Genomic DNA, 49614 nt, shown 5'->3' on the forward strand with positions numbered 1-49614 from the left:
GCGGGGTGGGCTTCGCCGCGCTGGCGTTCCTGCACGCCGAGTCGCGGCCCGGCATCGACTACCTGCTCGGCCTGCTCGGGTTCGGCGAACTGGCGCGCGACGCGCGGCTGGTGATCACGGGCGAGGGGTCGCTGGACGAGCAGTCGCTGCGGGGCAAGGCGCCGATCGGCGTGGCCCAGGCCGCCGCCGAAGCCCGGGTGCCCGTCGTGGCCGTCTGCGGCCGCCGTACCCTCTCCGACGCCGAACTGAAGGCGGCGGGCATCGAGACCGCCTACGCCCTGACCGATCTGGAGCCCGACGAGACCCGCTGCATGGCCGAGGCGGGCCCGCTGCTCGAACGCCTCGCCGCCCGGCTGGCCGCCGACCGCGGGCTCCGAGGAGGTGCCGAATGAGCTTCGACCTCGTCGTACGATCGCGCAGGACCGTCACACCCGAGGGCGTGCGGCCCGCGGCGGTGGCCGTGCGCGGGGAGAAGATCGCCGCCCTGTACGACCACGCGGCGCCCCTCGACGCCGCCGAGGACGTCGACCTGCGCGACCTGGCCCTGCTCCCCGGCCTGGTCGACACGCACGTGCACGTCAACGAGCCGGGACGGGCGCACTGGGAGGGGTTCGCCTCGGCGACCCTGGCGGCCGCCGCCGGAGGCGTCACCACGATCGTCGACATGCCGCTCAACTCGCTCCCGCCCACCGTCGACGTCGCGGCCCTCGAGGCCAAGCTCCGTGTCGCCGCCGGCCAGTGCCAGGTGGACGTCGCGTTCTGGGGCGGTGCCGTGCCGGGCAACGTCAAGGAGCTGGCGCCGCTGCTGGAGCGCGGGGTGTGCGGCTTCAAGTGCTTCATGTCGCCGTCGGGCGTGGAGGAGTTCCCGCCGCTCGGCCTCTCCGAGGCGCGGCAGGCGCTGGAGGAGATCGCGGGTCTCGGCGGGGTGATGGTGGTGCACGCCGAGGACCCGGCGCTGCTCGGTGAGCCGTCCGGGCCGACCTACCGGGAGTTCCTCGACTCGCGGCCGGAGCAGGCCGAGCGCAGCGCGGTCGAGCAGGTCGTCCGGCTGGCCGGGGAGACAGGGGCGAGGGTGCACGTCCTGCACGTCTCCAGCGCCTCCTGCCTCGACGTCCTGGAGCAGGCCCGGGCCCGGGGCGTGGCCGTCACGGCGGAGACCTGCCCGCACTACCTGACGCTGGCCGCCGAGGAGGTGCCCGAGGGGGAGACGGCGTACAAGTGCTGCCCGCCCATCCGGCCGGAGGCCAACCGCGACCTGCTCTGGGACGGCCTGGGGAGGGGCGTGCTGAGCTGCGTCGTGTCCGACCACTCGCCGTCGCCGGCCGCGCTGAAGGTGCCCGACTTCGCCGCCGCCTGGGGCGGCGTCGCCTCGCTCCAGCTCGGGTTGCGCGCGGTCTGGACGGAGGCGTCGCGTAGGGGGTACGGGCTGGCGGACGTGGCCCGCTGGATGTCGGCCAACCCCGCCGCCCTGGCCGGCATATCCGGAAAGGGCGGGATAGAACCGGGCAATGACGCCGACCTGGTGGCGTTCGACACGGCCGCCTCCAGTCCGGTCGACGCCGCCGCCCTCCACCACAGGAACCCCGTCACCGCCTACCACGGCCGCACGCTCAAGGGCGCCGTACTGACCACCTGGCTGCGCGGCAGGCCGGTGGACGGCGAACCCTGCGGACGGCTCCTGCTGGAAGGACCGTAAATGTCACACTCCTCCGGCACTCCGTCCCTGCCCGACCTCGCCCTGCGCACGCTCGGCGGCTCCGTGGTGGCGGCGAGCGACGAGTCGTTCGCCGAGAAGGAGAGCCTCATCAGGCCGGGCAGGCCGGGCTTCCAGGCGGGGATCTTCGGCAGCAAGGGGCAGGTGTACGACGGCTGGGAGACCCGGCGCAGGCGCGAGCCCGGACACGACTGGGCCGTCGTCCGGCTGGGCGTGCCCGGCGTGATCCGCGCCGTGGTGATCGATACGGCCTGGTTCACGGGCAACTACCCGCCGTACGCCTCCGTCGACGCCGCCTGCGTCGACGGCCATCCGTCACCGGCCGAGCTGCTCGCCGCCCCGTGGACCGAGATCGTCCCCAAGGCCGGGCTGACGGGCGACGCCGAGCACCACTTCCAGGTCGCCGACCAGGCGCGCTACACCCACGTCCGCCTCAACATCCATCCCGACGGCGGCGTCGCCCGCCTGCGCGTGCACGGCGAGGCCCGCCCCGACCTGTCCGTCTACGACGGCCTCGGCCTCGACCTGGCCGCCCTGGCGAACGGCGCTCTCGTCACCGGCTGCTCCGACGCCTTCTACTCCGCCCCCAACAACGTCATCGCGCCCGGCCTGGCCCGTCACCAGGCGGAGGGCTGGGAGACCGCGCGCCGCAGAGACGGCGGCAACGACTGGCTGGTGATCCGGCTGGCCGGCCGCGGCGTCGTCGAACTGGCCGAGATCGACACCACGAACCTGCTCCACAACGCGCCCGGCGCGGTCGCGCTGACCGGGATCGACGGCGGGCACGAGGTCGAACTGCTGCCCAGGACCAGGCTCCAGCCCGACACCCCGCACCGCTTCAGGCTGCGCCACCCCGGCCCCGTCACCCACGTCAGGGTCGACATCTACCCGGACGGCGGCCTGGCCAGGGTCCGCCTCCACGGCCACCTGGCCTGACCGCACGCGACCCGCGGCGCACGTAGGGTGCGAACGGTGAACGACGTGATCGATCGCCATCGCGCCCGGGTGCGGGCCGCCGACCCCCTCGCCGCCGTCGCGGAGCTCGGCGACGACCTGATCGAGACCGGGAACGCCGTCGGCGCGCCCTCGACCGCCACGGCGGTCCCGGGCGCCCGGTCGGTGCACTGGGGCCCGCCGGTCATTCACACCCTCCGGGCCGCGGTCGCGGGTGACGACCCGGCCGGCGCGCTCGGCCACCTCCTCGACCGCTGGATCTCGGCTCTCGACGCCGAGCCGGGATCCGGGCTCGTGGCGAACTGGCCGAGCCGCGACACCGCGCCCGTCGCGGCGCTGGCCAGGCGGGGGTTCGCGCCGCGTTCCGTGCTCGCCGTCCGCGTCTCCCCCTCCGGCCCAGCCGTCCGCGTCTCCTCCTCCGGCCCCGCCGCGAGCCGACCGTCCGCCTCCGTCCGCCCTGCCGTGGCGGACGACCTGGACACCATGTGCCGGCTCTACCTCGACCTGATCGCCTACGAGGCGCAGTTCGGCTGGATCTCGGTGCTGCCCTCGACGCCCGCCGCCGCGAGGGCCGAGCTGGAGGAGAAACTCGCCCGTGGTGACGGCTGGTGCTGGCTGGCCGAGCAGGACGGCGAGGTCGCCGGCATGCTCTCGGTCCACCACCCTGACCACGCGAGGTCGATCGCGCCCGCCGTGGAGGCGTCGCCCGTGGCGTACGTGGGGTCTTTGTACGCGCGCCCGGGCAGCCGGGGCCGCGGCATCGGCGCCGCACTGGCCGGCCACGCCCACGCCACGGTGGCGGCGGCCGGCGTCGAGACCGTGCTGGTGCACTATGTGGCCCACAACCCGCTGTCAGTGCCGTTCTGGTCCCGCCAGGGATACCGGCCGCTCGTCACGACGTGGGGGCGGTGGGAGGTGCGGGACGATCACTGCCAGAGGAAGACCATGCTGCCCGACGGGCGTTCGCTGTTGGGCAGGGGCCGCTGATATTTCACCACGCCGGCGTTGACCAGCCGCTGCACCCGCACCTGGAAGCCCAGGGCCTGTAACTCGGACCTGGCGTCGCCGAGTTCCTTGCCGAGCACCCCTGGCACGACGCGGAGATGCCGGTCGTCGCGGTCCCCGCCGTCGCGGTCGCCGAACCAGTCCCAGAAGTCCGTCTGGCACCGCGACACCGTGATCATGACGCGCGCGCCGTTGTCGACCTCCGTCTTCGCCTTGGGCTCCTGGGCGATGACCGTGCACGGCTCGGCGTCGTCGTCCACCTCGTTGACCTCAACCTGGAAGCCCTGACCGCTGAGATGGCCGGCGGCCTGGTCCTTCGGCATGCCGCCCACGTCGGGCATGACCAGCCCGGCGCTGACGAAGATGTCGATCTTGGTGCCCTGCTTCACCTTCTCGCCGACCTGCGGCGAGGTGCGGATCACCTTGTCGCGCTCGACCTCCTGGTTGGCCAGGCGCTTGACCGAGTCGACGGTCAGGTCCGCGTCGGCGAGCGCCACGCGGGCGTCGTTCTCGGTCATGCCCGCCACGTTGGGCACGATGACGCGCTTGGGCCCGAGCGAGGGCACCAGTGTGATCGTGCCGCCGTTCTCCAGCTCGCTCTTGGCCGCCGGGTCGGTGCGCAGGACGAGGCCGGCGGCCACCTTCTCGTCGTGTCTGCCGTCGCCCTTGCGGACCACGAGGCCGAGCGCGGCGGCGTCCTTCTCGGCGATCGCCATGTCCTTGCCGACCAGGTCGGGAACGATGACCGGGTCGGGCTGGGAGAAGTACCAGCCGGTCAGCCCGACCGCCACCGCCATCACGGCGGCCAGCGTCACCAGGAACCAGTTGGGCCGGAACCCGCGCCCCTGAGTCACCTCCGTCCGCGGCTGTATCAGCGTGTGGGCGGGAGCGGGCTGCGGGCGCGAGCCCGCGGCGGAGCCGGAGCCCTGCCGGTGGGAGTGAGACGGCACCGGCCCACCCGTGGGCGGGCTGCTCAACCGCGGCAACATCCGGTGCGCGTCGACGGCCGCCACCAGCATCGCGGTGGCGTCGGCGGGACGGTCGGCCGGCTCGCGGGCCGTCGCGTGGGCCACCAGCGTGTCGATCAGCGGCGGCACGTCATGGACGAACGACGACGGCGCGGGCACGGTGTCATGGACGTGCCGGTAGGCCACCGACATCGGCGTCTCGCCGTCGTAGGGCTGCTGCCCGGTCACCAGCTCGAACAGCATGATGCCGGCGGCGTAGACGTCGCTGCGCACGTCGGCCCCGCCCGTGGTGACCTGCTCGGGCGACATGTAGCCGATCGTGCCGATCATCACGCCGGTGCGGGTCTGGTTGGTCGCCTCGATGGCTCTGGCCAGGCCGAAGTCGACGACCTTGACCCGGCCGTCGTCGGTCATGAGCACGTTCTCGGGCTTCACGTCGCGGTGGACCAGGCCCGCCTGGTGGGCGGCGCCGAGTGCGGCCAGCACCGGAATCATGATCTCGAGCGCCTCGCGGGCCGGCAGCCTGCCGCGGTCGCGCAGGATGTCGCGCAGCGTCCGGCCGGGCACGTGTTCCATCGACAGGTAGACCACGTCGGTGTCGGTGCCCTGGTCGAAAACGTGCACTATGTTGGGGTGCGAGAGACTGGCCACCGACTTGGCCTCGCCGATGAACCTCCGGACGAACGCCGGGTCCTCGGCAAGTGAGCGGTGCATGACCTTCAGCGCCACCGTCCGGTCGAGCCGGATGTCCAGCGCGAGGTAGACGGTCGCCATACCGCCCCGGGCGATCCGGCTCTCGATGCGATAGCGCCCATCGAGGAGCCGCCCGACCAGGGGGTCCGCAGTCGTCGTGTCCACCCCGCTGAGTTTACGGGCGTTTTGCCACTGACAGGGCCCGACCGCCCGAAACCGATGCGGAGACGTTCTCGTTAGCCCGTCCCCGTTCCCGGGGGAAGCGGACATAGCCTCACCCGCGTCACGCCCCTGTCTCCCGGCCGCGCGCCCTTGCCCACGGGCCTGTACGGCGCCCGGCACCGCGCCGGTACGTGCCGGAGCGGCCCGCCACCCTTTCTCAGGAGCGGTCCGGGCGTGTCGCGCCACCCCGCCCAGACCACGTGGCGATCGCGGCGGTCGGGTCTCGTCCGGATGCGCAGCCTGGCGGGCGCAGTGGGTGGCCCGCCCGGCGGGTGTGGAGCGTTACGGGGTCATCGGGGACGACGCTTCGGCGTAGCGGCGCCGGGGGATGCGCCCCGCCTGGCGAGCCAGGCGCCCGGCCGCCACGGCGTCCCTCATGGCCGCCGCCATGAGGTCGGGCCGCTGCGCCCGGGTGACCGCCGTGGCCAGAAGGACGGCGTCGCAGCCGAGCTCCATCGCCAGTGCCGCGTCGCTGGCCGTGCCGATGCCCGCGTCGAGGATGACCGGCACGGACGCGGCCTCCACGATCAGTTCGATGTTGTGCGGGTTGCGGATGCCCAGCCCGGACCCGATCGGCGCGCCCAGCGGCATGACGGCCGCGCAGCCCGCCTGCTCCAGGCGCCGCGCCAGCGCCGGATCGTCGCCGATGTACGGCAGCACCACGAACCCGTCGGCCACCAGCCGCTCGGCCGCGTCGAACGTCTCGATGGGGTCGGGCAGCAATGTCCGCTCGTCGGCGATGACCTCCAGCTTGACCCAGGGCGTGCCGAGCGCCTCCCTGGCCAGCCGCGCCGTCAGCACGGCGTCGCCCGCGGTGAAGCAGCCGGCGGTGTTGGGCAGCACCCTGATGTCCCGCCTGCGCAGTACGTCGAGCACGGAGCCGCGGGCCTCCGGGTCGAGCCGCCGCATGGCGACCGTGGTCAGCTCGGTGCCCGACGCGGCCAGCGCCTGGTCGAGCACCTCGAGCGAGGGGGCGCCGCCGGTGCCCATGATGAGCCGGGAGGAGAACTTCTCCCCGGCTATGATCAGATCATCCACCTTGCACCGCCGTCAGGACCTCTACGCGGTCGCTGTCGCTGAGCGCCGTCGTCTCCCAGGCGCTGCGCGTGACCACCTCGTCGTTCACGGCCACGGCCACGCCGGTGGTGGACGCGGTCAGCGTGCTCACGGCCTGCGCCACGGTCGTGCCGTCGGTCACCTCGTGCGCGGCCCCGTTGATCATCACAATCATGAAATATCCCGAAACCTCTCTGGCGAGCACAGCGCCGCCAGCTCGCCCTCTTCACCCAGCAGGATGGCCGTCGTCAACGGGGCCAGCAGTACGCCGCCCCGATGGTGCCCGGTCGCCAGCGTGAGCCCGGGTGTGCCGCTCGGGCCGATGGCGGGCAGGTTGTCCGGAGTCCCCGGCCGCAACCCGGCCACCACGTCGGCGACCTCCAGCTCGGTGACGCCCGGCACCAGCTCCCTGGCGTCGCGCAGCAGCTCGTAGAGCCCGCCCGCCGTCACCCTGGTGTCGAACCCCAGCTCCTCCTGGGTGGCGCCGACGACCAGCTCGCCGTCGCCCCTGGGGACCAGGTAGACGGACGAGCCGTGCACGGTGCCGCGTACGCACCGGCCGAGCAGGGGCTGCGAGGAGCGCAACCGCAGGATCTGCCCCTTCACCGGCCGCACCGGCACCCCGGCCAGCGCGGCGCTCCACGCCCCGGCCGCCAGGATCACCCGCTCTGCCCGCACCTCCCGCGGCACGCCCCCATCGGCCACGCCGGGGGCCTGGACGTCCGGTGGCGTAAGGCGTACCCCTGTGACCTTGCCGTCGTCGCGCAGGAGCTCGCTCACGCGCGCCCTCACCAGCGGGACGCCCCGCCGGTCGAGGGCGGCGAGCAGGGCCGCCGTCACGCGGCGCGGATCCACCCAGGCGTCACCGGGGGCCAGCAGGCCGCCGCGCACGGCGGGGGCCAGCATGGGCTCCAGACGCCGGCACTCGCGCCCGGTCAGGCGTTCGACCGGGAGGTCCAGCTTTTCCATGAACGCGGCCAGCTCGTCCAGCGCCGCCAGGTCGTCGGCGCCGAACGCGACGTCCAGCGTGCCGTCAGTACGGAAGTCGAGCGCGTCCGCCCCCGCGAGCCCGGCGTCCACGGCCAGCTCGGCGGCGAAGGACGGCCAGCGGCGCAGCGCCGTCAGCCCCAGCCGCAGCAGCGGCGCCTCGGTGTAGGTCACCTCGCTGACCGGGGCCAGCATCCCCGCGGCCGCGTGCGACGCCCCGGAGGCGGGCGCCGGGTCGGCCACCGTGACCGGCCGCCCGGAGCGGGCCAGCCGCCAGGCGATCGACAGCCCGACGATCCCTCCGCCTACGATCACGTCCACATGCGCTCCCTTCGCCGGCATGACCCGGATCAGGTGTCTTGCGGTCGAAGGCCCGGTCAAGCCTTCCTCTCAGCCCGGTAACGGCCGGACTCCCGCGCGTCTTTCCCCCACCAGCCTACGGCCTCGGTGTCACGCCGCGGCACGGCCCCCGTTATGGTCATCAACGTGAACCACGTCGTCGTCGTCGGAGCAGGCCTGGCCGGTCTGCGGACCGTGGAGGCGCTGCGCTCGCGGGGCTTCACCGGCCGCGTCACCATGGTCGGCAGGGAACGCCATCGCCCCTACGACCGCCCGCCCCTGTCCAAGGCCGTGTTGTCCGGGGAGGCCGACGACAGCTACATCGGCACCGACCTGGCCGCGCTCGGCGTCGACTTCCGGCCGGGCGTCAGCGCCAAGTCGCTGCGCGCGGGGGTCGTGGAGACGACGGAGGGCGAGTTGGGCTACGACGGCCTGGTCATCGCCACCGGAGCCGACCCGATCAGGCTCCCCGGCGACGGCCCTCAGCACGTGCTGCGCACCCTCGACGACGCCCACGAGGTCAGGGCGATGCTCGTCCCCGGCGCCCGCGTCGCGATCATCGGCGCCGGGTGGATCGGCGCCGAGGTGGCCACCGCCGCGCGCCGGGCCGGGTGCGAGGTGACGGTGGTCGAGGCCGGTCCCGCGCCGCTCGCCACCGCAGTCGGGGCCGAGCTCGGGGCGCGCACCGAGCGGTGGTACGACGGCATCGACCTTCGGCTCGGGGCCATGGTCGACTCCGTCGACGAGGGCGGCGTGCGGCTGGTGGGCGGCGCGTTCGTCGACGCCCACGTGGTCGTCACCGGCATCGGCGTGCGCCCCGCCGTCGAGTGGCTCGCCGACGCCGACATCGACCTGCACAACGGCGTCGTCACCGACGAGCGCCTGCGCGCCTCCCTGCCCGGCGTCGTCGCCGTCGGCGACTGTGCCGCCTGGTGGTCGCGCCGCTGGCAGACCCGGCTCCGCGTCGAACACTGGGACTCCGCGCTCAACGCACCGGAGGTCGCCGCCGCGACCCTGCTCGGCGAGGACGCCGTCTACGATCCCGTGCCGTACTTCTGGTCGGAGCAGTTCGGGCACATGGTGCAGTACGCCGGTCATCACCCGGCCGGCGAACGCCTCCTCTACCGCGGCGACACCGAGGGTAAGTGGTCGGCCGTCTGGCTCACCGCCGACGACGCCCTCGCCGCCGTGCTGGCCGTCGATCGGCCCCGAGATCTGGTCCAGGGGCGCAGAATCATCGCCTCCGGCCAACGCCTCGACGCCAAACGCCTGGTAGATCCCGAAGTGTCCCTACGAGATTGTGTTGTTTGAGCAAGCACGCCATGTGGTAGTTGTGGTTTCGTGACACTTTCTGTTGCACAGATCGACCGGGAGACCGACCAGCTCGTGAACGAGTGGCTCACTCTCCCCGAAGTGGCCTCACGCCTCGACCTTCCGCTGGGGCGGGCCAAGCAACTCCTCAAGGACCACAAACTGCTCGGCGTACGCAGGGGCAGTGGCGGGCCACAGGTGCCCGCGGTGTTCCTCGACGGAAAAGACGTGATGAAGGGCCTGCCCGGCACGCTGACCGTGTTGCAGGACGCCGGCTACGACGACGTCGAGTCGCTGCGCTGGCTCTTCACTCCGGACGAGTCCCTGCCGGGGTCGCCCATCGAGGCGATCCGGGCCGGCCGTCACACAGAGGTCAAGCGGCGTGCCCAAGCCCTCGCTTTCTGAGGCCCGCCTCTATCTCTGCACCGACGGCCGCCGCGACCGCGGCGACCTGGCAGAGTTCCTCGACTCCGTGCTGGCCGGCGGCGTGGACATCATCCAGCTGCGAGAGAAGGGCTTGGAGGCCCGCGAAGAACTCGCGCTCCTCGAAGTCTTCCGCGACGCCTGCGACCGTCACGGCAAACTGCTGGCCGTCAACGACCGGGCGGACATCGCCTACGCCGCCCGCCCCGACGTGCTCCACCTGGGGCAGGACGACCTTCCCTTGACGGTCGCGCGAGAGATACTCGGCGACGACATCGTCATCGGACGGTCCACCCACTCCGCTGCCGAGGCGTCCGCCGCGGCCGTGGACCAGGGCGTCGACTACTTCTGCTGCGGCCCCATCCGGCCCACCCCGACCAAACCCGGCCGCCCGGCGCCCGGCCCGCCGCTGCTGCGGCACGCGGCGGCGCTCGGCACCTCGCGGCCGTGGTTCGGGATCGGCGGCATCGACCTCGCCAACCTGGACGAGATCATGTCGTACGGGGTGAGCCGGGTGGTCGTCGTACGCGCCATCACCGACGCGGACGATCCGGGGGCGGCGGCGGCCGAGTTCGCCAAACGCCTGGCTGCCGCCTGACCGGCCCGTTCCCGCCGTACGGAGGCGCCCCACCCGGGCGCCTCCCTCCGGCGGCTCCGCGTGCGGCGGATGCGGCGCGACTGGGCTGCGGGCACGCCGCTCCGGCGGCGGGAACGGGCGGCGAGACCGATCCGGGCCGTCTCAGGTCTTGCGCGACGTGGCCGCGATGGCCAGCTCGGTCAGGGCGGAGCGGGCCTCGGCCGTCACCGGGGACTCGTTGAGGGCGGACAGCGCCTGGCTCAGGTAGTCGCCGATCAGGTCCTCGCACTCCCGCAACGCCCCGGTGTCGGTGATGATGCCCCGCAGCGTCGCGACCCCGGCCTCGTCCAGATCGGGGTCGCCGAGCAGCCGCCGGACGGTCTGCGCGTCCGCCGGGGACGCCGCCGCCAGGGTGCGGGCCACGAGCATCGTCCGCTTGCCCTCGCGCAGGTCGTCTCCCGCCGGCTTGCCCGTCTGCGCCGGGTCGCCGAACACCCCGAGGATGTCGTCCCTGAGCTGGAAGGCGATCCCCACGCGAGTGCCGTATCCGGTGCACAGCTCGTCCATCCACGGCGCTCGCTTGCCACCGGCGAGCACCAGCCCGAGCCGAAGCGGCTGCTCCACCGAGTATTTGCCGCTCTTGAACAGCGCCACCCGCAGCGCCGACTCGAACGTGTTCTCCCCGTTGGCCTGCTCCAGCAGGTCGAGGTACTGGCCGCACATGAGTTCGGTGCGCATGTGGTCGTGCACGGGCTGGGCCGCCTCCAGGGACGCGGCCGGCATGCCGCTCGTGCGCCACATCTCGCCCGACCAGATGAGCAGCAGGTTGCCGAGCAGGATCGCCGCCCCTTCGCCGAACTGCTGCGCCGACCCGTGCCAGCGGGACTGCTCGTGCATGGCCTCGAAGCGGCGGTGCGCGGCCGGCATGCCCCTGCGCATGTCGCTCTTGTCCATCACGTCGTCGTGCACGAGCGCGCTGGCCTGCAGCAGCTCCAGCGAGGCGGCGGCGGTGAAGATCTCGGGGACGTCGCTGCCGCCCGCGCCGAACCAGCCCCAGTAGCAGAACGCCGGGCGCAGCCGCTTGCCTCCGGACAGCAGCTCGTCGGCGGCCCTGCGCAGCGGCGCGAAGGCGGTTTCGCCCCCGGCCGGCAACTTGCGTCCGACGAACTCTGCGAGGGAGCGCTCCACCTGCGGGCGCAGGACGTCCATGCGGGCGGCGTCAGTGGTCATGGCATTGAGACTAGTGGCCGGAAGCGGGCGTACGGATCTCCAGGTGCCCCTTCGGGCTGCTGGTCCGCGCCGCGGTCACTGTAGCCTGGTGACCATGGCGCTTGGTCGACATTCCTTCTTCCCCGAACGCGTCCCCACCGTCCGCGACATGCTCGCCGGTGGCGGGCGGTCGTTCTCCTTCGAGTTCTTCCCGCCGAAGACCGACGAGGGAGAGCGGTTGTTGTGGCGGGCGATCAGGGAGCTCGAGTCGTTGCGGCCCACGTTCGTGTCGGTGACCTACGGCGCAGGCGGATCCACGCGCGACCGTACGGTCGACATCGTGGAGCGCGTCGCGCGCGCCACGACGCTGACCCCCGTGGCGCACTTCACGGCGGTCAACCACTCCGTCCGGGAACTGCGCCACCTCGTGGGGCGCTTTGCCGACGCCGGGGTGCGCAACATCCTTGCCGTGCGCGGCGATCCTCCGGGCGACCCGACGGCCGAGTGGGTGCCGCATCCCGAGGGCGTGCACTACGCGGAAGACCTGGTGCGGCTGATCAGGCAGGCGGGTGACTTCTGCGTCGGCGTGGCCGCGTTCCCCTACAAACATCCGCGCTCGCCGTCCATCGAGTCCGACACCGACTATTTCGTCCGCAAGTGCCGGGCGGGTGCCGACTACGCCATCACGCAGATGTTCTTCGAGGCCGACGACTACCTGCGGCTGCGCGACCGGGTGGCGGCCAAGGGGTGTGACACGCCGATCATCCCGTGCATCATGCCGGTGACGCAGATGAGCACGATCGCCCGCTCGGAGCAGTTGTCGGGGGCGCCGTTCCCGCCCCGCCTGGCCGCGCGCTTCGAGGCGGTCAAGGACGACCCCGCCGCGGTGCGGCGGCTCGGCATCGAGCACGGGGCCGAGCTGTGCCAGCGGCTGCTCGAGGAGGGGGCGCCGGGCATCCACTTCATCACCTTCAACCGTTCCAGCGCCACGCGCGAGGTGTTCCAGCGCCTGTCCGGGATGCGCCTGTCCGCCTGACGCGCCACGTCTGGTTTGTGCGTTCTGGCGCGGTGCTGCGCTGCGCCAGTCTGCGATGCATCGGTCCGCTCGACGCGGTGCTGCGTCTCGGCTGTCCGTCTGACGCGGCGCGAGCCACGTCTCGGCCCTGCGTCTGGCGTGGTGGTGCGTCCCGGCTGTCCGTCCAACGGGGGGCGCGTGGGGGTTGTTCGCCTCACGCGGCTTCACCGTATGTACGGCGCCCATCCGTTACGGCACAGCCGGCGGCACGCCACCCGCCGACCCGGGGCCGGCGGCCTCCAGGGAGACGCCCGCTGACCCGCACGGGGCGGGCCGCCGTCACGGCGCGATCCTGGCCGGACACGTGGTTCGAGGCGTGGGCCGGCCGGCTGGCGGCCATGGGAATGGCCCGCCACCCGCCCGCAGGGGGACCGGGCGGGTGACGGGCGCGGGCGGTAGCCGTTGAGTAAAGGATCGGTTACTTTCTGTCATGAATGATGCCCGGGGCCATGCGCGGTAAACCCACAGGTCACGTTGTCATCAAGGATTTTTCCGCACCGGGGACCGCGGAGCCGCGACGGGCGGTTGTGCGGAGCTTCAGGGGAGGGGTAGGGGCCGCCCCGCGATCGCGTACTCCTCGTAGCCGCCGGGGAAGACGAACTTCGTCAGCAGGTCGGTGAAGCCCATGCTCGCGTAGAGGTGGCGGGCGGCCGTCGGCTGGTCGTGGGTGGACAGGACAGCCGAGCGTTCGGGACGGCCCGCGCACAGGGTCCTGATCATGGCGCGGCCGATGCCCTTGCCCTGGTAGTCGGGGTGGACGTGGATCTCGGCCAGCTCGAACGCGAAGCCCAGCCATGCGTTGGCGGCCTCCGGGCCCAGCTCGTCCTGCAGCGCCCGGAGAACCACGTCATGCCACCATTGCCCCGGCACGCCCCGGAATCCGTAGGCGAAGCCCACGATTTGGGGTTCCGAAGTGGGTAGCTGTGGGGATGAATCACGCAATTCAGCGAAATAACACCGAAAATAGGGATATGTCCCATGATTTCGCATGATGGTCTTACGGCCGGCGATCTGGTCCGCGGGCGGGTTCATCGCGGCCGTGTAGATGGAGATCACCGTCTCCAGCCGTTCGGTGAACCCGGCGGGACCGACCCCGCGAAACTCGATCACCCGTCGCACACTACTCGACGTCCGCGGGGGTGCCTCCGGTGATGCGCACCAACTCGTCGAACGTGGTCGGGAACACGGTCAGCGGGTGCCCGCCGGCGGCCCACACCACCTCGTGCTTGCTCAGCCAGGTGTCCACCAGCGTCGGCACGGGCGCCGGGTGCCCGACCGGCGCGACGCCGCCGATGGGCTGGCCGGTGGCGGCCCTGACGAACTCCGGCGTCGCCCGGCGTACCCGGGAGACGCCCGCCGTGCGGGCGATCAGCTCGACGTCGACCCGGTGCGCGCCGCTCGTCAGCACCAGCAGCGGTCCGCCGTCGGCCTCGAAGATCAGGCTGTTGGCGATGGCCCCGACCTCGCACCCGACCTGCGCCGCGGCGGTCGCGGCGGTGGGGGCCTTCTCCGGCAGGACGACGATCTCGCCGCTCGCCCCGAGTTCGCGAAGCGCTGATTCCACAATGACGGCATTGGCCGGCAACTTCTCAGACATGGACACACTCTAAACAGGATGAAGGCTTGATTACCGATTCATGGTGAGTGGTGTAAGGTCCACTGATCTGTTCGTTACTCGGGTGAGAGGTGGTACAGGTGGGGGCTCGACGGCTACCCGGGGTAGCTGCTCTCCTGACGGCGGGTGCCGTCATCGTCTCGGGATGCGGCACGCAGGCGCCGCGACGTACGCACGCGTCGTCACCAGTGCTGACGCCGGCGACGACCACCACGACCCCTGCGACGGGGGGCGCGCAGGCGGCCGTGCCCGCCGCGACGGTCACCGCGCCGCACAAGACGCTCAAGCTCGGCGCGAAAGGCAAGGCCGTCACCTGGATGCAGGAGCGCCTGACCGAGCTGGGCTACCGCCCCGGCAAGGCGGACGGGAAGTACGGCGGCACGACGCTGGCCGCCGTGTGGGCGTTCCAGAAGGTCAACGGCATCAGGCCGACCAGCACCGTCGCCAGGCGCACCTGGGAGGCGCTGGAGACGCCGAAGGCCCCGCGGGTGCTGGCCAGGAACGGCAAGCCGACCCGTGCCGAGGTCGACCTGACGAAGCAGGTCATGGTGATGTACGTCAAGGGTGAGGCCAAGCTCATCACCCACGTGTCGTCCGGCAGCGGCATCGCCTACTGCGAGACAGCCGTGTGGCAGGGCAAGCGGCAGCGCTTCTGCGGCTCGGCCACGACGCCGACCGGCAACTACAAGACCACGTGGCGCGCGAGCGGGTGGCACAAGTCCTACCTGGGCGAGCTGTACAATCCGATCTTCTTCAACGGCGGCATCGCCTTCCATGGGGCGCTGTCCGTGCCGCTCCACCCGGCCTCGCACGGCTGCGTGCGCATGCCGATGAACGTCGCCGAGGTGCTGCCCGACATGCTCGGCAAGGGTGTGCCGGTGCACGTGCGGGGCGAGTTCAAGCGCGCGTGATCTCTCCGCCCGCGTGAGCCGGGCGGCTCAGCGGGCGGGCTCCGCGCCTGCCCGCGCCGCGCGCCGGCCGGTCGAGGCCGCCATCGTCATCCCCGCCGCCTGCGCCAGTCCGGCCACGAGCACGATGAGCGGCGTGGCCGCCTGCCAGCCCGGCACCCCCGCCGCGAAGTCGGGGGACTCGTACAGGCCTGGCAGGACGTGCACGGGGTTCGACAGCGCGGCGAAGAACACGAGCGCGTACGGAACCATGAGGACGCCCGAGAGCACCATGAGCAGCGTGCGGCCGCGGCCACGCCGCCGCAGCAGCACGCCCATGACGAGGTAGGCCACCGCCACGACCCCCATGAACGCGGCGATCCACCAGGTCAGCCGCCAGAGGTCGGTGCCCAGCGCCGTCATCTCGCCGGCGGCGGGCGGGTCGCCCTCCCACCCGGGGCCGGTGACCTCCGCCCGCACACCCGCCCGGATGGCGGTGTGGTTGACGGCCGCGTACGCCGCCGCCAGGACCGGCCCCAGCGCCAGCAGGACCAGCTCGGTGGGCCGCCGCCGGCCGCCTTCTGCCATGCGCTCTCCTCTTCCGCCTCGGCGGGGACAGCCTCCCAGAATCCGCGAGCGAGATGCTAGCCGAGCGAGCGCAGCCCGGCCAGCGCGACGTCGGTGGCCCGGCGCACGGTGTCCCAGATCTGCTCCAGGGACCGGTTGCTCTCCAGGCTGGCGATCACCGCCAGCTTCACCGACCCGAACAGCGCGCCCACCGCGGCGGACGCCTCGATCAGGCTCAGCTCGTCGGCGTATGCCTCGTGCAGCGCCTGCGCCACTGTGAGCTGGGTGTCGAACAGTACCGTCAGCGCCCGCGCCTGCAGCGTCGGCTCCGTCAGGATGAGCCGCAGCCGCAGCTCGGCGTCCTCGAAGGTGAGCTCCTCCTGCGCGCTCGACCAGGCGAGTGAGTTTTCGACGACACGGATCAGCAGGTCGGCGGGTGACATCCCGGGATCCGCGCGGACCAGCAACGACCGCACGAGCTCCATGCGCTCGTGCGTGTCGTAGAAGACCACGTCCTCCTTGCTCGCGAAGTAGCTGAAGAAGGTGCGCGTCGACACGTCGGCCCCCGCGGCGATCTCCGCCAGCGTGGTCTCCTCGAAGCCCTTCTCGTCGAACAACCGAAGCGCGGACTCGATCAGCGCCCGGCGCGTGCGCTGCTTCTTGCGCTCCCGCAATCCCACCATGCCGGAACTATACTGCATGCCATTACAGTTTTCACTTGTTGCATATTTGCATTGGATGATGTTTTCTGGACGAGTCGCTCGGAAAGGAGCAGAGACATGTCCGACCTCACCCTGCCCATGACGAGGCAGCGCCCGTTCGACCCGCCGGACGAGGCCGCCGAGCTGCGGCAACGGGCCTCGATGCACCGTCTGACGTACGCCGACGGCCATGTCGGCTGGCTGGTGACCGGCTACGCGGAGGCCCGCGCGGTGCTGGCCCACCCTGGCTTCAGCAACCTGGCGGAGAAGATGCACCCGCCGATCCCCTCCAGGCTCGACCTGGTCGAGGAGCGCAGCAGGCGGGGGGTGCCGCGGGGCTTCTTTCTTCGTACGGACCCGCCCGAGCACACGCGCTACCGCAAGCTGCTGACCGGCCAGTTCACCGTGCGCAGGATGAAGGCCCTGGAGCCGAGGATCCACGAGATCACCAACGCCTGCCTCGACGACATGGAGGCCGCCGGCGGGCCCGTGGACCTCGTCGAGGCGTTCGCGCTGCCGATCCCGTCGCTGGTGATCTGCGAACTGCTCGGGGTGCCGTACGAGGACCGCGGCCAGTTCCAGGAGGACTCCAAGCTCCTGGTCAACCTGGAGACCAAGGCCGACGACGTGATAGCGGCGCTCGGCCGGGTCACGGCCTACCTGCACGGGCTCATCCAGCGCAAGCGCAAGGAGCCGGCCGACGACCTGCTGAGCGGGCTCATCGAGGGCGGGGAGCTGGACGACGAGGAGCTGACGGGGGTCGGGTTCCTGCTGCTGGTCGCCGGTCACGAGACGACCGCCAACATGCTGGGGCTGGGGACGTACGCACTGCTCACCAACCCCGATCAGCTCGCCGCCATGCGCGACGACCCGTCGGTGGTGGACAACGGCGTCGAGGAGCTGCTGCGCTACCTGTCCATCATCCACCTCGGTCCGTTCAGGGTCGCGACGGAGGACGTCGAGATCGCGGGCAACCTCATCAAGGAGGGGGAGATGGTCGGCGTGCACGTGCCCGTCGCCAACCGCGACCCCTCCCGCTTCCCCGACGGCGACCGCCTCGACCTCGCCCGGCCGACCGGGGGCCACCTGGCTTTCGGCCACGGCATCCACCAGTGCCTCGGCCAGCAGCTCGCCCGGGCGGAGATGCGCATCGCCTACCCTGCGCTGCTGCGGCGCCTGCCTGGCCTACGCTTGGCGGTAACGCCCGAGGAGGTGCCGATGCGCTCGGACATGACCATCTATGGAGTGCACCGCCTCCCTGTCACTTGGTAGGTCATCATGAAGATCAAGGCAGACACCACGGTGTGCATCGGTGCCGGCATGTGTGCGCTGACGTTGCCGGAGGTGTTCGACCAGAGCGAGGACGAGGGCACGGTGGTGCTGTTGCGTGAGACGGCGCCCGAAGGCCAGGAGGAGGCCGTGCGCCGCGCCGTGACCCTCTGCCCGTCAGGAGCGATCTCCGCCTCCTGACGGCCTTCTGACGGCCTGCTGGCCGTCTCGGCGTCCTTTCCGGCCCTGAGCCGCCGCCGCGCCCGTCCGTGGCGGCGGCTGCCTTGCGTGTACGGGCCTTTCTGACGAGATCCTTGCGGCGGGTCCTTCTGTGTGGGTCCTCCTGTGAGGGTCCTTTGTTGGGTTCTGTGTGGGTCCGGCGCCGCAGGGCCCTTTCCGTCCATGGTCATCGAACCTGTGTTCGTGGATTCGGTTGACACCGAAGGTGATCGAAATTATGTTCGATCCAGTGACGGTGAGGCTCGCGGCTCAGCGTCACCTGGGCCTGGTCGCGGGTGGCTCGCTTTCCCGAGCGATCCCTGCGGCCAGGCTCCACGGGCGAAGGGCGCGTCCTCGTCGTCGGCGGAGACGAGCGGGCGTGTCCTGGCCGGACGGGGAGAGGGGAAGCTCCTCGTCCGGCCGGCCCGGCGGAAATGTCGGTGGCGTCTGCGAATGTTGACTCCACCGGCGGAACGCCGGCTGCCTGCCCACGACTCCGAAGGAGGCGCGCAAGATGGCACCACGGCCTAGAGAAACGCCCGGGCCCCGGCTGTCGGCTGCGGTTCGGGCACACCTGACCGATTCACGTTCCTGCCTGGCGGAGGCGAGCGGCGCCCGCACCCCGGCATCCCGCTATGTGGCCGCCCACCTCGCCGCTCTCAGGGCCGCAGCGGCGATCCTGGCTGCCCGTCCACGGCCCACGGAGGGCCGCAGGCGGCGCCTGCGCAGCGCATGGGAGCTGCTCCCCGAGGTTGAGCCCCACCTGGCCGAGTGGGCCGCCTACTTCGCGGCCAGCGCCGCCAAGCGGGCCGCCGCCGAGGCCGGCATGGTCCGCAAGATCAGCGCGGCCGACGCCGACGAGATCCTGGCCGAGGCGGAGACCTTCGTCTGCACCATCGAAGACCTGCTCGGCCTCCCCGGCCAGCCGCAGCTTCCCGCGGACGTCCCGCTGGCAGGCTGACACCTCACTCGGGGCTCACGGCTTCCCGGTCGCGGCGTCGACCGGTCCCTCCGAGTGCCGCACCGTGCTGGTTCGCGCCCGCGTCCGCACGACCTCCGCCCGGTTCGCCGGCTTCTTCGCCCGGCCTCACAGCCGGGCTTCTCCGGAGGGCTCAGCCGGCATTGAAGAGGCGTGGACGCGTCTTACCGGCTGTACGACTCGGCCAGGTCTCCCGCTCCCGCCGGGCGCATCCGCGGGCGAATGCCGCATACCGGGGCCGCATTCGTTGCACGTCCGCGCTGTCGTGGTGCGGTCGCCCATGGTCGGCACTGCCGTTGCGGGCCGGGGTGCGGCCGGGTGGAGCGGGGGTCCGGGGGAAGGCCGATGGGCTCGCCGGTGTGCGGCGAGCCCACATGCCTCGGACGGGTGACCTCGAAACGAGCAATCCCTGAGGAATCGATCTCAGAACGACTCGACGGCCCGGCGAGCCTCGGCGTCGAGAACGCCCCAGCTGATGAGCTCCTCGGTCAGCTCACTGGGCGACTTGTCGTAGATCACGGCCAGGGAGCGCAGGTCCTCCTGGCGGATCGACAGCACCTTGCCGTTGTAGTCGCCACGCTGGCTCTGGATCGTCGCGGCGTAACGGGCCAGCGCGCCCGCCTTCTCCTTCGGCAGAGTCGCCAGGCGCTCCAGGTCGATCACAAGCTTGGGTGTCGGCCCGAGCGGGCTGGGGGCGGCGCCGCCCGGCAGCAACTCGGAGACGGGCACCCCGTAGAAATCGGCAAGTTCGGCAAGTTTCTGCACGGTCACAGCCCGGTCGCCGCGCTCATAAGAGCCCACGACTACGGCTTTCCACCTGCCACGCGACTTCTCTTCGACTCCATGCAGGGACAGGCCCTGCTGGGTGCGGATGGCGCGGAGTCGTGCACCCAGCGACTTTGCGTATTCAGACGGCATCGTGTGGCCCCCCGGCTCTCGTATGTATCGCTCTCAGTAGATTGTGCTCCCTTGCGGCGTATGGCCCGGCCACCGGGGGGTCTGGTGCCATGCTCGGCACCATCGGTAGCCACGGCCGGGGTTTACCCCGGTAACGCCGCGCAGTGCGGTTACGCACAGTGACGGTAAAGGGGTGGACGCCCCAGGTCAAGCTGATTGGAAAAAAGATGCCGAATCCGGTCCGTTAGGAATCGCCACAAACGTCCCTGATGTCACAGTAATGTCGGTACTTCGTCATAGTTTGACGAGGGAGCGTGCCCACTCACGTCTGGCGGGTGAGCACCATGACGGGACATGTCGAGGCCTTGACGATCTTTATGGACGTGTCGCCGAGGAAGACCCGTCTGAGTGGCCCTGTGGCACTGGAAGCGCATATGATCATCTCGCCGGCGAGCCACGAGGTCGCGCCGAGCGCCTGGGCCACACTCCGGCCCTCCAGCACCTCGGCCTCCACGGACAACCTCCGCCGATGTCCCCGCGCAGCCGTCCGCAGGTCGGTCGCGGCCTGGTCGCGCATGCGTGCGAGCATCTCCTTCTCGACCCGCGCCCGCCTGCCGCTGCTGACCACCAGCGTGACCAGCCGCAGGGCGACGCCGAGCTTGGCGGCCGCCCTGGCCGCGTCTTTGACCGCCGCGTCGCCGCCGGGGCCGCGGCGGTAGGCGACGGTGAGGCGCGCGAAGGCCGCGGGCGGCCGTTCGCCGTAACCGCGGGGAGCGAGCAGGACGGGAACGGAGGATGAGTGCAGCAACTGGTCGGCCGTGCTGCCCAGGGAGATGCGGCCCCTGCCGCCGCCCGGGGCCGAGCCGATCACCACGACGTCCACGCCACGCCTGCGGGCCAGCTCCACCAGGCCGCGCCCGCTGCCCCTGTGCGTGTGCTTGATGTACTCGGCGTCCTCTCCCGCCAGCTCGCGGGCCTGCGCGAGCGTCGCGGACGCCTGCTCGGCGAGGTAGGCGCGCCAGGCGGTCTCCTCGGCCCTGGCGGGTCCGGGCGGCGACCAGACGGGGGGCAGCACGGTCGCCACCGTCAGGCGCCCGTCCGCCTGATTCTTGAGCAGGACGGCCAGCGCGAGCCCGTCCCTGGCCCGCGACCCGGACGTGTACCCGGCCAGCACGTTCTCCAGCTTCATTCAGCCCACCTCGGCATTCAGCCGCGAATGGCGATAGCCGTACAGGAAGTAGCAGGCCAGGCCGACCAGCATCCACAGCGCGAACGCCAGCCAGGTGACCCCCGCGAGCCCCGCCATGACGAGCAGGCAGAAGATCGCTCCGAGCACCGGCGTGACAGGGAAGAACGGCACGCGGAAGCTGCGCGGTATCTCGGGGCTGCGGTAGCGGAGCACGAGCACGCCGACGTTCACGATGGCGAAGGCGAACAGCGTGCCGATGCTGGTCGCCTCCGCGAGCTGCCCCAGCGGTACGAGCCCGGCCAGCACCGAGATGAACAGGGCGACGATGAAGGTGTTGGCGACGGGCACCTGGCGGCGCGGGTCGACCTTCTGGAACACGCGCGGGATGAGCCCGTCGCGCGACATCGCGAACAGGATGCGGGTCTGGCCGTACATGACGGTGAGCACGACGCTGGCGATGGCGATGACCGCGCCGAAGGAGACGATCAGGCCGGGCCAGGTGGCGCCCATGGCCAGGTCGGCGATGTAGGCCAGGCTGGCCTCGGTGCTGTCGGGGTCGAACTCCGTCCACGGCATCGCGCCGACGGCGGCCAGGGCCACGAGCACGTAGACGAGCGTGACGATGGCCAGCGAGAAGACGATGGCGAGGGGCAGGTCGCGCTTGGGGTTCTTGGCCTCCTCACCGGCGGTCGAGGCGGCGTCGAAGCCGATGTACGAGAAGAACACCTGGGAGGCGGCGGCGGTGATGCCGGCCACCCCCATCGGGGCGAGGGGCGCGAGGTTGCCCGACCTGAACGCGGTGAACGCCACCGCGCAGAAGAACAGCAGCACCGCGATCTTGATCAGCACGAACACGGCGTTGGCCCTGGCGCTCTCCGACGCCCCGTGGAGCAGCAGCCAGGTGGCCAGCAGCACGATGAGGATCGCGGTGACGTTGACCACGCCGCCGTCCTGGCCGGGGGAGCGGGTGATCGCGTCGGGCAGGGTGAAGCCGGCCAGCGACCGCAGGAACGAGTTGAGATATTCGCCCCAGCCCACGGACACCGCCGCCACGGACACGGCGTACTCCAGCATCAGGCACCAGCCGCAGATCCAGGCCACCAGCTCGCCCAGCGTCGCGTACGCGTACGAGTAGGACGAGCCGGACACCGGGATCGTCCCGGCCAGCTCGGCGTACGACAGGGCGGAGAGCAGCGCGGTGAAGGCGGCCAGCAAGAACGACACCACCACCGCGGGCCCCGCCTTGGGCACCGCCTGCCCGAGGATCACGAAGATGCCGGTGCCGAGCGTGGCGCCCACGCTGAACAGGGTGAGCTGCCACAGCGACATCGTGCGCCGCAGCTCACCGCCCTCGCCCCGTCCGCCCTCGGCGACGATGCGTTCGGTCGGCTTGGTACGCAGGAGCCGTTGGGCCAGTGCCATCCGACACCCCCTACAGCGTGCTCGTCAGCGGCCACCTGCCGTTGGGTGTGACGATCGTGCCCGCTGAGCCGTCGAGTATGCGTTCGGCCTGGTCAAGCTTCCCGATGGCGGCCATGTCGCCGGTGTTCTCGACGAAGCGGCACACGGCGTCCACCTTCGGCCCCATCGATCCGGCGGGAAACTCCATGGTCCGCAGCTCGTGCGGCGTGGTGTGGGCGATCTCCGTCTCCTGCGGCGTGCCGAAGCCGCGCAGCACGCGGGGCACGTCGGTGAGGATCAGGAACGCGTCGCATTCGAGCGACTCGGCCAGCAGCGCGGCGGTGAGGTCCTTGTCCACGACCGCCTCGACGCCGATCAGCCGGCCGGACTCGTCGCGGACGACGGGGATGCCGCCGCCGCCCGCGCAGATGACGACCACGCCCTCGCGGATCATCTTGCGGATCAGCCGGGTCTCGACGATGCGCCGCGGCGTGGGGGAGGGCACGACGCGCCGCCAGTGCGGGCCGTCCTGCGCGACGGTCCAGCCGTACTCGGCGGCCAGCTTCTCGGCCTCCTCTTGGTCGTAGACCTGGCCGACGAACTTGGCCGGCTGATCGAAGGCGGGGTCGACGGCCGTCACCAGCGTCTGCGTGACCATGGAGAGGACCTGCCGGCCGGGCAGCGCGTTCTGCAGGGTCTGCTGCATCCAGTAGCCGATCATGCCCTGCGTCTGCGCGACGAGCGTGTCGAACGGGTACGGCCTGCTCAGGCCGGGGTCCGAGGCGCTCTCCAGCGCCAGCATGCCGACCTGCGGCCCGTTCCCGTGGGTGATGACCAGTTCGTGATCGACGGCCAGCCGGGCGAGCGTCTTGACGGCCGTGCGCACGTTGGCGAGTTGTACGTCGGCGTCGGCCTTCTGGCCGCGTTCGAGCACGGCGTTGCCGCCCAGAGCGACGATGACCCGCATCAGGCCCTCCTAGACCGAGTCCCGCTCGAGCGGGCAGCTCATGCAGCGGGGCCCGCCCCGGCCCCGGCCGAGCTCGCTGCCCCTGATGGTGATCACTTCGATGCCGTTGTCGCGCAGGAAGTTGTTCGTGGTGGTGTTGCGCTCGTAGGCGACGACCACGCCGGGCTCCAGCGCCAGCCCGTTGCAGCCGTCGTCCCACTGCTCCCGCTCGGCGGCGTACACGTCCTGGGTGGGGGTCAGGACCTTGATGTCGTCCAGGTCGAGGGCGCGGGCGATGGCCCGGTGCATGTCCTCCGGCGGGTGGTCGGTGACCTTCAGCTCCTTGGGGGTGTCGCCGGGCTCGATCGTGTACGAGCGCAACATCCCGAGCCCCGCGTACTTGCTGAACACCCCCACGTCCAGCATCGTCATCACCGTGTCGAGGTGCATGACCGCCCGAGCCTTGGGCATGTCGAGCGCCACGATCCTGCGCGCCGAGCCGGCTCTGAACAGCCGCTGCGCCAGCATCTCGACCGCTTGCGCCCGGGTGCGCTCGCTGATGCCGATCAGCACCGCGCCGTTGCCGATCACGAGGACGTCGCCGCCTTCGAGGGTGGCGGGCGCCACCGCCTGGCCGGGCATCCAGCAGTGGTAGCCGCCCTGGCCGGGCCGGTCGAAGCCGCCGGCGAACGTCGGGTGGAACATGTAGACGGCCTCCATGTTGACCGTCTCGCGCATGCGGGCCTTCTTGCGCATGGCGTTGATCGACACGCCGTCGTAGATCCAGCAGGACGTGTCGCGGGTGAAGAGGTGGTTGGGCAGCGGCGGCAGGATGAAGCCGTCGCCGGGCGTGGTGTGGAAGGTGACCGACTTGGGGTCGCAGCCCATGGCGATCAGCTCGTCCTTGGTGATGCCGCCCGTCAGGTAGAGCTGCAGCGTGGCCGCGTCCATGCCGTCGAGGGTGTTGCGGATGTCGTCGATGGCGGCCGGGCCGAGCCAGCGTTCGTCGATGACCGCGTCGAGGATGTGCTTGCGCGCCTCGGGGATGTCGACGGTCTCGCGCAGCAGGTCGGCCAGCTCGTACACCTTGATGCCGCGGCCGGTGAGCACCTGCCGGAACTCCTCGTGCTCCTCCATCGCGCGCTGGACCCACAGCACGTCGTCGAAGAGGAACGCGTCCTTGGTGGTGGGGGTCAGCCTCTTGAGCGCCAGGTCGGGCTTGTGGAGGAGGACCTGGCGCAGCCGCCCGACCTCCGAATCGACATGAAAGGTCATCTTCGCTCTATCCCCCCAAAAGCCGGACATGAACGGTCGCCCGGCAAGCCCTCCCTGACCTGCCCGAGCGGGAACGGGCGACACGGCGGAAGGCGGGAGATTTACCCGGCCGCGGGGCGCGTATGGGGGCGGCCGGGACCTGCAGTGGCCGGTCACGCCCTGTAGGGGAGCCGTCGCCGCGTACGGGAAGGGCGCTCACGTTGTAGCTGGTAGCCCCTGGTACTGTGTCTCCCGACCAACACCCTTTTAAGGCCCGTCCCGTGAGGCGGGAAAGGTGGTGAGATTCGCCATGTCCGATTCCCGTGCCGTGCTGGAGGCCCCCGACATCCACCGGGCGCTGACCAGAATCGCGCACGAAATCCTCGAACGGACCAAAGGCGCCGACGACGTCGTCCTCCTCGGCATCCCGACCCGCGGCGCGACGCTGGCCCGCCGGCTCGGCGACCGCGTCGAGCAGTTCGAAGGCGTCAAGATTCCCGTCGGCTCGATCGACATCACGATGTACCGCGACGACCTGCGGCTCAAGCCCGCCCGGCCGCTCGGCCACACCGAGCTGCCGCCCGACGGCATAGACGGCAAGGTCGTGGTCCTCGTCGACGACGTGCTCTACTCCGGCCGCACGGTGCGGGCCGCGCTCGACGCGCTCAACGACCTCGGCCGGCCCACCGCCGTGCAACTGGCCACGCTGGTCGACCGCGGCCACCGGGAGCTGCCCATCCGCGCCGACTACGTCGGCAAGAACCTGCCGACCGCCAAGAGCGAGAAGGTCAAGGTCTACCTGCAGGAGATCGACGGGCGCGACGCGGTCGTGCTCATGAAGGGAGGCGCCAGGTGAAACGGCATCTGATCTCCGCCGGCGACCTCACCAAGGACGACGCGCTGCTCATCCTCGACACCGCCGAGGAACTGGCGAGTGTCTCGGAACGTTCCATCAAGAAGCTGCCCACGCTGCGCGGGCGCACGGTCGTCAACCTCTTCTTCGAGGACTCGACCCGCACGCGCATCTCGTTCGAGGCGGCGGCCAAGCGGCTGTCCGCCGATGTGATCAACTTCTCGGCCAAGGGGTCGAGCGTGTCCAAGGGCGAGTCGCTCAAGGACACCGCGCTCACCTTGGAGGCCATGGGGGCCGACGCGGTCGTCATCCGCCACGGTTCGTCGGGCGCGCCGCACCGCCTGGCCAACTGGGTGCACGGCAGCGTCGTCAACGCCGGCGACGGCACCCACGAGCACCCGACGCAGGCGCTGCTCGACGCCTTCTCCATGCGCCGCCGCCTGGGCGCGCTCGAAGGGCGCAGGATCACCATCGTCGGCGACGTGCTGCACAGCCGGGTCGCCCGCTCCAACGTGCTGCTGCTCGGCACGCTCGGCGCCGAGGTCACGCTGGTCGCGCCGCCCACGCTGCTGCCCGTCTCCGTCGGCACCTGGCCGTGCGAGGTCTCCTACGACCTCGACGCGGTGCTGCCGAAGTCCGACGTGGTGATGATGCTGCGGGTGCAGAAGGAGCGCATGAACGCCGCCTACTTCCCGAGCGAGCGCGAATACTCGCGCCGCTACGGGCTCGACCGCGACCGCTTCGCCAAGATGCCGGACGACGCGATCGTGATGCACCCCGGGCCGATGAACCGAGGCATGGAGATCGCCGCGGAGGTGGCCGACTCGGCGCGCTCGACGATCGTGGAGCAGGTCGCCAACGGCGTCACCATCCGCATGGCCGTCCTCTACCTGCTGCTCGGGGGAGAGACCGCGTGAGGCACCGCAGCGAACCAACCGACGGGCACAGCGTTCTCACCATTGTCCCGGCGAAGGAGGCATGATGATCATCAAGAACGTCAGGATTCTCGGTGGCGAGCCGGTGTCCATCCGGGCCGACGACGGCGTGATCACCGAGGTGGCGCCGGGCCTGGACGCGCCGGGGGCGATCGACGGCGGGGGCGCGATCGCGCTTCCCGGGCTGGTCGACCTGCACACCCACCTGCGCGAGCCGGGCCGGGAGGACGCCGAGACCGTGCAGACCGGCACGCAGTCGGCGGCCCGCGGCGGCTACACCGCGGTGCACGCCATGGCCAACACCTCGCCCGTCGCCGACACCGCCGGCGTGGTCGAGCAGGTGTGGCGGCTCGGCCGCGAACACGGCCACTGCGACGTGCACCCCGTCGGCGCCGTCACCGTCGGCCTGGAGGGCAGGCAACTGGCCGAGCTGGGCGCGATGGCCGACTCCGCCGCCCGCGTGCGCGTCTTCTCCGACGACGGCAGGTGCGTCGACGACGCCGTCCTGATGCGCCGGGCGCTCGAATACGTCAAGGCGTTCGACGGTGTCGTCGCCCAGCACGCCCAGGAGCCCAGGCTCACCGGCGGCGCACAGATGAACGAAGGCGTCGTCTCCGGCAGGCTCGGCCTGACAGGCTGGCCCGCGGTCGCCGAGGAGGCGATCATCGCCCGCGACTGCCTGCTGGCCGCCCACGTCGGCTCCCGGCTGCACGTGTGCCACGTCTCCACGGCCGGCTCCGTCGAGATCATCCGCTGGGCCAAGTCCAAGGGCTGGAACGTCACCGCCGAGGTCACCCCCCACCACCTGCTGCTCACCGACGACCTCGTCGAGGAGTCGCCGGTGGGGGCCTACAACCCGATCTACAAGGTCAACCCGCCGCTGCGCACCCGCGCCGACGTGGAGGCGCTGCGCGCCGCTCTGGCCGACGGCACGATCGACATCGTGGCCACCGACCACGCGCCCCACCCGGTCGAGGACAAGGAGACCGAGTGGCCGGCCGCGGCCATGGGCATGGTCGGCCTGGAGACGGCGCTCAGCGTCGTCCAGGAGGCCATGATCGAGACCGGCCTGCTCGACTGGGCGGGAGTCGCGCAGCGCATGTCCGCGCTGCCCGCCCGCATCGGCCGCCTGCCCGGCCAGGGCCGTCCGCTGGAGGCGGGCGAGCCGGCCAACATCATGTTGTACGACCCGTTGGCCCGCATCGAGGTGGAGCCCTCCGCCTTCGCGTCGAAGAGCAGGAACACGCCCTACGAGGGCATGACGCTGCCGGGCCGGGTAGTGGCCACGTTCCTGCGCGGCAGGCCGACCGTTCTCGAAGGGAAGCTGGTTTGAACGACAGCCCTGCTGGTGTGAACAACAACGTGCCGCGAAGCGGCTCCACGCCCTCCGGGGGCTACTCGGGAGGCGGAGCCCACCCAGGGGCGGTGCTCGTTCTGGAAGACGGCCGCGTCTTCCACGGAACCCCGTACGGCGCCGAAGGCGAGACGTTCGGCGAGATGGTCTTCAACACCGGCATGACCGGCTACCAGGAGACCCTGACGGACCCGTCCTACCACCGGCAGATCGTCGCCATGACGGCGCCGCACATCGGCAACACGGGCGTCAACGACGACGACCCCGAGTCGTCGCGCGTCTGGGTGGCCGGCTACGTCGTGCGCGAGCCGTCCAGGGTGGTCTCCAGCTGGCGGGCGACCCGCTCGCTCGACGCCTACCTCAAGGAGCAGGGCGTCGTCGGCATCGCCATGCCCGGCACCCGCGCGCTGACCCGCCACCTGCGCGAGCGCGGGGCCATGCGAGCCGGCATCTTCACCCGCACGTCCGAGCCCGTCGAGGAGCTGGTCGAGCGGGTGCGCCGCTCACCCGGCATGGAGGGCGCCGACCTGGCCGCGCAGGTCGCCACGGCCGAGCCCTACGTCGTGCCCGCGACCGGGGCGAAGACGTTCACTGTGGCGGCCGTCGACCTGGGCATCAAGGGCATGACGCCGCAGCGACTGGCCGAGCGCGGCTGCGAGGTGCATGTGCTGCCCGCGGCCGCCACCTTCGAGCAGATCATGGCGGTCGAGCCGGACGGCGTGTTCTTCTCCAACGGTCCAGGCGACCCCGCCACCGCCGACGTGTCGGCCCTGCGCAAGGTGCTGGAGGCCAAGGTGCCCTTCTTCGGCATCTGCTTCGGCAACCAGCTCTTCGGGCGGGCCCTCGGCCTTTCCACGTACAAACTGCGCTACGGGCACCGGGGGGTCAACCAGCCGGTGCGCGACGTGCGCACCGGGAAGGTGGAGATCTCGGCGCACAACCACGGGTTCGCGGTGGAGGCGCCGCTCGACGGGCCGTTCGAGACGCCGTACGGGCCGGGCGAGGTCAGTCACGTCAACCTCAACGACCGCTGCGTGGAGGGCCTTCGCCTGCTGGAGCAGCCCGCCTTCAGCGTCCAGTACCACCCCGAGGCCGCAGCCGGCCCGCACGACGCCGCCTACCTTTTCGACGAGTTCTGTGAGGTCATGACCCGTGCCCAAGCGTGAGGACATCAGGTCGGTCCTGGTGATCGGCTCCGGGCCGATCGTGATCGGTCAGGCGTGCGAGTTCGACTACTCCGGCACCCAGGCGTGCCGGGTGCTGCGGGACGAGGGTTTCCGCGTCGTCCTGGTCAACAGCAACCCCGCGACGATCATGACGGACCCGGAGTTCGCCGACGCCACGTACGTCGAGCCCATCACCCCCGAGTTCGTCGAGAAGATCATCGCCAAGGAGCGCCCCGACGCGCTGCTGCCGACGCTGGGCGGGCAGACGGCCCTCAACACGGCGGTCGCGCTGCACGAGTCGGGCGTTCTCGACGCCTACGAGGTCGAGCTCATCGGCGCCGACGTCGAGGCGATCCAGGCGGGCGAGAACCGTGAGCGGTTCAAGGAAATCGTCGCCAAGGTCGCCCGCGAGCACGCGTTCAACGCCGAGTCGGCCAGGTCGGCCATCTGCCACACGATGGACGAGTGCCTGGCCGCCGCGGACGAGCTCGGCTACCCGGTGGTGATCAGGCCGTCGTTCACCATGGGCGGCGCCGGGTCCGGGTTCGCCCACACCGAGGAGGACCTGCGGCGCATCGCTGGGGCGGGGCTCGACGCCTCGCCGACCACCGAGGTGCTCCTGGAGGAGTCGATCCTCGGCTGGAAGGAGTACGAGCTCGAGGTCATGCGCGACCGGCGCGACAACGTGGTCATCGTCTGCTCCATCGAGAACATCGACCCGATGGGCGTCCACACCGGCGACAGCGTCACGGTCGCGCCCGCGCTGACCCTGACCGACCGCGAATACCAGAACATGCGCGACGTCGCCATCGCCGTCATCCGCGAGGTCGGCGTCGACACCGGCGGCTGCAACATCCAGTTCGCGGTCGACCCGCGCACCGGCCGCATGATCGTCATCGAGATGAACCCGCGCGTGTCGCGCTCCAGCGCCCTCGCCTCCAAGGCCACCGGCTTCCCGATCGCGAAGATCGCGGCCAAGCTGGCCATCGGCTACACCCTCGACGAGATCCCCAACGACATCACCAAGGAGACACCGGCCTCCTTCGAGCCGACGCTCGACTACATCGTGGTGAAGGTGCCGAGGTTCGCGTTCGAGAAGTTCAGGGGCGCCGACCGTACGCTGACCACGCACATGAAGTCGGTCGGCGAGGCCATGGCCATCGGCCGTTCCTTTCCCGAGGCGCTGCAGAAGGCACTGCGGTCGCTGGAGAAGAAGGACTCCTCCTTCACCTGGGCCGGCGACGTGCGGCCGAAGGACGACCTGCTGGCCGAATGCCGCACGCCGCACGACGGGCGGCTGCGCACCATGCAGGAGGCCATCAGGGCCGGCGCCACGCCCGGCGAGCTGTTCGAGGCCACGCGCGTCGACCCGTGGTTCATCGACCAGCTCTTCCTGCTGCAGGAGGAGGCCGAGGCGGTCGCCGCCGCGCCCGAGCTGACCGTGGAGGTGCTCGAACGCGCCAAGCGCCACGGGTTCAGCGACGTGCAGATCGGCGAGATCCGCGGCATCGACGAGGCGCGGGTGCGCGACCTGCGGCACGCGCTCGGGCTGCGGCCGGTCTACAACACCGTCGACACCTGCGCCGCCGAGTTCGCCGCTAAGACTCCCTACCTCTACTCCACCTACGACGAGGAGAGCGAGGTCCCCTCCGGCGAGCGGGAGAAGGTCATCATCCTCGGCTCCGGGCCCAACCGCATCGGGCAGGGCATCGAGTTCGACTACGCGTGCGTCCACGCCTCGTTCGAGCTGTCGCGGGCCGGGTTTGAGACCGTCATGGTCAACTGCAACCCCGAGACCGTCTCCACCGACTACGACACCTCCGACCGGCTCTACTTCGAGCCGCTGACCTTGGAGGACGTCCTGGAGGTCGTGCACGCCGAGCAGCAGACCGGGCCGGTGGCGGGCGTGATCGTGCAGCTCGGCGGCCAGACGCCGCTGGGGCTCGCGCAGGCGCTGAAGGACGCGGGCGTGCCCGTGGTCGGCACCTCGCCGGAGTCGATCCACCTGGCCGAGGAGCGCGGCGCGTTCGGGCGGGTGCTGGCCGAGGCGGGCCTGCCCGCGCCCAAGCACGGTACGGCGCTGACCGTCTCCGAGGCGCTGGAGATCGCCGAGGACATCGGCTACCCCGTGCTCGTGCGGCCCTCCTACGTGCTGGGCGGGGCCGGCATGGCCATCGTCTACGACGACGAGACGCTGACCACCTACATGGCGGCCCAGGAGGGCGGCCATCCGGTGCTGGTGGACAAGTTCCTCGACGAGTCCACCGAGATCGACGTCGACGCCCTCTACGACGGTGAGGAGCTCTACCTCGGGGGCGTGATGGAGCACATCGAGGAGGCCGGCATCCACTCCGGCGACTCGGCGTGCGCGCTGCCGCCCATCACGCTCGGCAGCAACGACATCAAGCGCATCCGCGCCGCCACCGAGGCCATCGCCTCCGGCGTGGGGGTGCGCGGGCTGCTGAACGTCCAGTACGCCATGTCCTCCGGCGTCCTCTACGTCCTTGAGGCCAACCCGCGCGCCAGCCGTACGGTGCCGTTCGTGTCCAAGGCCACGGCGGCGCCGCTGGCGAAGGCGGCCTCCCGGGTGATGCTCGGGGCGTCGATCGCCCAGCTGCGCGAGGAGGGCATGCTGCCCGCGACCGGCGACGGCGGCACGCTGCCGCTCGACTCCTCCATCGCGGTCAAGGAGGCGGTGCTGCCCTTCAACCGTTTCCGCGGCGTCGACATCGTGCTCGGGCCCGAGATGCGCTCCACGGGCGAGGTCATGGGCATCGACGCCTTCTTCGGCGTCGCGTTCGCGAAGTCGCAGGCGGGCGCCTATGGTGAGCTCCCGACCAAAGGACGCGCGTTCGTGTCCGTGGCCAACCGCGACAAGCGTGCGATGATCTTCCCTGTGAAGGCGCTCGCGGACCTCGGGTTCGAGATCCTGGCCACCGAGGGCACGGCCGAGGTGCTGCGCCGCAACGGCGTCCATGCCAAGATCGTGCGAAAGCACAGCGAGGGGACGGGGCCCGGAGGTGAGCCAACGAGCGTGCAGTGCATTCTCGACGGCGAGGTCGATCTGATCATCAACACGCCCTTCGGCAGCCCCGGGCAGTCGGGCCCGCGGCTCGACGGCTACGAGATCCGCACCGCCGCGGTGCTGCGCGGCATCCCGTGCATCACCACGGTCGCCGGACTCGCCGCGGCGGCGGCGGGCATCCAGGCGATCGTCCGGGGCGATGTGGGCGTACGGTCGCTCCAGGAACACGCGCAGGCACTCAGGGGCTGACCCCTTACGACCCCCGGGGCGGGAGGTGAAGACGACTGGCCGGCACTCCGGTGCAGGTGACTGGCACGGTGCTGACGACGCGCCGCGTCGACGCCTACCATGCGCTGACGGTGGTGGCGCCGGGCATAGCCGAGCGCTACCGCCCCGGTCACTTCGTGTCGGTGGCGGTCGGAGGGGCTTACACCTCGATGGTGACGCGCCGGGCGTTCTTCATCCACGACGTCAAGGCCGACTACGGCGGCACGGTCGAACTGGTCTTCACCACCGGCGGGCCCGGCACGGCCTGGCTCGCCGAGCGGCGCGCCCGTGACACGCTCGACCTGGTCGGGCCGCTCGGGCGGCCGTTCCCGCTGCCGCGCGATCCCGCGAACTGCGTGCTGGTGGGCTCCGACTACGGCTCGGCCGTGCTGTTCCCGCTGGCCGACGCGCTGCTGGCGCGGGGCTGCCGGGTCGACTTCGTGATCGGGGGAGCCGAGGCCGAACGGGTCTTCGGGGCGATGCGGGCCCGCAGGATGGCCGAGACGACCACGCTGACCACCGAGGACGGCTCACTCGGCCTGCGCGGCACCGTCACCGACGCGCTGCCCTCGGTGATCGCCGACACGCGGGCCGACGCGGTCTACGCCTGCGCGCCCATGGCGACGTTGCGGGCGGTGACGGCGGTGGCGATGGAGTTCGACATCCCGGTGCAGGTGGCGGTCGAGGAGTCGATGGCCTGCGGCATCGGGGTGTGCATGACGTGCGTGCTGCCCGTCATCGGCGAGGACGGGGCGACGAGGATGGTCAGGGCATGCGCCGAGGGCCCGGTGTTCCGGGGAGAGCGGGTGCGGTTCGAGGACGTGGGGACCATCCCGTTCGACGCGCTGGGCGCCCCTGGAGGCGGGGCACGACATGTCAGTTGATATGCGGACTTTTCTGGCGCATGTGGAGCTGGCGAACCCGATCACCACGGCGGCCGGCTGCGCCTCCTCAGGACGGGAACTGGCCCAGTTCTTCGACCTGCACCGGCTCGGCGCCCTCACCACCCGCTCGATCACCATGGCGCCGCGCGCCGGCCGGCCCACCCCCCGCATGGCCGAGACCCCCTCGGGCATGCTCAACTCCGTCGGCCTGCAGGGCCCAGGCATCGACGCGTTCCTGGAGCGCGAACTGCCCTGGCTGGCCCAGCGCGGCATCAGGACCATCGTCTCGATCGGCGGGGGCACCGTCGCCGAATACTCCGAACTGGCCCGCAGGCTGGCCGACGCGCCCGGCGTCACCGCCCTGGAGATCAACCTCTCCTGCCCGAACATGGAGGACCGCGGCCGCGTCTTCGCCCGCGAAGGCAGCGCGGCGGCCGAGGTGATCGCCTCCGTACGCTCCATCATGCGCTACGACGTCCCCGTCGTCGCCAAGCTCGCGCCCGACGTCGCCGACATCGTCTCGGTCGCGCGGGCGTGCGTGGACGCCGGGGCCGACGCCCTGTCCATGATCAACAACCCGCTGGGCATGGCCATCGACACCGAGGCGCTGCGGCCCTCGCTCGCCGCCGTGACCGGCGGGCTGTCGGGGCCGGCCGTCCTGCCGCTCGCCGTACGGTGCGTCTGGCAGGTTCACGCCGCGCTGCCCGGTGTCCCCCTGATCGGGATGGGCGGCGTGATGAGCGGCAAGGACGCCTTCCAGCTCGTCCTCGCGGGGGCCTGCGTCGTCGGGGTCGGCACGGCGCTCTTCCACGACCCGTACGCCTGCCTGCGCATCGAACGTGAGCTCGAAGACCTCCTCCGGGCGCGCGGCCTGCAGCGGCTCGCCGACGCCGTCGGCCTCGCGCACCGGCCCCCAGGCAGCGCGCCCCGGCATCTACTGGTCGACTCCGAAGAGAGCACCCCGTGACCACCCAGGTCCAACCCGGCTTCGCCCGTCGGCCCGGGGCGTTGGTCCGTGGCTTCGGCCCCCGGCTTTGCCGCCCATGGCTTCGGCGGCGGCTTCGACCCCCGCCGCCGACGCGGAGGAGCACCCTTGATTCCCCCCGCCCGCACTCGCTCCAGCACCTGAGGAGAGCACGTCTTGACTCCCGCACCGATCGCCGTCGCCCTCGACGCACCCGACCTGGAAACCGCAGCCCGGTGGGCGGCCCTCGTGACGCCGCACGTCAGCACGGTCAAGGTGGGCCTGGAGCTCTACCTGCGCTACGGCCCCGAAGTGATCGCCTCCGTCAAGGGAGCCAGCGGTGTGGAGGTGTTCCTCGACCTCAAGCTCCACGACATCCCCAACACCGTCGCCGGGGCCGCCCGCGCCGTGGCCCGCCTGCGTCCCGCGATCCTCACGGTGCACGCCGCCGGCGGGCCCGCAATGATCAGGGCCGCCGTGGAGGCGGCGCCGCACACAGAGATCGCCGCCGTGACGATTCTCACCTCTCTGACCGAGACCGACCTCGACCGCATCGGGCTCGCGGGCCCGGCCGACGCCGCCGTACGCCGGTTGGCAGCGCTGTCGGTCGAGGCGGGCGCGACCGCGCTCGTGTGCTCGCCCAACGAGGTGCCCGCCGTGCGGGCGGAGGTGGGGGACGGGATCAGGCTGATCACGCCGGGCGTGCGGCCTGAGGGCGCCGCCACGCAGGACCAGGCGCGCGTGGCGACGCCCGAGCAGGCGCTCGCGGACGGAGCGGACCTGCTCGTCATCGGCCGCCCCATCACGGGCTCACCCGACCCGGGCGCCGCGGCCGCCGCCATCGCCGCGTCTCTCCGGCGTTCTGTGTGATGCCCTTCTGACCTGCCTTTACGGCAGGCCTGGCTTGCCCGCACGCGCCGACGTTCGTTTCCGTCTGTCATGGCCGGTCGTGAAGGCTCACGTGGAACTCGCCGTGACGAGCGCACGCTTGACCCGGGCCGTGCACCTGTTGCCCCGGGCCGTGACCCCTGCACGGGTGCACGCGCGCCCATACGGCCTGGTACGCCCGAGTGCCGTGCGGTCCCGGGTGTTCTCGCGCTGCCCACATGGCCGGGTGCCCGGCAGGCTGCGGACGCCCGTCACGTGCTTGCGCCGGCGTACGGGCGCGACGCTGGGCCGGCACTCGTTCCCCGCGCCCGGGGGGCACGGCGGAGGAGAGCGGGGCGTCGGATCCGTGGCGCGCGATCCCGGGCCTGCGTCTTGCCCGGAACGCTGGATCGGGCGCCTCCGGCGGTGGCGTCGAGGACGGGGCCTCCGACTCGAGCCTCGCCGGGTGCGCGTTTGACGGCGCGAGTCAGGAGGTGGTCGCCGCGCCTGTCCGTGCGCCCGTCGCCATGGGGCGGTGATCACGGTCGGGCGGGCACGATGGATCTTGTCGTCCGGTGCCGCTGGCAAGATCATAAGCCATTCCCGAAGCGGTCGCACACCGATCCCCGAGAAGGTTTCGGCCCAGGTGTGAGCGGGATTTCGGACAATGCCGGACGGCTGAAACGCGATCTTCATTGCGTTTCGCGGCGTCGTCGCGCGCCGCCTCCCTGAACGGGAAGTGCGGCGATTTGATCAGCACAATGTGATTTTACAAGCACGGACAGTGATGAAGTGAATTTTGTCGCGAGAGAAACCGCTCTTGACGTTGCTTAGAGGGCGATGACCAGCTAGTTTCCCTTCCCGTCCGAGTACATCGACAGAAATTCGAGGTGACCCGGCGTGGCTCTTCCTCCCCTGACCCCCGAGCAGCGCGCCGCAGCCCTGGAGAAGGCTGCCAAGGCCCGTAAAGAGCGTGCCGAGGTCAAGAACCGGCTCAAGCATGGCGCGGTTTCTCTGGCTGAGGTGCTCAAGGATGGGCAGACCGACGACGTCATCGGCAAGATGAAGGTGTCGGCTTTGTTGGAATCGCTCCCAGGCGTGGGCAAGGTCCGCGCCAAGCAGCTGATGGAGCGGCTGGCCATCGCCGAGTCCCGCCGCGTGCGGGGCCTCGGCGCGAACCAGAGGGCCTCCCTCGAGCGCGAGTTCGGTGGCAACGAGAGCTAATCTCTGTTCCACACGAAAGCGCAGGTTCAACGGGGGGTAGGAAGTGGCCGACAGGTCCTGGTCCGGCGACGTCAGTGCCCACGAGACTGTCGGATCGGGAGCGGAGGACGGCTTCCTGCCCCTGAGTGAGAGACGGCTGACGGTCCTTTCTGGGCCGTCGGGCGTCGGCAAGTCCACGGTCGTCGCCGAGCTCCGGCGGGCACACCCCGAAGTGTGGCTGTCGGTCTCGGTGACCACCAGGAGGCCCCGGCCCGGCGAGGTGCACGGGGTCCACTACTACTTCGTCGACAACGACGAGTTCGACCGCCTCGTGGCGGCCGGTGAGCTGCTGGAATGGGCGGAGTTCGCGGGCAACCGCTACGGCACGCCCCGCGAGCCGGTGCTGAAGAAACTCGCGGAGGGCGTACCGACTCTGCTGGAGATCGACCTCGAAGGCGCCAGACAGGTGCGGCGCAGCATGCCCGAGGCCTTGCTGATCTTCCTGACCCCGCCCAGCTGGGAGGAACTGGAGAAGCGGCTGCGCGGGCGCGGCACCGAACCCGAGGACGTCATCGCGCGCCGTCTGGCGGCCGGGCGGATCGAGATGGCCGCCGAGTCCGAGTTCGACCTCACCCTGGTGAACACGAGTGTCCAGGACGTGTGCCGCCGGCTGATAGCCTTGATGACTGACCCTCAGGGGGTCACGACAACCACCAACCGAGAGGTCTGACAATCGTGGCAGGCATTTCCCCGGCCGCGGAGGGCATCACCAACCCGCCGATCGACGCGCTGCTCGACATCGTCGACAGCAAATACTCCCTGGTGATCATGGGTGCCAAGCGCGCTCGCCAGATCAACGCCTACTACTCCCAGCTCGGCGAGGGCCTGCTGGAATACGTCGGGCCGCTGGTCGAGACGCATGCTCAGGAGAAGCCGCTGTCCATCGCGTTGCGTGAGGTCTCCGAGGGCCTGCTCAACGCCGAGCCCATCGAAGGCGCGGTCTGACCCCTTCGATGAAGGTCGTCCTGGGCGTCAGCGGCGGCATCGCCGCGTACAAGGCATGTGAGCTGCTGCGCCTGTTCACCGAGTCGGGGCACGAGGTGCGGGTCGTCCCGACCCGCGAGGCCCTGAAGTTCGTGGGCGCGCCCACCTGGGCCGCCCTGTCGGGCAACCCCGTGAGCGCCGAGGTGTGGGACGACGTTCACGAGGTTCCCCACGTGCGGATCGGCCGGCAGGCCGACCTCGTCGTGGTGGCGCCCGCGACCGCCGACGTGCTCGCCAAGGCGGCGCACGGGCTGGCGGGCGATCTGCTCACCAACACGTTGCTGACCGCGAGCTGCCCGGTCGTGTTCGCGCCCGCGATGCACACCGAGATGTGGCAGCATCCCGCCACCCGCGCCAACGTCGCGACGCTGCGCGAGCGCGGCTCCATCGTGATCGACCCCGCCGTGGGGCGGCTCACCGGAGCCGACACCGGTCCCGGCAGGCTGCCCGACCCGGCCGAGATCTTCCAGATCTGCCGGCGCGTGCTGCGCGGCCGGCCGCGTGACCTGTCCGGGCGCAGGATCGTCGTGTCCGCGGGGGGCACGCGCGAGGCGATCGACCCGGTCCGTTTCATCGGCAATCGTTCGTCCGGGCTGCAGGGCTACGCCCTGGCCCGTACAGCCGTCGCCCGTGGGGCGGAGGTGACCCTCGTCGCGGCCAACGTCACGCTGCCCGATCCCGCCGGGGCCACGGTGGTGCGGGTGGAGTCCACGGCCGAGTTGCGTGATGCGGTGCTGGCCGCCTCGGGCGAGGCCGACGTCGTGGTGATGGCGGCGGCCGTGGCCGACTTCCGGCCCGCGACGCGGCACGACGAGAAGATCAAGAAGTCCCATGGCGAGCCCGAGTCCATCCAGCTGACGAAAAATCCCGACATCCTCGCTGAGCTGGGGCGGCGCCGTCTCCAGGCCCGCCCCGCCGATCCGGCCGGTGCCGGGGAGACGGCGGGCGCTGCTGTCCCGGCGGGAGCGGCGGCACACCCGGGGAGAGGGACGGCCGGCGCGGCGGGAAGGGCGGCCGGCCCGGCGAGTGTCGCGCGACCGGCCGGGGCCTCAGGTCCTGGCGGTGCTCAGGGTTCGGCGGGCGCCGGCGGATCGGCCGGAGAGTCTCGTCCGGCGGACGTGCGGGGCCCGGGTGCGGTGGCCGGCGCGGCGGGTGCCGTGGCCGGCGAGCCGTCCGGTCGTGTCGCGCCCGGAGGCGTCCCGTCCAGTGGTGAAGTGCGCGGAGGCGTCCCGTCCGGTGGTGTCGGCTCTGGAGGCGGGTCGGAGGCGGCGCAGGGCCGGGTGGCGCGCGGGCCGCACCCTGAGGTGATTGTCGGCTTCGCGGCCGAGACGCACGACGTGCTCGCCAACGGCCGGGCCAAGCTCGTGCGCAAGGGGTGTGACCTGCTGGTCGTCAACCAGGTGGGTGAGGGCAAGGCCTTCGGCACCTCCGACAACGCGGCCACCGTGCTCGTCGCGGGCGGTGAGCCGGTCGAGGTGCCTCTCGGTCCCAAGGAGGATCTCGCCGACGCCGTGTGGGATCTCGTGGCGGCCCGTCTCACGTGACCGAGGGACCGTACTGACGGTTGCATAGGGGGCGCGAGCGGCGAAGAACGTACAAATCGTGTCAGACTCATTTCCAAATGACATGTTGCGACATCCCCGTACGCCTGCGGATACTTGGGGCAAGGGGGGATGGAATGCCGGTGGGTTCTGCTGTCAGGGATCGTTGTAGGACATTGCTCGCCGACCAAGGGGAGCTCCATTACGTCTTTCCCGCACGTTCGGTGGGAACGACGGAAAGTGGACATTTCCTCATCGTTGTGACCGATGCCGCTATCTCGGTGCTCGCCACCAGGACGCTCAGAAGCGATCGTCCCGTCGCCGTGTTGGCCTCGTTCCCGAGGCACACCAGGCTGGGTCCCATCCAGCCTGGACCGATAATCGAGCTGGGCTCTATGGCCTTCGAATTCGATGAGGAGTACACCGCCGTGGTCAAGGCCGCCGACGCGGAAGTCTTCGCGCCGGAGACCCTGCCTCCCGATCCGCTGCCCGACCTGTGATGCCCGACATGCGGTGTGCGGCTTCGCGGCCGGGCACCGGGTGGGGCTAGACTTCGGCGAAGCCCAGGTCCGCCCGTTCGGCCCTGAGCCGTACATACGTCAGCAGCCGCTGCATGAGGAGCCACTGAGTTGTCACGTCGCCTGTTCACCTCCGAGTCGGTCACCGAGGGCCACCCGGACAAGATCGCCGACCAGATCAGTGACGCGATTCTCGACACCATGCTCAAAGACGATCCGAAGAGCCGGGTCGCCGTCGAGACGATGATCACTACCGGCCAGGTCCATGTCGCAGGCGAGGTCACCACTGAGACCTACGTCGACATCCCTGGCGTCATCCGGGAGAAGATCCTTGAGATCGGCTACGACGCCTCCCACAAGGGCTTCGACGGCGCCTCGTGCGGTGTGTCGGTGTCCATCGGCGCGCAGTCGCCCGACATCGCCCAGGGCGTCGACGCCGCCTACGAGCACCGTGAGGGCGAGGACGGCGACGAGCTCGACCGTCAGGGCGCCGGTGACCAGGGCCTCATGTTCGGCTATGCCTGCCGCGAGACCCCCGAGCTGATGCCCCTGCCGATCACCCTGGCCCACCGGCTCGCCCTGCGCCTGTCCCAGGTGCGCAAGGACGGCACGGTCCCCTACCTCAGGCCCGACGGCAAGACCCAGGTCACCGTCGAGTACGACGGCGACACGCCGATCCGGCTCGACACGGTGGTCGTCTCGACGCAGCACGCCGCCGAGATCGACCTCAAGGAGATGCTGACGCCCGACATCAAGGAGCACGTGGTCGACCCCGTGCTCGCGGAGCTCGACCTCGACACCGACGGCTACCGCCTGCTGGTCAACCCGACCGGCCGCTTCGAGATCGGCGGCCCGATGGGCGACGCCGGGCTCACCGGACGTAAGATCATCATCGACACCTACGGCGGCATGGCCCGCCACGGCGGCGGCGCCTTCTCCGGCAAGGACCCGTCCAAGGTCGACCGCTCGGCCGCCTACGCGATGCGCTGGGTCGCCAAGAACGTCGTCGCGGCGGGGCTCGCCGACCGGTGCGAGGTCCAGGTGGCGTACGCGATCGGCAAGGCCAAGCCGGTCGGGCTGTTCGTGGAGTGCTTCGGCACGGAGAAGGTCGCCGTGGAGAAGATCCAGGAGGCCGTCCTGCAGGTGTTCGACCTGCGCCCGGCCGCCATCATCCGCGACCTCGACCTCCTGCGGCCCATCTACTCGGAGACCGCCGCCTACGGGCACTTCGGCCGTGAGGGCTTCTCCTGGGAGTCCACCGACCGCGCCGAGACCCTGCGCACCGCCGCCGGCATGTGAGCCGCCGCCGTCTGCGACCCGCTCTTCCCGGGCGCCGGCCCCCGGGAGCGGGGCGCCGCCGGCCGGCATGACGTGACCGGTCAACCCCCGGACTCCGCCGAGCCCGAGGGTTGACCGGTGAACGTGCCTTTCCCCTGGCAGCGGGGTGCTGCCTGGGCCTTCGCCCGGCTTGAAACGGGACTGCCGCGCTATGGGGATGACGTTTCTTCAAGGCGTCCGTACCGTGTGCGGGCGGCGGACGCCGTGGGTGGTGAGGTCTGGTAGACGTAGGGCGTGACCCACTCCGACGACGCCCTCCTGCCGCTCGACGCCGTGCGGCCTCCAGCGTCGTCCAAGGACGCCAAAGGCGCTCCCGTGCCCGCTCCCGAGCGGCCGGTGGCGAGGATCGTGGTGGACAGCCCGCTGCCACACCTCGACCGCTCCTTCGACTACCTGATCCCGGCCTCCATGCACGAGACGGCCGAGCCGGGCGTGCGGGTCAGGGTGCGGTTCGCGGGAAAGCTCGTGGACGGGTTCCTCCTGGAACGGGTCGAGGAGAGCGAGCACGAGGGACGGCTCACGCCTGTCGAACGCGTGGTCTCTCCCGAGCGCGTGCTCACCCCGGAGATCGCCGGGCTGGCCCGTGCCGTCGCCGACCGGTACGCGGGCACCCTGACCGACGTGCTCCGCCTCGCCGTCCCGCCGCGCCACGCCAAGGTCGAGTCGGAGACCCCGAAGGTGCCGGCCCCGTCCGGCCCGCCCGCCCTGGCTGCGCGCGCCGCCACCGATGGAGGACCCGATGACCCGGCCTCGCCGGGGAACCCCGGCGAAGGGGGACCGCCCCAACCTGGCGACGTTCCCGCCGCGGGGCGGCCGCGCTCCGGCGAGAGGGAGGGGGCGGCGAAGGAGCTCACGACGGGTGAAGCGTCCCCGGTGGAGGAGAACCGGCCGCCGGAGCGGGCGGCGAGCGACGTACGCGCCGGTCAGGCGGCCCCGCACGGGAGCGGCGAACGTGCCGCGAGCCCCCCGGGCGCCGGAGAGGACACCAGGAAACACGTTGAGCAGGCGGTTCCGGCCGGTGACGCGGCGGCGACGCCGGCAGATGGCGCCGGCCCGGTGGTGCCGGCCGAGGGGGCGAAGGAGAGTGCGTGGGACGACTATCCCACTGGGCCCTCCTTCCTGGACGCGTTGCGCTGCGGGCGCGCACCCCGGGCCGTGTGGTCGGCCCTTCCCGGTGCCCGCGGGTGGGCGAGGGCGGTGGCCGAGGCCGTGCACGCGACGCTGGACGGCGGCAGGGGCGCGGTCCTCGTGGTGCCCGACGGCAAGGACGTGGCGCTGGTGGACACCGAGTTCGAGCGGGTGCTGGGCCCCGGCAGGCACGTGGCGCTCACGGCCGGTCTGGGTCCGGCGGAGCGGTACAGACGGTGGCTGAAGGTGCTGAGAGGCCAGGTGCGCGCCGTTGTCGGCACCAGGGCCGCCATGTTCGCCCCCGTGGCGGATCTCGGCCTGGTGGCCATCTGGGACGACGGCGACGATCTGCACGCCGAGCGCCTGGCCCCGTACCCGCACGCGCGGGAGGTGCTCGGGCTCAGGGCGCACAGGACCGGCGCGGCGATGCTGATCGGCGGATACGCGCGCACCGCCGAGGCCACGCAGCTCATCGCCTCCCGCTGGGCCAGGCCGATCGTGGCCGCCCGTACGACGATCAGGAGCCTGGCCCCCCGCGTGCGCCCCGCGGGTGAGGACGCCGAGCTCGCCAAGGACCAGGCGGCGCGGCAGGCCAGGCTTCCGAGCATCGCCTGGCGGGCCTTGCGGCAGGGGCTGGAGAAGGGACCGGTGCTGGTGCAGGTGCCCAGACGCGGCTACCTGCCCGCCCTGGCCTGCCGGCACTGCCGTACGCCCGCCCGGTGCGTCCTGCCTCCCACCAGGACGGCCGCTCCTGCCCTTCCGTCGCCGAGCGCGAAGCCCTCAGGTCCGGCGGTCATGGTGGGGGCGATCCAGCTCGGCGGCCCTGACCCGCTCACCGGGCCGAGCCCGGCAGGGCCGCCCGGTGGCGCGGATCCGGGCTACGGGTCGTCGCCGGCCGGCCGGACCGGCGCCGAGGGTGCGGTGAGCGGCCCGTCCGCGCCCGGGAAGGGGGCTGCGTCCGACGGCCGGTCCGAGGCCGGCCGGCAGGGCGCGGATGACCGGCGAGCGCACGCCGCCCGCCGGGAACGCGCGCCCGACCGAGCCGATAGGACGGCAACCGGTCCGGCCGGCGGGACGGGCACCGGTCGTGGCGAAGGGTCCGGGGCTGGTGGGACCGGTGCCGGTGTGAGTGAGCGAACGGATCCCGGCCCTGTGGGCGAGGGCGGGCGGTTGTGTCATGGCCCGCTGGCGCTCAGAGGTGGCCACGCCGCCCCCTACTGCCGCTGGTGCGGCCGGGTGGATGCGCGCTGGCGGTGCCCCTCCTGCGGAAGTCCCCGGCTGCGCGCCGTCGTCACCGGCGCCCGGCGTACGGCGGAGGAGCTCGGCAGGGCCTTCCCTTCCGTGCCGGTGCGCACGTCCGGCCGTGACGGCGTGCTGGCCACCGTGCCGGCCACCCGCGCGCTGGTCGTCGCCACCCCCGGCGCCGAACCCGTCGCGGAAGGGGGATACGCGGCCGCCGTGCTGCTGGACGGGTGGGCGCTGCTGGGCAGGGCCGACCTGAGGGCGTCCGAGGAGGCGGTGCGCCGCTGGATGAACGCCGCCGCCCTGCTCCGCCCCGGCGCCGAGCTGGTCGTGCTCGGGGACGCGGCGCTGCCCGCCGTACAGGCGCTGGTCAGGTGGGATCCCGTCACGCACGCTGAGCGTGAGCTGGGCGAGCGCGCCGAGCTCGGCTTCCCGCCCGCGGTGCGGATGGCGACGCTCACGGGCGCGGCGAGCGCGGTCAGGCAGATGCTCGACGAGGTACGCCTGCCGCCCGGCGCCCAGGTGCTCGGCCCCGTGCCGGTGGACGAGCAGGGACAGGAGCGCGCCATGATCCGCGTACGCCGCCAGGGCGGCGCCGCGCTGGCGGCCGCGCTCAAGGGCGCCAGCGGCGTGCGCGCGGCGCGCAAGACACCGGAGGTGGTGAGGGTGAGTGTCGACCCGCTCGACCTGATTTAGACCGTTTCCCCGATTCGCTCATCTCATGGCCAGCCGTTAGCGTGCCTCTGTGTCGATCGAATGGGTGAACCAGGCCATCGACGACCTGCGTGCTTGGGGGCGCTCGCGGGACGTCGAAGTGGACGCGGACGAGGTCCGCCTGCTCTGCGACTACGCCAGCGACTACCTCAACGTCAACGAGCTGGGTGACTTCACCCCTGAGACGTTCGACGAGCTGCTGCTGTCCATCTACCCGCGCAAGGTCATCGCGCCGCCGGAGAGCGCGGAGGAGACCGTGTCCGCGGCCCGCACTCTGGTGGCCTTCCTCAGCGAGCGCGGGGCGGTGAGCGAGGAGACGGCGGCGCTCATGCGCGGCCGGCTGGAGGACATCGGGACGCGCATGCCCGAGGCGCTCGCCGATCCGGCCAACTTCGGCATGGCCAAGAGCCTGTTCAGCTCGATCGGGCCCGAATCGCTCGAGCAGTCGATCGCCATCCCGTCGGGCGAGGTGCCCGATCTCGGCGAGGCGCCCTGTGACTGCCCGGGCTGCTCGCCGCTGCCGGCCGCCCGGCTGGCCCCGGCCGACGACCTGCGCGCCGCGCTCGCCTCGGTGCCGATGCTGGCCGAGCAGCCGCTGCCGCAGGACGGCGGCGACCCGCTGGAAGGCTGGGCGCGGGCGGTGGCCCGCATGCTGGAGCCGGGAACGAGAGGCGCGGTCACCGGCTCCGTCGAGCTCGACGAGGGCCTCTACGACCTGTTCGACATGCTCTACCGGCTGCAGGTGCGGGTGCCCGTCACGGTGATCGGCGACTATCTCGACGAGGTCGCCGGTGACGGCGGGGCCGATCTCGGCGCCGTGCTCGACCGGCTGGCCTGGCACGGCATGATCGAGGTCACCGGCGACACCGCGGAGCTGACGCCCCTGGCGGTGTGGGGGCTGCGCGAGCACTACCTGTCGCTGGGGCTCGACGCCCCGCAGGCCTCCGACCTGGCCGAGGCCGACGCCCGTGGCCTCATCGAAGGGCTGCTCGAAGGCGTGCCCGCCGAGCTGGCCGAGGACGACATCAGCCGCTGGCTGACCGGAAGGGACGCCGGAGAGGCCGCGGCCGAGCTGCTGGGCGCCGCCTCCGGCGCGCCGGCCGTGGCCCGCGGCATCGCGATCACCATCGTCGACCGGCTCGGCCAGGAGGCGGAGCCGCAGGTGCGCGACTATCTCGACGACCAGGAGCTGCGCCCGCACGCCATCCACTGGCTGGCCGCCAGGGGGCTGCCCGCGCCGCAGCTCACCCAGGAGGAACTGCTCTGGGTCAGCGTCGACATGCTGGCGCTGGCGATGCCGGCGGCCGAGGAGGACCTCGAGGTGTTCGCCGAGAACATGGCCGCCTCCGGCCCGTCCGCCCACATGATCGAGGAGATGTGGCGGGTCGACCATCCCGACGTGGTCGACGTGCTCGAGCTGCTCGGACGCTCCATACCGGACGGCACGGTCGCCAAGGCGGCCCGCAAGGCCGCGTTCAAGGCCCGGTCCCGGGCCATCCGTTGAGTACGCTCATGTGACTCCTGTGCAGTAAGTTTCGTGGGTGGCCAACAATGTCTTCGACCTCGCCGAGCTGCGCAAGCTGATCGATGAGCAGGCCGCCGTGCCGTCACGGCCTCCAGTGGAGACTCCCGTGGAGCATGAGGCGCTGACGTTCCCGCCGGTCCGGCCGGCGCCCGACGCCGAGCTGGCCAGGGCGGTGCCCGCGGTTCCGCTCGTCGCCGACGCGATCAGGCTCACGAGCTGGACGGGCATCCGCGAGGTGACCGCGGAGGGGCACCTCGACGAGGCCGCCGCGCGGGCCGCGGCCGAGGAACTCGGCGTGCCGGCCGTACGGCTGCGTCTCATCTGGATCGTCGCCGTCAACACCGGGCTGCTGCAGATCGTCGGCGGGCGGGCCTCGCGAGGTCCGCTGACGATGCAGCTCACCGTCGAGGCCACGCTGGAGTTCTGGGACGGCGTGGTCATGGACGTGCTCGACCGCGCCGACGAGGGCCTGACGGGCTCGGCCGTGGTCGACGGCCACCTGGCCGAGATGCTGGCCACAATCTACTCCGTGCGCTCGGGCGTCGCCACGGCCAACCTCGCGCGCGGCATTCTGCAGTCCCACGAGGTCGCCTGCGCGCCGGGACCGGCCGAGATGCGCAGGATCGCCGCGGCGCTGCCCGCGGAGCTCCTGGAGGCGCTGTCGCTGCTGACCTACTGCGGGCTCGTCGAGCAGACCGCCGCGGGCCGCACCGCGCTCACCCCGCTCGGCGTCTGGGCCATCCGCCGCGACCTGCTGCGCGAGGGCCATGACGCGCCGACCACGGCCGAGGTGGAGGTGTACGCCGACCTGTCCGCGGCCGAGCTGGTCGACGAGCTGGTCAAGGGAGCGGCCACGCAGAGCGCGGTCGCGGGGTGGCTGGAGCGCCGCCCGCCTGAGTCGGCCGCCCGCGCCCTGATCGAGATCGCCGCCTCCGGCACGGCCGGGCAGCGCGGCGCGGTCGGCGCGATCCTGGAGGAGCTCGGCCCGGAGGCGGAGCAACCCGTCAGGGAGGCGCTCGGCGATCCGCTGATGCGCCGCTACGCCGCCTCGTGGCTGCACATCCGCGACCTCGAGGCGCCGGCGCTCAGCCCGGAGGACCACACCTGGATCGCGGTCGACTCGCTGGCGGCCCTCATGCACGTGTCGGGCCACGCGGCCGGCCGGCTCGACACCCCGGAGCCCGGCGAGGACCTGATCAAACTGGTCGGCGAGATGCCCTCGGTCGATCACCCCGACACGATCGCCGTGCTCGACATGCTCGCGACGGCCCACGACGACCAGGCCGTGGTCAAGGCGGCGCGCAAGGCCGCGATGAAGGCGCGTTCCCTGGCGCACGACGGCTTGCGCACGACGGCCCGCCGCAGGTGAGCGGCCCGCCGCCGGGCGCGGGCGGCGCGGGAGGCCGTTCGCAGGTGACAGGCTCCACTAAACTGGGCTGATCCACGTTCGAGAAACGGAGTGACCCCCTTGGCGATCCAGTCGATCCGGCTGTTCGGAGATCCGGTGCTGCGCACCCCGGCGGCCCCGGTCGTCGACTTCGACAAGGAGCTCCGCAAGCTGGTCAAGGACCTCACCGACACGATGATGGACGCTCCTGGCGCGGGCCTGGCGGCGCCGCAGATCGGCGTCGGGCTGCGGGTGTTCACCTATTACGTCGACGATCAGCTCGGCCATCTGATCAACCCCGACCTCGACCTGTCCTCCGATGTCGACGAGGAGGGCGAGGAGGGCTGCCTGTCCTTCCCCGGCCTGTCGTTCCCGACACCGCGCGCCGTCCGCGCCGTGGCCAAGGGTTTCAACATGCACGGCGAGCCCGTCGTCCTGGAGGGCACCGACCTGATGGCCCGGTGTTTCCAGCACGAGACCGACCACCTCGACGGCATCCTGTTCATCGACCGCATGGACCCCAAGCAGCGCAAGCTCGCCATGAAAGCCGTGCGCGAGGCCGAGTGGAGCGGGCTGTCCGCCCCGGTGATCAAGACCTCTCCGCACCCCACCGGCGGAAAGGCGCTCTGAGAGCATGCGCCTGGTCTTCGCGGGCACACCTGCGACGGCGCTGCCGTCGCTGCGCACCCTCATCGACTCTCCCCGGCACGACGTGGTGGCGGTCGTCACCCGCCCCGACGCCCAGTCGGGCCGGGGCCGCAAGGTGCATCCCTCTCCGGTGGCCGAGATGGCCGAGGAGGCGGGCATCGAGGTGCTGCGCCCGCAGAAGGCCGGCGACCCCGCCTTCCTCGACCGGCTGCGCGCGATCGCGCCCGACTGCTGCCCGGTCGTCGCCTACGGCGCGCTGCTGCCGCAGGCGGCCCTCGACGTGCCCCGGCACGGCTGGATCAACCTGCACTTCTCGATCCTGCCGGCCTGGCGCGGAGCAGCCCCCGTGCAGCACGCCATCCTGCACGGCGACGAGATCACCGGCGCGAGCACGTTCCAGATCGTCAAGGAGCTCGACGCGGGGCCCGTCTACGGCGCGCTCACCGAGGAGATCCGGGCCTCCGACACCAGCGGCACTTTGCTGGAACGCCTGTCGATCTCGGGGGCGGGCCTGCTCGCCGCCACGCTCGACGGCGTCGAGGACGGCACCTTGGAGGCCCGGCCGCAACCGGCGGAGGGCGTGAGCGTCGCACCCAAGATCACCGTTTCCGACGCCCGGGTCGCATGGGACAGGCCAGCCCTGCACGTCGACCGGCTGATCAGGGCCTGCACCCCGAGCCCGGGGGCGTGGACCGAATTCAGAGGGCAGCGGGTGAAGCTCGGCCCGGTGCGGGTGCTCCCCGGCGAACGGCTGGCGCCGGGTGTGATCTTCGCGGCGAAGACCGCGGTGCGGGTGGGCACCGCGACCGACGCGGTGGAGCTCGGCGAGGTGCAGCCTCAGGGCAAGCGGCTCATGGGAGCCGTCGAGTGGGCCCGGGGCGTCCGCCCCGAGGACGAAGAGAGGTTCACGTGATCCGGCGCGACGGGTGCCGGGCATGAGCGACGCGGGCAACCGGAGGGCCGGCGGCAGCCGTCGTCGAGGGCCTCGCAGACCGGTGCGCGACCAGGCCCGAAACGCCGCCTTCGACGTCGTGCGGGCGGTCGGCGAGCGCGACGCCTACGCCAACCTGCTGCTGCCGCGGCTGCTGCGCGATCGCGGGATCAAGGGGCGGGACGCGGCGCTGGCGACCGAGCTGGCCTACGGCACGCTGCGCGGCCTCGGCACCTACGACGCGATCATCGAGATGTGCAGCGACCGCGCGCCCGACCCCGACGTGCTCGACGCCCTCAGGCTCGGCGCGCACCAACTGCTGCGCATGCGCGTGCCGCCGCACGCCGCCGTCGGCACCACCGTCGACCTCGTACGCCTGCGCATCGGCGCGGGCGCGGCCAAGTTCGTCAACGCGGTGCTCCGCAAGATCGGCTCCAGGACGATCGAGGAGTGGCTGCCCATCGTCGCCCCCGACGCGGCGGACGACCCGGTGGGCCACCTCGCCGTCGCCCATGCTCATCCCCGGTGGATCGTATCGGCGTTCCGCGACGCGCTGGGCGGCCCTGACGAGATGCCCGCGCTGCTCGAGGCCGACAACGCCCGGCCATTGGTGACGCTGGTCGCCCGGCCGGGGCGCAGCTCGGTGGCGGAGCTGGAGAAGTCGGGCGCCGCGCCGGGCCGCTACTCCCCGTACGCCGCCTATCTGCGTGAGGGCGACCCCGGCCAGATCGCGGCGGTCGCCGAGACCCGCGCCGCCGTGCAGGACGAAGCCAGCCAGCTGGTGGCGCTCGCGCTGACCCGGGTTCCGGTCGAGGGCAATGGCGAGGAGCGGTGGCTCGACCTGTGCGCTGGCCCCGGCGGCAAGGCCGGGCTGCTCGACGCCATCGCCGTGCACGGCGACCAGGCGGGGATCGACCTTGGAGAGCCGGGCGCCTTCGCGGGTGGGGCCCGGTTGCTGGCCGCCGACTCGCAGCACCATCGGGCGCGGCTGGTCCATCAGACCACCAGGGACGCCTGGGTGGTCACGGCCGACGGCACCGAGCCCGCCTGGCGGGAGGGCGCGTTCGACCGGGTCATGCTCGACGCGCCCTGCACCGGGCTCGGCGCGCTGCGGCGGCGTCCGGAGGCGCGCTGGCGGCGCGACCCGGCCGGCATCGGCGACCTGGGCAAGCTGCAGCGCCGGCTGCTCGGCACGGCGCTCGACGCCGTGCGGCCGGGGGGCGTCGTGGCGTACGTGACCTGCTCGCCCCACCTGGCGGAGACCCGGGTCGTGGTCGGCGACGTCGTCACGCGCAGGAAGGACGCCGAGCAGCTCGACGCTCGGGCCTTCCTCCCGGGCGTCGACGGGCTGGGAGAGGGACCGCACGCCCAGTTCTGGCCGCACCGGCACGGCACCGACGCCATGTTCCTGGCCCTGCTGCGCAGACGTCGCTGATCTCTTCGCGCGCCGTCCGCCCAGCTCAGCGGGCAGATACGGCGCCGGCCAGGCAGCCGGGAGCATCGGGCCAGGCATGACGGCGCCCGGATGGGACACGGAGGGCAGGGCGGAGGGCAGGGTGGAGGGCAGGGTGGATTTCCTGGACGAGTTGCACCTGGCGGAGCTCGGGCCGATCATCGGGCTCC

The 49614-nt window shown here is 71.6% G+C and carries 45 protein-coding genes, 1 pseudogene and 1 riboswitch; of the genes and pseudogenes, 32 read left to right on the plus strand and 14 right to left on the minus strand.

Going from position 1 to position 49614, the window contains the following annotated elements:
- The 4 genes from GUY59_RS19550 to GUY59_RS50775 form a co-directional block, all read left to right on the plus strand.
- Positions 1–392 (plus strand): glycerate kinase (locus GUY59_RS19550; protein ID WP_138201443.1); only part of this gene is annotated, 392 nt, incomplete at its 5' end.
- Positions 389–1696: an allantoinase AllB gene (gene allB / locus GUY59_RS19555; RefSeq protein ID WP_138201442.1), complete on the plus strand. Its 1308-nt coding sequence runs from the start codon at positions 389–391 to the stop codon at positions 1694–1696. The genes GUY59_RS19550 and allB, both read left to right, overlap by 4 nt.
- Positions 1697–2650 (plus strand): allantoicase, encoded by a 954-nt coding sequence (alc, locus tag GUY59_RS19560; RefSeq protein ID WP_138201441.1) that lies wholly within the window; start codon positions 1697–1699, stop codon positions 2648–2650.
- 36 nt (positions 2651–2686) lie between these two features.
- Complete coding sequence (locus tag GUY59_RS50775) at positions 2687–3655, plus strand: GNAT family N-acetyltransferase (RefSeq protein ID WP_138201440.1); 969 nt, start codon at positions 2687–2689, stop codon at positions 3653–3655.
- On the opposite strand, the gene pknB is transcribed toward GUY59_RS50775, so the two are convergent.
- The 4 genes from pknB to thiO all read right to left on the minus strand — a co-directional run bounded on the left by pknB (position 3595) and on the right by thiO (position 7941).
- Positions 3595–5499 carry a Stk1 family PASTA domain-containing Ser/Thr kinase gene (gene pknB, locus GUY59_RS19570; RefSeq protein WP_252374961.1) on the minus strand — a complete coding sequence of 635 codons (1905 nt, stop codon included), beginning with the start codon at positions 5497–5499 and terminating at the stop codon, positions 3595–3597. The genes GUY59_RS50775 and pknB overlap by 61 nt on opposite strands.
- Positions 5500–5838: 339 nt before the next feature.
- Positions 5839–6594 (minus strand): thiazole synthase, encoded by a 756-nt coding sequence (locus tag GUY59_RS19575; RefSeq protein WP_132337579.1) that lies wholly within the window; start codon positions 6592–6594, stop codon positions 5839–5841.
- Positions 6587–6778 carry a sulfur carrier protein ThiS gene (gene thiS / locus GUY59_RS19580; protein WP_442938996.1) on the minus strand — a complete coding sequence of 64 codons (192 nt, stop codon included), beginning with the start codon at positions 6776–6778 and terminating at the stop codon, positions 6587–6589. The genes GUY59_RS19575 and thiS overlap by 8 nt, the downstream gene beginning before the upstream one ends.
- A 5-nt stretch (positions 6779–6783) precedes the next feature.
- Positions 6784–7941, minus strand: a complete 1158-nt coding sequence (gene thiO / locus GUY59_RS19585) for a glycine oxidase ThiO (protein WP_161714617.1) — start codon at positions 7939–7941, stop codon at positions 6784–6786.
- Positions 7910–8026, minus strand: a riboswitch (TPP riboswitch). Its footprint overlaps the gene before it by 32 nt.
- Before the next feature lie 59 nt (positions 8027–8085).
- Between thiO and GUY59_RS19590 the strand changes: the two genes are divergently transcribed.
- From GUY59_RS19590 to thiE, 3 genes are read left to right on the plus strand one after another with little or no spacing between them, the layout of a single operon-like run.
- Complete coding sequence (locus tag GUY59_RS19590) at positions 8086–9249, plus strand: NAD(P)/FAD-dependent oxidoreductase (RefSeq protein WP_138201437.1); 1164 nt, start codon at positions 8086–8088, stop codon at positions 9247–9249.
- A gap of 30 nt (positions 9250–9279) precedes the next feature.
- Complete coding sequence (locus tag GUY59_RS19595) at positions 9280–9654, plus strand: Rv2175c family DNA-binding protein (RefSeq protein ID WP_138201436.1); 375 nt, start codon at positions 9280–9282, stop codon at positions 9652–9654.
- Positions 9632–10270: a thiamine phosphate synthase gene (gene thiE / locus GUY59_RS19600; RefSeq protein ID WP_132337569.1), complete on the plus strand. Its 639-nt coding sequence runs from the start codon at positions 9632–9634 to the stop codon at positions 10268–10270. Before GUY59_RS19595 ends, thiE begins: the two co-directional genes overlap by 23 nt.
- 141 nt (positions 10271–10411) lie before the next feature.
- Here thiE and GUY59_RS19605 read toward each other — a convergent pair whose 3' ends face one another.
- On the minus strand, positions 10412–11479 hold the full coding sequence (locus GUY59_RS19605; RefSeq protein ID WP_138201435.1) for a polyprenyl synthetase family protein: 1068 nt from the start codon (positions 11477–11479) through the stop codon (positions 10412–10414).
- Positions 11480–11573: 94 nt separating this feature from the next.
- Between GUY59_RS19605 and metF the strand changes: the two genes are divergently transcribed.
- Entirely contained in the window at positions 11574–12494 is a 921-nt protein-coding gene (metF, locus tag GUY59_RS19610) for a methylenetetrahydrofolate reductase [NAD(P)H] (RefSeq protein WP_138201434.1), read from the plus strand.
- Between the two features lie 576 nt (positions 12495–13070).
- Here the strand turns inward: metF and GUY59_RS19615 are convergent.
- A complete protein-coding gene (locus GUY59_RS19615) occupies positions 13071–13379 on the minus strand; it encodes a GNAT family N-acetyltransferase (protein ID WP_330849183.1) in 309 nt (102 codons plus the stop codon).
- Positions 13380–13653: 274 nt separating this feature from the next.
- Positions 13654–14130, minus strand: a complete 477-nt coding sequence (locus GUY59_RS19620; RefSeq protein WP_138201432.1) for a YbaK/EbsC family protein — start codon at positions 14128–14130, stop codon at positions 13654–13656.
- A gap of 98 nt (positions 14131–14228) precedes the next feature.
- Here GUY59_RS19620 and GUY59_RS19625 point away from each other — a divergent pair, with 98 nt between their 5' ends.
- On the plus strand, positions 14229–15059 hold the full coding sequence (locus GUY59_RS19625) for a L,D-transpeptidase family protein (RefSeq protein ID WP_138201431.1): 831 nt from the start codon (positions 14229–14231) through the stop codon (positions 15057–15059).
- 27 nt (positions 15060–15086) lie between these two features.
- Here GUY59_RS19625 and GUY59_RS19630 read toward each other — a convergent pair whose 3' ends face one another.
- Both GUY59_RS19630 and GUY59_RS19635 read right to left on the minus strand, forming a co-directional pair.
- Positions 15087–15623 (minus strand): hypothetical protein, encoded by a 537-nt coding sequence (locus GUY59_RS19630; protein WP_138201430.1) that lies wholly within the window; start codon positions 15621–15623, stop codon positions 15087–15089.
- A 56-nt stretch (positions 15624–15679) separates the two neighbouring features.
- Positions 15680–16285 (minus strand): TetR/AcrR family transcriptional regulator, encoded by a 606-nt coding sequence (locus GUY59_RS19635; RefSeq protein ID WP_138201429.1) that lies wholly within the window; start codon positions 16283–16285, stop codon positions 15680–15682.
- Positions 16286–16381: 96 nt separating this feature from the next.
- Between GUY59_RS19635 and GUY59_RS19640 the strand changes: the two genes are divergently transcribed.
- The 3 genes from GUY59_RS19640 (at position 16382) to GUY59_RS19650 (ending at position 18752) form a co-directional block, all read left to right on the plus strand.
- Positions 16382–17575, plus strand: coding sequence for a cytochrome P450 (locus GUY59_RS19640; protein ID WP_138201428.1), 1194 nt, complete (start codon positions 16382–16384; stop codon positions 17573–17575).
- A gap of 6 nt (positions 17576–17581) precedes the next feature.
- Entirely contained in the window at positions 17582–17773 is a 192-nt protein-coding gene (locus GUY59_RS19645) for a ferredoxin (RefSeq protein ID WP_132341154.1), read from the plus strand.
- A gap of 532 nt (positions 17774–18305) precedes the next feature.
- Entirely contained in the window at positions 18306–18752 is a 447-nt protein-coding gene (locus GUY59_RS19650; protein WP_138201427.1) for an SAV_6107 family HEPN domain-containing protein, read from the plus strand.
- A gap of 441 nt (positions 18753–19193) precedes the next feature.
- Here the strand turns inward: GUY59_RS19650 and bldD are convergent, their stop codons facing one another.
- The 5 genes from bldD to GUY59_RS19675 all read right to left on the minus strand — a co-directional run bounded on the left by bldD (position 19194) and on the right by GUY59_RS19675 (position 24478).
- Positions 19194–19688: a transcriptional regulator BldD gene (gene bldD / locus GUY59_RS19655; RefSeq protein ID WP_026214021.1), complete on the minus strand. Its 495-nt coding sequence runs from the start codon at positions 19686–19688 to the stop codon at positions 19194–19196.
- Positions 19689–19989: 301 nt separating this feature from the next.
- The gene (locus GUY59_RS19660) at positions 19990–20856 is read right to left on the minus strand and encodes a universal stress protein (RefSeq protein ID WP_138201426.1); all 867 of its coding nucleotides are present in this window, start codon (positions 20854–20856) and stop codon (positions 19990–19992) included.
- A complete protein-coding gene (locus GUY59_RS19665; RefSeq protein ID WP_138201425.1) occupies positions 20857–22278 on the minus strand; it encodes an amino acid permease in 1422 nt (473 codons plus the stop codon).
- 10 nt (positions 22279–22288) lie between these two features.
- Positions 22289–23224 carry a carbamate kinase gene (arcC, locus tag GUY59_RS19670; RefSeq protein ID WP_138201424.1) on the minus strand — a complete coding sequence of 312 codons (936 nt, stop codon included), beginning with the start codon at positions 23222–23224 and terminating at the stop codon, positions 22289–22291.
- A 9-nt stretch (positions 23225–23233) separates the two neighbouring features.
- Positions 23234–24478 (minus strand): arginine deiminase, encoded by a 1245-nt coding sequence (locus GUY59_RS19675; RefSeq protein ID WP_132341163.1) that lies wholly within the window; start codon positions 24476–24478, stop codon positions 23234–23236.
- 289 nt (positions 24479–24767) lie between these two features.
- Here GUY59_RS19675 and pyrR point away from each other — a divergent pair, with 289 nt between their 5' ends.
- The 20 genes and pseudogenes from pyrR to GUY59_RS19775 all read left to right on the plus strand — a co-directional run bounded on the left by pyrR (position 24768) and on the right by GUY59_RS19775 (position 49426).
- Positions 24768–25313, plus strand: a complete 546-nt coding sequence (pyrR, locus tag GUY59_RS19680) for a bifunctional pyr operon transcriptional regulator/uracil phosphoribosyltransferase PyrR (RefSeq protein WP_138201423.1) — start codon at positions 24768–24770, stop codon at positions 25311–25313.
- A complete protein-coding gene (locus tag GUY59_RS19685; protein ID WP_132330917.1) occupies positions 25310–26227 on the plus strand; it encodes an aspartate carbamoyltransferase catalytic subunit in 918 nt (305 codons plus the stop codon). The genes pyrR and GUY59_RS19685 overlap by 4 nt, the downstream gene beginning before the upstream one ends.
- A gap of 61 nt (positions 26228–26288) precedes the next feature.
- The gene (locus tag GUY59_RS19690; protein WP_138201422.1) at positions 26289–27578 is read left to right on the plus strand and encodes a dihydroorotase; all 1290 of its coding nucleotides are present in this window, start codon (positions 26289–26291) and stop codon (positions 27576–27578) included.
- A gap of 92 nt (positions 27579–27670) precedes the next feature.
- The gene (carA, locus tag GUY59_RS19695) at positions 27671–28765 is read left to right on the plus strand and encodes a glutamine-hydrolyzing carbamoyl-phosphate synthase small subunit (RefSeq protein ID WP_212746200.1); all 1095 of its coding nucleotides are present in this window, start codon (positions 27671–27673) and stop codon (positions 28763–28765) included.
- Positions 28752–32039, plus strand: coding sequence for a carbamoyl-phosphate synthase large subunit (gene carB, locus GUY59_RS19700; RefSeq protein ID WP_138201421.1), 3288 nt, complete (start codon positions 28752–28754; stop codon positions 32037–32039). The genes carA and carB overlap by 14 nt, the downstream gene beginning before the upstream one ends.
- Before the next feature lie 50 nt (positions 32040–32089).
- Complete coding sequence (locus tag GUY59_RS19705; RefSeq protein WP_246063568.1) at positions 32090–32941, plus strand: dihydroorotate dehydrogenase electron transfer subunit; 852 nt, start codon at positions 32090–32092, stop codon at positions 32939–32941.
- Complete coding sequence (locus GUY59_RS19710; RefSeq protein WP_138201420.1) at positions 32931–33908, plus strand: dihydroorotate dehydrogenase; 978 nt, start codon at positions 32931–32933, stop codon at positions 33906–33908. The genes GUY59_RS19705 and GUY59_RS19710 overlap by 11 nt, the downstream gene beginning before the upstream one ends.
- A gap of 174 nt (positions 33909–34082) precedes the next feature.
- Entirely contained in the window at positions 34083–34775 is a 693-nt protein-coding gene (gene pyrF, locus GUY59_RS19715) for an orotidine-5'-phosphate decarboxylase (protein WP_132330923.1), read from the plus strand.
- An 897-nt stretch (positions 34776–35672) separates the two neighbouring features.
- Entirely contained in the window at positions 35673–35996 is a 324-nt protein-coding gene (mihF, locus tag GUY59_RS19720) for an integration host factor, actinobacterial type (protein WP_020541698.1), read from the plus strand.
- A 115-nt stretch (positions 35997–36111) separates the two neighbouring features.
- Positions 36112–36705 (plus strand): guanylate kinase, encoded by a 594-nt coding sequence (gene gmk, locus GUY59_RS19725; RefSeq protein WP_201761084.1) that lies wholly within the window; start codon positions 36112–36114, stop codon positions 36703–36705.
- Positions 36706–36710: 5 nt separating this feature from the next.
- Positions 36711–36980: a DNA-directed RNA polymerase subunit omega gene (gene rpoZ, locus GUY59_RS19730; protein WP_132330927.1), complete on the plus strand. Its 270-nt coding sequence runs from the start codon at positions 36711–36713 to the stop codon at positions 36978–36980.
- A gap of 8 nt (positions 36981–36988) precedes the next feature.
- Positions 36989–37919: pseudogene (coaBC, locus tag GUY59_RS51410) on the plus strand (bifunctional phosphopantothenoylcysteine decarboxylase/phosphopantothenate--cysteine ligase CoaBC); the annotation flags it as partial.
- Positions 37920–38323: 404 nt separating this feature from the next.
- Positions 38324–38563, plus strand: coding sequence for a phosphopantothenoylcysteine decarboxylase domain-containing protein (locus tag GUY59_RS51415; RefSeq protein WP_442938997.1), 240 nt, complete (start codon positions 38324–38326; stop codon positions 38561–38563).
- 626 nt (positions 38564–39189) lie between these two features.
- Positions 39190–40377, plus strand: coding sequence for a methionine adenosyltransferase (metK, locus tag GUY59_RS19745; protein WP_138201418.1), 1188 nt, complete (start codon positions 39190–39192; stop codon positions 40375–40377).
- 273 nt (positions 40378–40650) lie between these two features.
- Positions 40651–43482 (plus strand): primosomal protein N', encoded by a 2832-nt coding sequence (locus GUY59_RS19750; RefSeq protein WP_138201417.1) that lies wholly within the window; start codon positions 40651–40653, stop codon positions 43480–43482.
- A gap of 49 nt (positions 43483–43531) precedes the next feature.
- On the plus strand, positions 43532–45004 hold the full coding sequence (locus GUY59_RS19755) for a hypothetical protein (RefSeq protein WP_138201416.1): 1473 nt from the start codon (positions 43532–43534) through the stop codon (positions 45002–45004).
- A gap of 37 nt (positions 45005–45041) precedes the next feature.
- Entirely contained in the window at positions 45042–46394 is a 1353-nt protein-coding gene (locus tag GUY59_RS19760) for a hypothetical protein (RefSeq protein ID WP_138201415.1), read from the plus strand.
- Positions 46395–46493: 99 nt separating this feature from the next.
- A complete protein-coding gene (gene def / locus GUY59_RS19765; protein ID WP_132330937.1) occupies positions 46494–47042 on the plus strand; it encodes a peptide deformylase in 549 nt (182 codons plus the stop codon).
- Positions 47043–47046: 4 nt separating this feature from the next.
- Positions 47047–47973: a methionyl-tRNA formyltransferase gene (gene fmt, locus GUY59_RS19770; RefSeq protein ID WP_138201414.1), complete on the plus strand. Its 927-nt coding sequence runs from the start codon at positions 47047–47049 to the stop codon at positions 47971–47973.
- Between the two features lie 22 nt (positions 47974–47995).
- Positions 47996–49426, plus strand: coding sequence for an RsmB/NOP family class I SAM-dependent RNA methyltransferase (locus GUY59_RS19775; protein WP_138201413.1), 1431 nt, complete (start codon positions 47996–47998; stop codon positions 49424–49426).
- Positions 49427–49614 lie beyond the last annotated feature (188 nt).

Source organism: Nonomuraea sp. K271, assembly GCF_009908215.1.
GTDB classification, from domain to species: Bacteria; Actinomycetota; Actinomycetes; order Streptosporangiales; family Streptosporangiaceae; genus Nonomuraea; species Nonomuraea longispora.

Bases quoted from the DNA above. Each gene is read 5' to 3' on its own strand.
- GUY59_RS19630 (WP_138201430.1), bottom strand. From the start codon at position 15,623: ATGGCAGAAGGCGGCCGGCGGCGGCCCACCGAGCTGGTCCTGCTGGCG.
- GUY59_RS19660 (WP_138201426.1), bottom strand. From the start codon at position 20,856: ATGAAGCTGGAGAACGTGCTGGCCGGGTACACGTCCGGGTCGCGGGCC.
- GUY59_RS19710 (WP_138201420.1), top strand. From the start codon at position 32,931: ATGTCAGTTGATATGCGGACTTTTCTGGCGCATGTGGAGCTGGCGAAC.
- thiO (WP_161714617.1), bottom strand. From the start codon at position 7,941: ATGCCGGCGAAGGGAGCGCATGTGGACGTGATCGTAGGCGGAGGGATC.
- GUY59_RS19665 (WP_138201425.1), bottom strand. From the start codon at position 22,278: ATGGCACTGGCCCAACGGCTCCTGCGTACCAAGCCGACCGAACGCATC.
- arcC (WP_138201424.1), bottom strand. From the start codon at position 23,224: ATGCGGGTCATCGTCGCTCTGGGCGGCAACGCCGTGCTCGAACGCGGC.
- thiS (WP_442938996.1), bottom strand. From the start codon at position 6,778: ATGATCAACGGGGCCGCGCACGAGGTGACCGACGGCACGACCGTGGCG.
- GUY59_RS19675 (WP_132341163.1), bottom strand. From the start codon at position 24,478: ATGACCTTTCATGTCGATTCGGAGGTCGGGCGGCTGCGCCAGGTCCTC.
- allB (WP_138201442.1), top strand. From the start codon at position 389: ATGAGCTTCGACCTCGTCGTACGATCGCGCAGGACCGTCACACCCGAG.
- fmt (WP_138201414.1), top strand. From the start codon at position 47,047: ATGCGCCTGGTCTTCGCGGGCACACCTGCGACGGCGCTGCCGTCGCTG.
- GUY59_RS19650 (WP_138201427.1), top strand. From the start codon at position 18,306: ATGGCACCACGGCCTAGAGAAACGCCCGGGCCCCGGCTGTCGGCTGCG.
- GUY59_RS19775 (WP_138201413.1), top strand. From the start codon at position 47,996: ATGAGCGACGCGGGCAACCGGAGGGCCGGCGGCAGCCGTCGTCGAGGG.
- bldD (WP_026214021.1), bottom strand. From the start codon at position 19,688: ATGCCGTCTGAATACGCAAAGTCGCTGGGTGCACGACTCCGCGCCATC.
- alc (WP_138201441.1), top strand. From the start codon at position 1,697: ATGTCACACTCCTCCGGCACTCCGTCCCTGCCCGACCTCGCCCTGCGC.
- GUY59_RS19605 (WP_138201435.1), bottom strand. From the start codon at position 11,479: ATGACCACTGACGCCGCCCGCATGGACGTCCTGCGCCCGCAGGTGGAG.
- metF (WP_138201434.1), top strand. From the start codon at position 11,574: ATGGCGCTTGGTCGACATTCCTTCTTCCCCGAACGCGTCCCCACCGTC.
- GUY59_RS19620 (WP_138201432.1), bottom strand. From the start codon at position 14,130: ATGTCTGAGAAGTTGCCGGCCAATGCCGTCATTGTGGAATCAGCGCTT.
- GUY59_RS19635 (WP_138201429.1), bottom strand. From the start codon at position 16,285: ATGGTGGGATTGCGGGAGCGCAAGAAGCAGCGCACGCGCCGGGCGCTG.
- GUY59_RS19640 (WP_138201428.1), top strand. From the start codon at position 16,382: ATGTCCGACCTCACCCTGCCCATGACGAGGCAGCGCCCGTTCGACCCG.
- GUY59_RS19645 (WP_132341154.1), top strand. From the start codon at position 17,582: ATGAAGATCAAGGCAGACACCACGGTGTGCATCGGTGCCGGCATGTGT.
- GUY59_RS19690 (WP_138201422.1), top strand. From the start codon at position 26,289: ATGATGATCATCAAGAACGTCAGGATTCTCGGTGGCGAGCCGGTGTCC.
- pyrR (WP_138201423.1), top strand. From the start codon at position 24,768: ATGTCCGATTCCCGTGCCGTGCTGGAGGCCCCCGACATCCACCGGGCG.